This window comes from Halomonas sp. 3A7M (assembly GCF_014897875.1).
Lineage (GTDB): Bacteria > Pseudomonadota > Gammaproteobacteria > Pseudomonadales > Halomonadaceae > Vreelandella.
Window position 1 is genome coordinate 1 of record NZ_JABUZD010000174.1, and the last position, 56490, is coordinate 56490.

Annotated in this window: 60 protein-coding genes and 1 pseudogene (1 of these 61 only partly in view); 21 read left to right on the top strand and 40 right to left on the bottom strand. The window is 52.6% G+C overall.

Annotation, left to right across the window (positions count from 1 at the left end; translation table 11 throughout):
• A pseudogene (locus INT19_RS18005) lies at positions 1 to 431 on the top strand (hypothetical protein); the annotation flags it as partial.
• Positions 432 to 571: 140 nt separating this feature from the next.
• Here INT19_RS18005 and rpoD read toward each other — a convergent pair.
• The 3 genes from rpoD to rpsU form a co-directional block, all read right to left on the bottom strand.
• Positions 572 to 2428 (bottom strand): RNA polymerase sigma factor RpoD, encoded by a 1857-nt coding sequence (gene rpoD / locus INT19_RS18010; protein WP_193061744.1) that lies wholly within the window; start codon positions 2426 to 2428, stop codon positions 572 to 574.
• Positions 2429 to 2698: 270 nt separating this feature from the next.
• Positions 2699 to 4603, bottom strand: a complete 1905-nt coding sequence (gene dnaG / locus INT19_RS18015) for a DNA primase (RefSeq protein WP_193061745.1) — start codon at positions 4601 to 4603, stop codon at positions 2699 to 2701.
• 178 nt (positions 4604 to 4781) lie between these two features.
• Positions 4782 to 4997 (bottom strand): 30S ribosomal protein S21, encoded by a 216-nt coding sequence (gene rpsU / locus INT19_RS18020; protein WP_007113641.1) that lies wholly within the window; start codon positions 4995 to 4997, stop codon positions 4782 to 4784.
• A gap of 220 nt (positions 4998 to 5217) precedes the next feature.
• On the opposite strand from rpsU, the gene tsaD reads away from it, so the two are divergent.
• Positions 5218 to 6258: a tRNA (adenosine(37)-N6)-threonylcarbamoyltransferase complex transferase subunit TsaD gene (gene tsaD / locus INT19_RS18025; protein ID WP_193061746.1), complete on the top strand. Its 1041-nt coding sequence runs from the start codon at positions 5218 to 5220 to the stop codon at positions 6256 to 6258.
• Positions 6259 to 6264: 6 nt separating this feature from the next.
• Here the strand turns inward: tsaD and plsY are convergent, their stop codons facing one another.
• A complete protein-coding gene (plsY, locus tag INT19_RS18030) occupies positions 6265 to 6834 on the bottom strand; it encodes a glycerol-3-phosphate 1-O-acyltransferase PlsY (RefSeq protein WP_193061861.1) in 570 nt (189 codons plus the stop codon).
• A 105-nt stretch (positions 6835 to 6939) separates the two neighbouring features.
• Here plsY and folB point away from each other — a divergent pair, with 105 nt between their 5' ends.
• Both folB and folK read left to right on the top strand, forming a co-directional pair.
• Positions 6940 to 7296, top strand: a complete 357-nt coding sequence (gene folB, locus INT19_RS18035) for a dihydroneopterin aldolase (RefSeq protein WP_095603986.1) — start codon at positions 6940 to 6942, stop codon at positions 7294 to 7296.
• Positions 7293 to 7838 (top strand): 2-amino-4-hydroxy-6-hydroxymethyldihydropteridine diphosphokinase, encoded by a 546-nt coding sequence (folK, locus tag INT19_RS18040; protein ID WP_193061747.1) that lies wholly within the window; start codon positions 7293 to 7295, stop codon positions 7836 to 7838. The genes folB and folK overlap by 4 nt, the downstream gene beginning before the upstream one ends.
• A gap of 20 nt (positions 7839 to 7858) precedes the next feature.
• On the opposite strand, the gene INT19_RS18045 is transcribed toward folK, so the two are convergent.
• From INT19_RS18045 to INT19_RS18075, 7 genes are read right to left on the bottom strand one after another with little or no spacing between them, the layout of a single operon-like run.
• Entirely contained in the window at positions 7859 to 9004 is a 1146-nt protein-coding gene (locus INT19_RS18045; RefSeq protein WP_193061748.1) for a polynucleotide adenylyltransferase, read from the bottom strand.
• A 30-nt stretch (positions 9005 to 9034) separates the two neighbouring features.
• A complete protein-coding gene (locus tag INT19_RS18050) occupies positions 9035 to 9850 on the bottom strand; it encodes a symmetrical bis(5'-nucleosyl)-tetraphosphatase (protein WP_193061749.1) in 816 nt (271 codons plus the stop codon).
• A gap of 22 nt (positions 9851 to 9872) precedes the next feature.
• Positions 9873 to 10250, bottom strand: a complete 378-nt coding sequence (gene apaG, locus INT19_RS18055; RefSeq protein ID WP_089039622.1) for a Co2+/Mg2+ efflux protein ApaG — start codon at positions 10248 to 10250, stop codon at positions 9873 to 9875.
• The gene (rsmA, locus tag INT19_RS18060; protein ID WP_120386447.1) at positions 10247 to 11077 is read right to left on the bottom strand and encodes a 16S rRNA (adenine(1518)-N(6)/adenine(1519)-N(6))-dimethyltransferase RsmA; all 831 of its coding nucleotides are present in this window, start codon (positions 11075 to 11077) and stop codon (positions 10247 to 10249) included. The genes apaG and rsmA overlap by 4 nt, the downstream gene beginning before the upstream one ends.
• A gap of 26 nt (positions 11078 to 11103) precedes the next feature.
• Positions 11104 to 12153 (bottom strand): 4-hydroxythreonine-4-phosphate dehydrogenase PdxA, encoded by a 1050-nt coding sequence (gene pdxA, locus INT19_RS18065; RefSeq protein ID WP_193061750.1) that lies wholly within the window; start codon positions 12151 to 12153, stop codon positions 11104 to 11106.
• Between the two features lie 12 nt (positions 12154 to 12165).
• Positions 12166 to 13203 carry a peptidylprolyl isomerase gene (locus tag INT19_RS18070; RefSeq protein WP_193061751.1) on the bottom strand — a complete coding sequence of 346 codons (1038 nt, stop codon included), beginning with the start codon at positions 13201 to 13203 and terminating at the stop codon, positions 12166 to 12168.
• Between the two features lie 39 nt (positions 13204 to 13242).
• Positions 13243 to 15690, bottom strand: coding sequence for an LPS-assembly protein LptD (locus INT19_RS18075; protein WP_193061752.1), 2448 nt, complete (start codon positions 15688 to 15690; stop codon positions 13243 to 13245).
• A 70-nt stretch (positions 15691 to 15760) separates the two neighbouring features.
• Between INT19_RS18075 and INT19_RS18080 the strand changes: the two genes are divergently transcribed.
• The 4 genes from INT19_RS18080 (at position 15761) to speD (ending at position 18949) form a co-directional block, all read left to right on the top strand.
• The gene (locus INT19_RS18080; RefSeq protein ID WP_193061753.1) at positions 15761 to 16771 is read left to right on the top strand and encodes an aminoglycoside phosphotransferase family protein; all 1011 of its coding nucleotides are present in this window, start codon (positions 15761 to 15763) and stop codon (positions 16769 to 16771) included.
• Complete coding sequence (gene murU, locus INT19_RS18085; protein ID WP_193061754.1) at positions 16768 to 17445, top strand: N-acetylmuramate alpha-1-phosphate uridylyltransferase MurU; 678 nt, start codon at positions 16768 to 16770, stop codon at positions 17443 to 17445. The genes INT19_RS18080 and murU overlap by 4 nt, the downstream gene beginning before the upstream one ends.
• Before the next feature lie 70 nt (positions 17446 to 17515).
• Positions 17516 to 17935, top strand: a complete 420-nt coding sequence (locus tag INT19_RS18090) for an OsmC family protein (protein ID WP_038477634.1) — start codon at positions 17516 to 17518, stop codon at positions 17933 to 17935.
• A 219-nt stretch (positions 17936 to 18154) separates the two neighbouring features.
• Positions 18155 to 18949: an adenosylmethionine decarboxylase gene (gene speD / locus INT19_RS18095; protein ID WP_030073826.1), complete on the top strand. Its 795-nt coding sequence runs from the start codon at positions 18155 to 18157 to the stop codon at positions 18947 to 18949.
• A 72-nt stretch (positions 18950 to 19021) separates the two neighbouring features.
• Here the strand turns inward: speD and lpxL are convergent, their stop codons facing one another.
• From lpxL to INT19_RS18155, 12 genes are all read right to left on the bottom strand, one after another.
• Positions 19022 to 19936, bottom strand: a complete 915-nt coding sequence (gene lpxL / locus INT19_RS18100; protein ID WP_193061755.1) for an LpxL/LpxP family Kdo(2)-lipid IV(A) lauroyl/palmitoleoyl acyltransferase — start codon at positions 19934 to 19936, stop codon at positions 19022 to 19024.
• A 12-nt stretch (positions 19937 to 19948) separates the two neighbouring features.
• On the bottom strand, positions 19949 to 21049 hold the full coding sequence (alr, locus tag INT19_RS18105; RefSeq protein WP_193061756.1) for an alanine racemase: 1101 nt from the start codon (positions 21047 to 21049) through the stop codon (positions 19949 to 19951).
• 125 nt (positions 21050 to 21174) lie between these two features.
• Complete coding sequence (rpoS, locus tag INT19_RS18110; RefSeq protein WP_038477648.1) at positions 21175 to 22146, bottom strand: RNA polymerase sigma factor RpoS; 972 nt, start codon at positions 22144 to 22146, stop codon at positions 21175 to 21177.
• 154 nt (positions 22147 to 22300) lie between these two features.
• Positions 22301 to 23410, bottom strand: coding sequence for a peptidoglycan DD-metalloendopeptidase family protein (locus INT19_RS18115; RefSeq protein WP_193061757.1), 1110 nt, complete (start codon positions 23408 to 23410; stop codon positions 22301 to 22303).
• A 7-nt stretch (positions 23411 to 23417) separates the two neighbouring features.
• Positions 23418 to 24389: a DUF368 domain-containing protein gene (locus tag INT19_RS18120; protein WP_193061758.1), complete on the bottom strand. Its 972-nt coding sequence runs from the start codon at positions 24387 to 24389 to the stop codon at positions 23418 to 23420.
• Positions 24386 to 25063: a protein-L-isoaspartate(D-aspartate) O-methyltransferase gene (locus tag INT19_RS18125; protein ID WP_095604000.1), complete on the bottom strand. Its 678-nt coding sequence runs from the start codon at positions 25061 to 25063 to the stop codon at positions 24386 to 24388. Before INT19_RS18125 ends, INT19_RS18120 begins: the two co-directional genes overlap by 4 nt.
• Positions 25050 to 25796, bottom strand: coding sequence for a 5'/3'-nucleotidase SurE (surE, locus tag INT19_RS18130; RefSeq protein WP_089039633.1), 747 nt, complete (start codon positions 25794 to 25796; stop codon positions 25050 to 25052). The genes INT19_RS18125 and surE overlap by 14 nt, the downstream gene beginning before the upstream one ends.
• Positions 25797 to 25846: 50 nt before the next feature.
• On the bottom strand, positions 25847 to 26887 hold the full coding sequence (truD, locus tag INT19_RS18135; RefSeq protein WP_193061759.1) for a tRNA pseudouridine(13) synthase TruD: 1041 nt from the start codon (positions 26885 to 26887) through the stop codon (positions 25847 to 25849).
• Complete coding sequence (ispF, locus tag INT19_RS18140; protein ID WP_089039635.1) at positions 26880 to 27368, bottom strand: 2-C-methyl-D-erythritol 2,4-cyclodiphosphate synthase; 489 nt, start codon at positions 27366 to 27368, stop codon at positions 26880 to 26882. Before ispF ends, truD begins: the two co-directional genes overlap by 8 nt.
• Positions 27368 to 28084: a 2-C-methyl-D-erythritol 4-phosphate cytidylyltransferase gene (gene ispD / locus INT19_RS18145; protein ID WP_193061760.1), complete on the bottom strand. Its 717-nt coding sequence runs from the start codon at positions 28082 to 28084 to the stop codon at positions 27368 to 27370. Before ispD ends, ispF begins: the two co-directional genes overlap by 1 nt.
• The gene (ftsB, locus tag INT19_RS18150; RefSeq protein ID WP_193061761.1) at positions 28081 to 28434 is read right to left on the bottom strand and encodes a cell division protein FtsB; all 354 of its coding nucleotides are present in this window, start codon (positions 28432 to 28434) and stop codon (positions 28081 to 28083) included. Before ftsB ends, ispD begins: the two co-directional genes overlap by 4 nt.
• A 100-nt stretch (positions 28435 to 28534) precedes the next feature.
• The gene (locus INT19_RS18155) at positions 28535 to 29683 is read right to left on the bottom strand and encodes a GNAT family N-acetyltransferase (RefSeq protein ID WP_193061762.1); all 1149 of its coding nucleotides are present in this window, start codon (positions 29681 to 29683) and stop codon (positions 28535 to 28537) included.
• 160 nt (positions 29684 to 29843) lie between these two features.
• Here INT19_RS18155 and INT19_RS18160 point away from each other — a divergent pair, with 160 nt between their 5' ends.
• Positions 29844 to 31199: an aldehyde dehydrogenase family protein gene (locus INT19_RS18160; protein ID WP_193061763.1), complete on the top strand. Its 1356-nt coding sequence runs from the start codon at positions 29844 to 29846 to the stop codon at positions 31197 to 31199.
• Between the two features lie 197 nt (positions 31200 to 31396).
• On the top strand, positions 31397 to 32260 hold the full coding sequence (locus tag INT19_RS18165) for a MurR/RpiR family transcriptional regulator (RefSeq protein WP_193061764.1): 864 nt from the start codon (positions 31397 to 31399) through the stop codon (positions 32258 to 32260).
• Positions 32261 to 32291: 31 nt separating this feature from the next.
• On the opposite strand, the gene INT19_RS18170 is transcribed toward INT19_RS18165, so the two are convergent.
• Entirely contained in the window at positions 32292 to 32651 is a 360-nt protein-coding gene (locus INT19_RS18170) for a RidA family protein (protein ID WP_193061765.1), read from the bottom strand.
• Positions 32652 to 32722: 71 nt separating this feature from the next.
• Complete coding sequence (locus INT19_RS18175; RefSeq protein WP_083006767.1) at positions 32723 to 33208, bottom strand: Lrp/AsnC family transcriptional regulator; 486 nt, start codon at positions 33206 to 33208, stop codon at positions 32723 to 32725.
• A gap of 218 nt (positions 33209 to 33426) precedes the next feature.
• Between INT19_RS18175 and INT19_RS18180 the strand changes: the two genes are divergently transcribed.
• Positions 33427 to 35112 carry a 2-isopropylmalate synthase gene (locus tag INT19_RS18180; RefSeq protein ID WP_089039640.1) on the top strand — a complete coding sequence of 562 codons (1686 nt, stop codon included), beginning with the start codon at positions 33427 to 33429 and terminating at the stop codon, positions 35110 to 35112.
• Between the two features lie 4 nt (positions 35113 to 35116).
• Here the strand turns inward: INT19_RS18180 and INT19_RS18185 are convergent, their stop codons facing one another.
• Positions 35117 to 35458 (bottom strand): TraR/DksA family transcriptional regulator, encoded by a 342-nt coding sequence (locus INT19_RS18185; protein ID WP_193061766.1) that lies wholly within the window; start codon positions 35456 to 35458, stop codon positions 35117 to 35119.
• A gap of 18 nt (positions 35459 to 35476) precedes the next feature.
• Positions 35477 to 36331: a universal stress protein gene (locus INT19_RS18190; RefSeq protein ID WP_193061767.1), complete on the bottom strand. Its 855-nt coding sequence runs from the start codon at positions 36329 to 36331 to the stop codon at positions 35477 to 35479.
• A gap of 169 nt (positions 36332 to 36500) precedes the next feature.
• On the opposite strand from INT19_RS18190, the gene crcB (INT19_RS18195) reads away from it, so the two are divergent.
• The 3 genes from crcB (INT19_RS18195) to INT19_RS18205 are packed head-to-tail and all read left to right on the top strand — an operon-like array spanning position 36501 to position 38258.
• Entirely contained in the window at positions 36501 to 36887 is a 387-nt protein-coding gene (crcB, locus tag INT19_RS18195; protein WP_038477702.1) for a fluoride efflux transporter CrcB, read from the top strand.
• The gene (crcB, locus tag INT19_RS18200) at positions 36884 to 37270 is read left to right on the top strand and encodes a fluoride efflux transporter CrcB (protein WP_193061768.1); all 387 of its coding nucleotides are present in this window, start codon (positions 36884 to 36886) and stop codon (positions 37268 to 37270) included. The genes crcB (INT19_RS18195) and crcB (INT19_RS18200) overlap by 4 nt, the downstream gene beginning before the upstream one ends.
• Before the next feature lie 13 nt (positions 37271 to 37283).
• A complete protein-coding gene (locus INT19_RS18205; RefSeq protein ID WP_193061769.1) occupies positions 37284 to 38258 on the top strand; it encodes an arsenic resistance protein in 975 nt (324 codons plus the stop codon).
• 50 nt (positions 38259 to 38308) lie between these two features.
• On the opposite strand, the gene INT19_RS18210 is transcribed toward INT19_RS18205, so the two are convergent.
• Both INT19_RS18210 and INT19_RS18215 read right to left on the bottom strand, forming a co-directional pair.
• Positions 38309 to 39166, bottom strand: coding sequence for a universal stress protein (locus tag INT19_RS18210; protein WP_193061770.1), 858 nt, complete (start codon positions 39164 to 39166; stop codon positions 38309 to 38311).
• A 19-nt stretch (positions 39167 to 39185) separates the two neighbouring features.
• Positions 39186 to 40676, bottom strand: coding sequence for a SulP family inorganic anion transporter (locus tag INT19_RS18215; RefSeq protein ID WP_089039647.1), 1491 nt, complete (start codon positions 40674 to 40676; stop codon positions 39186 to 39188).
• 529 nt (positions 40677 to 41205) lie between these two features.
• On the opposite strand from INT19_RS18215, the gene INT19_RS18220 reads away from it, so the two are divergent.
• The 5 genes from INT19_RS18220 (at position 41206) to INT19_RS18240 (ending at position 45176) form a co-directional block, all read left to right on the top strand.
• Entirely contained in the window at positions 41206 to 42219 is a 1014-nt protein-coding gene (locus INT19_RS18220; RefSeq protein ID WP_125750946.1) for an isocitrate dehydrogenase, read from the top strand.
• 97 nt (positions 42220 to 42316) lie between these two features.
• Positions 42317 to 42886 (top strand): sigma-70 family RNA polymerase sigma factor, encoded by a 570-nt coding sequence (locus INT19_RS18225; protein WP_089039648.1) that lies wholly within the window; start codon positions 42317 to 42319, stop codon positions 42884 to 42886.
• 18 nt (positions 42887 to 42904) lie between these two features.
• Positions 42905 to 43114: a zf-HC2 domain-containing protein gene (locus tag INT19_RS18230; RefSeq protein WP_226912896.1), complete on the top strand. Its 210-nt coding sequence runs from the start codon at positions 42905 to 42907 to the stop codon at positions 43112 to 43114.
• On the top strand, positions 43101 to 43784 hold the full coding sequence (locus INT19_RS18235) for a DUF3047 domain-containing protein (protein WP_193061772.1): 684 nt from the start codon (positions 43101 to 43103) through the stop codon (positions 43782 to 43784). The genes INT19_RS18230 and INT19_RS18235 overlap by 14 nt, the downstream gene beginning before the upstream one ends.
• A gap of 123 nt (positions 43785 to 43907) precedes the next feature.
• Positions 43908 to 45176, top strand: coding sequence for a methyl-accepting chemotaxis protein (locus tag INT19_RS18240; protein ID WP_193061773.1), 1269 nt, complete (start codon positions 43908 to 43910; stop codon positions 45174 to 45176).
• A 63-nt stretch (positions 45177 to 45239) separates the two neighbouring features.
• Here the strand turns inward: INT19_RS18240 and INT19_RS18245 are convergent, their stop codons facing one another.
• From INT19_RS18245 to dksA, 5 genes are all read right to left on the bottom strand, one after another.
• Positions 45240 to 45890, bottom strand: a complete 651-nt coding sequence (locus INT19_RS18245) for a peroxiredoxin (protein ID WP_095604014.1) — start codon at positions 45888 to 45890, stop codon at positions 45240 to 45242.
• 102 nt (positions 45891 to 45992) lie between these two features.
• Complete coding sequence (locus tag INT19_RS18250) at positions 45993 to 47030, bottom strand: CNNM domain-containing protein (protein ID WP_193061774.1); 1038 nt, start codon at positions 47028 to 47030, stop codon at positions 45993 to 45995.
• Positions 47031 to 47134: 104 nt separating this feature from the next.
• On the bottom strand, positions 47135 to 48019 hold the full coding sequence (gene folE2 / locus INT19_RS18255) for a GTP cyclohydrolase FolE2 (RefSeq protein ID WP_089039653.1): 885 nt from the start codon (positions 48017 to 48019) through the stop codon (positions 47135 to 47137).
• Complete coding sequence (locus INT19_RS18260) at positions 48019 to 49125, bottom strand: CobW family GTP-binding protein (RefSeq protein WP_193061775.1); 1107 nt, start codon at positions 49123 to 49125, stop codon at positions 48019 to 48021. Before INT19_RS18260 ends, folE2 begins: the two co-directional genes overlap by 1 nt.
• Positions 49125 to 49610, bottom strand: coding sequence for an RNA polymerase-binding protein DksA (dksA, locus tag INT19_RS18265; protein ID WP_193061776.1), 486 nt, complete (start codon positions 49608 to 49610; stop codon positions 49125 to 49127). Before dksA ends, INT19_RS18260 begins: the two co-directional genes overlap by 1 nt.
• A 104-nt stretch (positions 49611 to 49714) precedes the next feature.
• On the opposite strand from dksA, the gene INT19_RS18270 reads away from it, so the two are divergent.
• Both INT19_RS18270 and INT19_RS18275 read left to right on the top strand, forming a co-directional pair.
• On the top strand, positions 49715 to 50374 hold the full coding sequence (locus tag INT19_RS18270) for a DUF1826 domain-containing protein (protein ID WP_193061777.1): 660 nt from the start codon (positions 49715 to 49717) through the stop codon (positions 50372 to 50374).
• Positions 50375 to 50450: 76 nt separating this feature from the next.
• Complete coding sequence (locus tag INT19_RS18275; protein WP_193061778.1) at positions 50451 to 51158, top strand: inorganic diphosphatase; 708 nt, start codon at positions 50451 to 50453, stop codon at positions 51156 to 51158.
• Positions 51159 to 51348: 190 nt separating this feature from the next.
• Here INT19_RS18275 and INT19_RS18280 read toward each other — a convergent pair whose 3' ends face one another.
• The 6 genes from INT19_RS18280 to INT19_RS18305 form a co-directional block, all read right to left on the bottom strand.
• A complete protein-coding gene (locus INT19_RS18280; RefSeq protein ID WP_089039658.1) occupies positions 51349 to 51816 on the bottom strand; it encodes an S-ribosylhomocysteine lyase in 468 nt (155 codons plus the stop codon).
• Positions 51817 to 51870: 54 nt separating this feature from the next.
• Positions 51871 to 52218 carry a putative quinol monooxygenase gene (locus tag INT19_RS18285; RefSeq protein ID WP_193061779.1) on the bottom strand — a complete coding sequence of 116 codons (348 nt, stop codon included), beginning with the start codon at positions 52216 to 52218 and terminating at the stop codon, positions 51871 to 51873.
• Positions 52219 to 52279: 61 nt separating this feature from the next.
• Positions 52280 to 52957, bottom strand: a complete 678-nt coding sequence (locus INT19_RS18290; protein WP_193061780.1) for a haloacid dehalogenase type II — start codon at positions 52955 to 52957, stop codon at positions 52280 to 52282.
• A 133-nt stretch (positions 52958 to 53090) separates the two neighbouring features.
• Positions 53091 to 54524 (bottom strand): aspartate aminotransferase family protein, encoded by a 1434-nt coding sequence (locus INT19_RS18295; protein ID WP_125750983.1) that lies wholly within the window; start codon positions 54522 to 54524, stop codon positions 53091 to 53093.
• Positions 54525 to 54593: 69 nt separating this feature from the next.
• Positions 54594 to 56090 carry an NAD-dependent succinate-semialdehyde dehydrogenase gene (locus tag INT19_RS18300; RefSeq protein ID WP_038477754.1) on the bottom strand — a complete coding sequence of 499 codons (1497 nt, stop codon included), beginning with the start codon at positions 56088 to 56090 and terminating at the stop codon, positions 54594 to 54596.
• 247 nt (positions 56091 to 56337) lie between these two features.
• A protein-coding gene (locus INT19_RS18305) for an aminotransferase class I/II-fold pyridoxal phosphate-dependent enzyme (RefSeq protein ID WP_193061781.1) crosses the window boundary here: on the bottom strand, positions 56338 to 56490 show its final stretch. 2625 nt of this gene lie beyond the right edge of the window; 153 of the gene's 2778 nt are visible here — the last part of the coding sequence; its start codon lies off the right edge, out of view; its stop codon occupies positions 56338 to 56340.

Below are 56490 nucleotides of genomic sequence, written 5' to 3' on the forward strand. Positions count from 1 at the left end.
AACGTGAAGTAAGTCAACTACGTCCTGGAATGAACGCTTACGCTGCATCACTGGTACGCGAACAGGATTACTTTTTTGATTACTATGTTGCAGAAAATACTTGGAAAGTGCTGGTAGCGCTCATTGTCATCCCTAGCCTTGCCTGGGTAGTCGTGCAGCGACGTCGATTTATTGAGGAATTCTCTCATTATAGCAACACGTTCGCATTTGGGCTGTTCACTGCCGGTGTTCTCGTCACCTACATTTTTTCCCGCCTTTATGGTCGCCAAGACTTCTGGCGAGCCGTCATGCAAGACACTTATATTCGCGAGTTCAAAGATGTCGCAGAGGAAGCTATTGAGCTTTTAGGCTACAGCCTGATTCTATTTGCCATGATTGAGCTTCTGCTGATTGCTCGGCGCATTTACAAAGCGCGTATCGCCTCCCAGTAAGCCTTTGATCTAAAGAATAGTGCCGTAACGACAAAATCAAAAAGCCCGCCGTTCACAGAACGGCGGGCTTTTTGTTCATGGTGACGACTATCAGTTCACCACTTTCTATTTACTACATACCACTTACCACAGCCTACAAATCACTCATCAAGGAACGAGCGCAGCGGCTCAGAGCGGCTGGGGTGGCGTAGCTTGCGCAGCGCCTTTGCTTCGATCTGACGAATCCGCTCGCGAGTAACGTCAAACTGCTTACCCACTTCTTCTAGCGTGTGATCGGTATTCATATCGATACCGAAACGCATGCGTAGTACTTTCGCTTCACGTGCGGTTAAGCCGCCAAGGACGTTACGCGTTGCTTCGATCAAGCCTTCGCCGGTGGCCATATCAATCGGCAACAGCATAGTGCCGTCTTCGATAAAGTCACCTAAGTGCGAATCGTCGTCATCACCAATCGGCGTCTCCATAGAGATCGGCTCTTTGGCAATTTTTAGCACCTTGCGTACTTTGTCTTCCGGCATTTCCAGACGTTCGCCCAGCTCTTCCGGCGTTGGCTCGCGGCCCATTTCCTGCAGCATCTGACGAGAAACACGATTGAGCTTATTGATCGTCTCGATCATGTGCACCGGAATACGGATGGTGCGTGCCTGGTCAGCGATAGAACGCGTAATCGCCTGACGAATCCACCATGTGGCATAGGTCGAGAATTTGTAACCGCGGCGATATTCGAACTTATCAACCGCTTTCATCAAACCAATGTTGCCTTCTTGGATTAGATCCAGGAACTGCAGGCCACGGTTGGTGTATTTCTTCGCAATCGAAATTACCAAACGCAGGTTAGCCTCAACCATCTCTTTCTTAGCACGACGTGCTTTCGCCTCGCCGATAGAGAGCTTGCGGTTAACTTCTTTGAGGTCGGCCACGGTGAGCTGCACCATGTCTTCTTCAAAGGCAATTTTGCGCTGCGAACGAGCAATATCGGCGCGCAGTGGCTCAAGACGGTCAGCATACTTGGGCTGCGCTTCCTGGAAGGTGTCCAACCATTTTGGATTAGACTCGTACCCAGGGAACGACTTAATGAAGGTTTTGCGCGGTACTTTAGCTTTCTTCACGCACAGCTGCATAACCGCTTTTTCTTGGGCACGCACCTGCTCAACGCTAATACGTACTTGGCCAACCAGACGCTCAAAATGCTTCGGCACCAGCTTAATCGGCGAAAACAGCTCGGCTAAACGCGATTGCTCACTTTTAAGCTCAGCGCTACCACGCCCATATTTCGCCAACGCAGCTTCAACAGCGGCGTTCTGTTCACGGATTTGTTCGAAACGAGCTTTCGCTTCTTCCGGATCAGGGCCGCCTTCGCTGGCCGTGCTGTCGTCGTCTTCGTCGTCACCGTCGCTGTCGAGATCTTCATCATCGCTCAACTCGGCTTCCGGCTCAGGCTCGGGCACTTCGGCTTCTGCAACGCCAGGAATCCCCTCGTCGGGGTCGATAAAGCCAGAGAACAGATCAGACAAGCGACCAGGCGCTTCTTCATCCTGCGTGGCATCGTAAGCATCCAGGATAGAAGCAACAGCGCCAGGCAAATACGCCAGCGCTGACATCACTTCCCGCGTGCCCTCTTCTATCCGCTTGGCGATTTCGATCTCACCTTCGCGGGTTAGAAGTTCAACCGTACCCATCTCACGCATGTACATGCGCACAGGGTCGGTAGTGCGACCGACGTCGCTTTCCACGGCGGCGAGTGCCGCGACGGCCTCTTCCGCAGCGGACTCGTCCGTGGAGTGATCCGACATCATCAAAGTGTCTTCATCTGGCGCTTCTTCAACGACACTAATACCCATGTCGTTGATCATGCCAATGATGTCTTCCACTTGATCCGGGTCGGCGATATCCTCGGGTAGATGGTCGTTGACCTCGGCATAGGTCAGGTAGCCCTGTTCCTTGCCGCGCGCGATCAACTCCTTCAGACGTGACTGCTGCTGCGCATTTCCAGCCATAGAAACCCTATCTCGACGAAGAAGAATGAAACACCTGGGGCGCTGAATCGATTAAACTCAACAAGCCGAACAGTATAGCGTAAATAGCAGGAATTTTTCCAGCGAAACGTATTTGCGCGGTCATTCAGGTGTGTTAGGTTGTTCGGTTAGGCCAGCGCCTGGCGACTGACCCTTTATTTGGTGCCAACGTTAGGGAAATTCAACCCTAGCGCCTCAAACTCTACTCATTCCAAACTCTACTCATTCAAAGACAAACGCCGCAAAGCCGACTTAATGTCGTTGAACAAGCTCCATCATTAAGCTTGCCAAACGTTGCCGCTGCGCTTTATCTAGCTTTTGCCCAGAACGCTCTAAATCCAGCAACGCCTGATACTCTTCCTGAGGCGATCGCTTGCGCTGAACCTCTATTAGATGTTCAACCAACCCTGTCAGCTCAGTCTCCCGGGTTCCCTTGGGAATCAGCAACTCCCGTGACGCCAACTCAGCCAAGACCTGACCTTCTTGGCTCCCCTGAAAGTGCGCCAACACCACTTGCGGGCTGCGATAACGCCCGGCACGTAGCAACTCAATCAAGTCACGGCATAGCGGTGCTTCTTCACTCTCCGGCAACCAATCCAGGGAATCCGGCAGCGACGTCACTAAACCAGGCTCATGCAGCAGTAGCTGCACAATACGCGCAACGGTTGAAAGCACTTGCGGGCGAGGCGACTGAGCGCGCCCCTTTTGTGCCTTTTTACCAGCAGGCTTTGCGCTGACCAGTTGCTCCTCATGATGCTCAAACGGCATCATGTCGGGCGACTCAAGCGGCTCCCAGTGCACGGCTTCCTGCGAAGGCGCTTTCTGTGCCTCTTTTTGCGCACTGGCGGCAGCGCGCTTATCAAGCAGCGTTTTCAGTTGCGATTGTGCCAACCCACTGCGCTTAGCTAACGCCTCCAACAGTAACGATTTGAGCATGCCTTCAGGCACTTTGTTCAATGCCTCAAGCACCTGACTTGCAAACCGCTCTCGCCCTTCCACGGTATTCAAGTCACGCCCCTGCGCTGCCTGCTCAAAAAGAAACTCAGATAGCGGCATCGCACAGGTAACGCGATCTTGAAATGCATCGCTACCTTCACGGCGTACTAGCGTATCCGGGTCGTCACCTTCCGGCAGAAACAGGAAGCGCGCTTCACGACCGTCAATCATCTGCGGCAAGGCGGTTTCCAACGCACGGCTGGCCGCTTGACGCCCTGCACGGTCACCATCAAAGCAAAACACCACACGGCTGACTAAACGAAATAGTCGGCTTAGGTGGTCTTCTGTTGTAGCCGTCCCTAAGGTTGCGACAGCGTTGTTGATACCGTACTGCGCCAGCGCCACGACATCCATGTAACCTTCAACGATGACGAGCTGCTCAAGCTTGCTTGACGCTTGGCGAGCCTCATACAACCCGTACAGCTCACGTCCTTTGTGAAAGACAGGCGTTTCGGGCGAATTCAGATATTTAGGCTGTTCATCACCCATTACCCGACCGCCAAACGCGATGGTGCGCCCCCTTAAATCCCGAATGGGAAACATCACTCGATCGCGAAAGCGGTCATACGTCCGCCCCGTGTCTTCACGGTGAATTAGCAAGCCATACTCTATTTGTACAGGCTCACCAATACCTCGCGCGCTCAAGTGCTGCTTCAAGGCTTCCCACCCACCAGGCGCATAACCAATACCATAAGTACTGACAACATCTGGCGATAATCCGCGCCCTTGCAGATAGCGCTGCGCTCCCTGCCCTTCCTGCATTTTTAGCCGTTCTCGATAAAAACTGGCAGCAAGTTCAAGAAGATTAACGCCCTCTTTGCGCTTTTTTTCGCGCTGCTGGGCGCGCGGATCATCGGCACCCTCACGAGGAACATCCAGCCCCAAACGACTAGCCAACTGCTCAACCGCATCGGGAAAGGGTAGTTTGTCGTATTCCATTAGAAAGCGTAGCGCATTACCGTGGGCACCACACCCAAAGCAGTGATAAAACTGTTTATCAGCGCTAACCGTAAACGATGGGGTTTTCTCTTGATGGAAAGGACATAGCCCAGAATAGTTACGCCCGGCCTTTTTAAGCTGCACACGCTCACCAACCACCTCGACCACATCAACGCGGCCTAACAGGTCATCGATAAAACGTTGTGGAATTTGGCCTGCCATGAACTGCGGGCATCCTCGCGCAAAGCGCTAGTTCGCTTGCCTAGAGTCATCAAGCAAATTGCCAGATCACCATAAACAGCGATGAAACAAAACAAAAAACAAACGGCCACCTAGTGGCGGCCGCTTGACATCCCTCTTGAGATGGCCAGCTAACTGCTCCGGCCCCCTCGGGTACGGATCAATAGAGCCGTTCGAAACGCTTTTGCTCACGCTGAATTTTCTTGGCGTGGCGTTTTACGGCAGCTGCCGCTTTGCGTTTACGCTCAGCAGTCGGCTTCTCATAGTGCTCGCGGCGGCGTACTTCAGAAAGAACACCGGCTTTTTCGCAAGAACGCTTGAAGCGACGCAGGGCGACGTCAAACGGCTCGTTATCACGTACTTTTACAGAAGGCATTAAGCACTCACCTACCTTAAGGAGTCTTGAGTTCGAATAGTACGTACACTTTTAGAATACAGTGTACGACCCAGTTTTACAGCGCACAGTAGTCTAGTCGTGGTTGGCGATCTTTGCAAATGCTTACGCGCCTTAAGCATGAGAATGCTAAACTAGGCGACTGATTAGCAGCACTGGTTTCTAACCTGCAACTTTTTAACTTACAACGAGTTCTTCAGCTATGCGCGTACTGGGCATTGAAACGTCTTGCGATGAAACGGGCGTCGCGATTTATGATACTTCGCACACTGGAGGCCGCGGCCTGCTCGCCGACGCGCTGTATAGTCAAATTGCCATGCATGCCGAGTATGGCGGCGTGGTGCCTGAACTCGCTTCTCGCGACCATACGCGCAAACTGTTGCCGCTGATCGCGCAAGTATTGCACGACGCCAAGCTGACGCGTAGCGACCTAGACGGCATTGCCTACACTGCAGGCCCGGGGTTAGTCGGTGCACTCATGGTGGGTGCCAGTACAGCGCATGGTATGGCACGTGCGTTGAACATCCCAGTACTTGGCGTACACCACATGGAAGGCCACCTGTTAGCCCCTATGCTGGAAGATGACGCCCCTGACTTCCCTTTCGTAGCCTTATTGGTCTCTGGCGGACACACTCAACTTGTCGAAGTACAGGCCCTAGGACACTACCAGTTACTCGGGGAATCCGTTGATGATGCCGCGGGCGAGGCCTTCGACAAAGCGGCCAAAATGCTCGGACTCCCCTACCCCGGTGGCCCTCACGTTGCAAAACTTGCTGAACAGGGCAACCCAAAACGCTTCCGCTTCCCACGGCCAATGACCGACCGCCCTGGCCTAGACTTCAGTTTCTCCGGCTTGAAAACCCACACGCTGACCGCTATTCGCCAATTAGAAACTGCTGGCGAGTTAGACACCCAGGCCAAGGCTGATGTGGCGAGAGCATTTGAAGAAGCCGTAGTGGACACCCTGGTTATCAAATGTCGCCGCGCACTGGATCAAACCGGATTGAAGCGCTTAGTGGTGGCAGGTGGCGTTAGTGCCAATCAACGCCTGCGCGAACGCCTCGCGGTTGAAACAGAGAAACGCAACGCGCGATCTTACTACCCGCGCGGGCGCTTCTGCACCGACAATGGCGCGATGATCGCTTATGTCGGCGCCCAACGACTGGCGGCGGGTGAGCATGATGACAACGGCATTATGAAGGCTACACCGCGCTGGCCATTGGACACCTTAACGCCAACTTGATCCTTACTAACGACGCAGATGCGGCTCTTCTCCGCGGCGCAGGCGGCGAATATTTAACCCATGGCGCGCAAGCACCAATAGGCTGAACCCACTCACGACCACAACATAGTCAGGTGCTAGCCACGCACAAGCCAGTGGCGCGACGAATGCACTAACGAGCGATGCTGCCGCTGCCATGCGTAGCCGCCAAGCCAGCAGCATCCAGCACACCGCGCTAAGCAGTGCCACGCTGGGTACCAATATCAACAGCACGCCAAACGCACTGGCAACCGATTTACCACCGCGAAACCTATGCCATAGTGGATAGCTGTGACCTAGCAGAACAGCAAATCCAACCGCCCCTTGCAACCAAACAGGCAGCCCTAACAATTTGGCTGCCAGCACTGCAGGTGCCCCTTTTAATGCATCTAGTAAAAGCGTGGCGACTGCTAAACGAGGCCCGTAAAGGCGTAGCACGTTCGAAAACCCAGGGTTACACGAACCCCGATATCGCGGATCAGGAACACCTGCTAGCCGACATACGCTAAGCGCCGCTAACCAGCTCCCGCTTAAGTAGCCCACCACCATCCATATCATTCCGCTCACCATCTTGGCTCCTACCCAGCGTTAGATAGTACCTAGCTGTCGTTTCGCGCTATCCTCAAGTACAATCCCCCGCTTGTTGACGCTAGAGGAATAGCTGTGGATCGCATTTTGATCGAAGCGCTGGCAGTAGATACCGTCATCGGTGTGTACGACTGGGAGCGCACTATTGTTCAGTCTTTGAGCTTGGACTTATCGCTCGCAACGGATATTCGTCCCGCCGCCGCTGCAGATGATTTGAGCCTGACGCTTGATTATGCAGCCATTTGCCAGCGAATTCAGCGCTTTGCCGACGAGCACCAATTTGCTCTCGTCGAGACATTTGCCGAGCGCCTAGCTGAGTGCTTACAGCAGGAGTTTTCCATTATCTGGCTGCGCCTTACCGTACGCAAACCGGGTGCCGTTCCACAAGCCGCTAGCGTCGGTCTTGAAATCACCCGCGGCACGCTTCCATGAGCTTGGTTACTCTCAGTTTAGGCAGCAATATCGATCCGGACACTCATATCCGCCTGTGCCTAGATGCGCTTGAAGACACGTTTGGCCCCCTTCAAATATCGCGCATATTTGAAAGCGAGCCGGTAGGCTTTAGCGATAATCGCAACTTTTACAACCTTGTGGTTGCCTTTGATAGCGATTGGTCGGTGGGCGAGCTTCAGGCGTGGTCTAAGCAACTCGAAATTGCCCATGGCCGCACTCCCGATATGCTTAAGTGTAGTCCTCGAGCACTGGATATTGACCTGCTCACAGTGGGTGGTATTTGCGGCACTGTTGACGGTGTTGCCCTGCCCCGAGGGGAAATCACGCACAATGCCTTCGTTCTACAGCCGCTATCCGAGCTGCTACCCGATCAGTATCACCCTATCTATGGTTTGCCTTACGCTGCGCTATGGCAGCGCTTTGAATTGGGTAGTCAACGCTTATGGGCCATCGACTTTCATTGGCGTGGGCGCTGGGTTTCCCAGGCAGACCCTGTGCCAAAGGCGGTGTCCGCTCGCTAAACAAAGCCTATAGCTAGCCCTTAGTGCGTATCCATCAGCGCACTTGCTACTGCCTGTTGGCGGTGTTCACGTAGCGCCTTACCTAAAGCTGCACCGCGATAACCCGCTTGCAATAGCACTTGAGGGTCAACGCTTTGTGCAGCCTCCCACGCCCGATTCAGCGGTTCGAGCGTATTCTCTGCTAAACGCTTAATGAGTTGTAACTGTGCATCAACCTGCGCGGGCTTACGCCAACCATCCAAACGCTCCAGCCAGTGCAGAACGCGCTCATCACTTAACGGCTCGGCTAATATATCCCTACTCAGCGCTACATGGCGCGCCAGCTGCGTCACCGCATTAGGCAATCGCAATCTTATCGCCAGCGCATCACGCTGAGCATCATTCAATACCGACACCAACAACGCGTAGCGCCAGTGAGCCAGTGGAAGTGAGCTGTCGATAGCCACCTGTGCAACTGTCTCAAGCGCCATCGTCTCAAGCGCGTTTGCCAGCACAACGTCATCGGTTAGCTCAGGCCACCAAGCAGCCAGCGCCTCGCAATCATTTAAGGCTGTAAAGTAACGGTCAGGATTTGGTTCACTCAGCGCTTTTTCAGTTTCGACCCACACTCGCTCCGCAGCAAGATGGCTAAGCTCTCCACTGCGACTTACATCTCGCATTAGCTCGAGGGTTTCAGGCGCAATGGCAAACCCTAAATGCGCATAACGGGCAAGAAAGCGTGCCGTGCGAAGTACCCGCAAGGGATCTTCACTAAATGCCGGGGACACATGGCGTAATAGGCGCTGCTCAATATCCCGCTGACCGTTAAAGGGGTCGGTCAACGCGCCATCAAAGCGCTGCGCAATCGCGTTGATGGTTAAATCACGTCTTGAAAGGTCTTCTTCTAAGGTCACATCAGGACTTGCGTGTACTTCAAAGCCACCATAACCGTGGCCAGACTTTCTCTCAGTGCGTGCTAGCGCATACTCTTCGGCGGTATCAGGATGCAGGAATACCGGAAAATCGCGCCCCACTGGTTTAAAGCCTCGCTGTTGCATGGTTTCTGGCGTGGCACCGACGACGACCCAATCATTATCCACTACCGGCCAGCCTAACAGCGTATCGCGCACTGCCCCGCCAACACGATAAACATCGAGTCCTTTGGTTTTCGCATCCACCTGAAACACGGCTACCGCCCTTTTTTAATGTTTCGTGTTTTAATGTCTCGGCTGACGGCTAGGTACGCTGATGCGCTCACCCGATTCCAGATTGAGAGCGGTTAACGACCCACCCCACACGCAACCAGTATCCAGCGCTTCAACCTTTATCTTGGCGTTCGGGGTTTGGCCCTCTAATGCCGCCCAGTGGCCGAATAACAGTTGAAGCGCATCTGCTCTTGGGTATTGAAACCAAGGGGTGAACCCGTCAGGTGCACTTTCCAAGCCTTCTTTGGCAGCAAAGTCTAGCCGACCGTTAGCGTCGATAAAGCGCATGCGGGTAAATATATTGACGAGACAGCGCAAACGATCAATTCCTTCTAGATCCTCATGGAACCGGTCAGGTTGATTACCAAATAGCTGCGTTAAAAAATCACCGGCCGTTTCACTAAGCAAGGCCGTCTGCACTTCTTGACTAAACGTTACCGCTTGCTCGGCGCACCACGTTGGCAATATACCGGCATGGGTCATCAGCGTATTGTTTTCATAAACTGCCAATGGCTGGCTTTGCAGCCAATCCAGCACCTGTTCGCGCTGTGGGGTCGCAAGAATATCGCTGAGGGTATCGTTTTTTTTCAGTTTGCCGCCGCCACGAGCCACCACCAACAAATGAAAATCGTGGTTACCCAGCACGCATTGAGCGGCGCTGCCTAACGCCTGCACTTCCTGCAAGCAAGCCAGCGAGCCAGGGCCACGATTGACCAAATCACCAACCAGCCAGAGTGTATCGTTTGCTGCATTGAAGCTTAGCTTTTCTAGCAAACTGACAAACTCGGCATGACAGCCGTGCAGATCACCAATGGCATAGGTGCTCATCGCTCCCCCTTTTAGAGAATGGTCAGTGAAGCTGACGCGGCACCGCTAGCCTGAAAGGCGCAATGGGCACTTCAAAAGCTCGCTGGGTGTAGGTGTTAAGTAACGTGTAAGCGCCTTCCATAACGCCTACCGGCGTTTGCAGAATGGCTCGACTGGTATAGCGAAAACGCTGCCCCGGGCCAATTAATGGCTGCTGGCCCACCACCCCTTTGCCACGCACCTCTTGGCTATCACCGTTACCTTGGGTAATTTTCCAGTAGCGCGCCATAAGCTGCACGCTATGAGGGCTTTGGTTATGTACCGTCACGGTGTAACTAAACACGAAGCGCGACTCACGGTCATCTGACTCGGCTGCACGGTACTCAGGCGCGACGCTAACCTCAATGGCTAGGGCACTCACGCGTCAGAACTCCCATTACCACCAAGCGCTTCGTCAGTAGCCACTTGGTTGGCGATAGTGACGTACTCTGCAACCGTCAAGGTTTGAGGGCGCCGTGCAGGGTCAATGCCTAGTGCTTCTAATGTTTCTGCGCTTACCCTGCCTTTCAGGTTATTGCGCAGTGTTTTGCGTCGCTGACCAAACGCCAGCTTGACCAATTCAAACAGCAGTGCTGGGTCATCTGCTGTTTGGGGCAAGCTTTCGTGAGGCGTTAGCCTAACAATGGCGGAGTCAACTTTCGGCCTGGGAACAAAGGCTTCCGGCGGTACGACAAACAGCTGATCCACGTGGCAGTAATATTGCGCCATCACCGACAGGCGCCCCCAATCAGTGCTACCTGGCTCAGCGGCCAAACGCTCAACGACCTCTTTTTGCAGCATAAAGTGCATATCGGCAATCGCATTGCCCATGGTTAACAGGTGCACTATCAACGGCGTTGAGATGTTGTAAGGCAGGTTACCGACGACTCGCAGCGCAGGGCCATCCCCCTTTAGCGCGGCGAAATCAAACTTTAGCGCGTCACCCTCATGGATAACAAAATCAGGGTAGTTAAAAAACTGCACCCTTAAGCCCGGAATCAGGTCACGGTCTAATTCAATGACTTCAAGCTTTCCTGCCGCCTCTAGCAACGGAGCAGTGAGCGCGCCTTGCCCAGGGCCAATTTCAACGAGTCGGTCGCTTTCGCGAGGCCCAATGGCACGGACAATACGCGAAATGATGCCGAGGTCACGCAGAAAGTTTTGACCAAAGCGTTTACGAGCGCGGTGCTGCTGAGGCACTTGAGACATCTAACAGTGTTCCTTGGAGGGTTGATTCATAAAGCATTTAAGCCATTGGCGCGCTGCGCGGAAAGTCGCTGTGCTAGCGCGAGAGCTACGCCTAAGCTATTGGGGTCGGCAGTACCGCGACCGGCTAAACTGAGCGCGGTACCGTGGTCTACCGAAGTACGCACCAGCGGCAAGCCAAGTGTAATATTCGCCGCCTGACCAAAGCCTGCGTATTTTAACACTGCCAACCCCTGGTCATGATACATCGCCAACACCGCATCAACGCCCGCTAAATGGCGCGGCGTGAAAAGCGTATCAGCTGGCAGCGGGCCTTGAACATCAAGGCCTTCAGCGCGCAGCGCTTTCAGCGCGGGGATAATAACATCGAGTTCTTCGCGCCCTAAATGGCCATCTTCTCCGGCATGGGGGTTTAATCCACACACCGCAATGCGCGGAGCGGCAATCCCAAACTGGTTTTTCAGATCAGTCGCAAGCAAACGGCTAATGCGGGTAATTTTGTCGTAGGTAACCGCATCCGCCACGTCGCGCAGCGGTAGGTGTGTGGTGACAAGTGCGACGCGTAGGTCACTGCTACCCTGCCAACGGCTCGACTGAGCATGCAGCGCTTGGTCGGTAGCCAACAACATCACGACCTCATCAACCCCACAGGCATCGCGCAGCCATTCGGTGTGGCCAGTGAAGCTAGCAAAGCCGCCTTCGATAATCACCCCTTTATGCAGCGGCGCAGTGACCATGGCCGCCGCATGCCCCTGTAGACAGGCATCGACAGCGATTTGCAACGTCTCTAGCACATAGCCTGCATTAGCAGGATTGAGCACGCCGGGGAGCGCTGGTTCGCGAAGTCCCGCGGGCCACACAACCAAACGCCCAGGCGAGGAAGCCACACTGCTTCCAGGGGCTGCTTCTATCACATCAAGAGGAAGCCCCAGCAGCGACGCACGCTGTTTCAGCAGCTGCGTATCGCCAATAGCCACCGTGTTATTCAATTGGCCATTGGCGGCCAGCATCAGTGTGATTTCTGGCCCGATGCCCGCTGGCTCTCCGGTGGTTATCAGCAGTGGCGCGCTATTGCTCATTAGATTGGCTCATTAAAGGCGAATATCGACAAAAGCCTGTTCACGCATTTCACGCTGCCACGACTGTAGCTCTTCGTTAGCACGACGCTGGAAAATGGCCTGACGGACCTGCTCACGGCGACTTTCATCCGTCACATCCTGACGGCGACGCTCTAGCACTTCAATGACATGGTAGCCAAACTGAGAGCGCACTGGCTCAGAGAGCTGGTTAGTACTTAACGACCCCATCGCTTCTTCAAAAGCTGGCACCGTTTGCCCTGGACGCACCCAACCAAGCTCGCCGCCGTTCATGGCACTACCACGGTCGTCGCTAAACTCACGAGCGACGGACGCAAAGTCTGCCCCCTGCTGTAAACGCTGGCGAGCCTGCTCAGCGCGGGCACGAGCCTGGTCTTCATTGCGTGTTGGCGTTAACTCTACCAATACGTGGCGGGCGCGTATTTCTTCAATAAACGCTTGCCCCTGCTGAGATGGCTGCTGGCTCAAGAAGCGTTCAACGTCACGCTCAGTCACGGTGACACGTTGACTAATTTGGCGCTGCTGTACTTGGCGCATCAGCATTTCGCGGCGTATTTCTTCACGTACGCCACCCAGGGTCATGCCGTCTGCTTCCACGGCATCGGCAAACTGTTCTAGCGTCATGCCGTTAGACTCAGCAATGGAACGCAACTGGCGATTTAGCTCCGTGTCGTCCACGCTAAGATTGGCTTGGCGAGCCATTTGCAGCTGGATTTCATCCATCACCATGCGCTCTAGTACCTGCTGAGCCAGTTGGCTACGGGGCGGTAAGTTACCGTCCTGGGTTTGCGCCTGCTGCTCTATCTGGGCAATGCGGTCATCAAGCTCACTGCGCATGATGACGCCGTCATTAACGACAGCCACAACGCTATCTAGCATTTGCCGCTGGGTTGATTCGAAATTTTGGGCGTAAACCGACAGCGGCACAAGCGCGGCACTCGTTCCAAGGCAGAGCGCCATCATGCCGCCCGCAGAAAGCAGTTTTGCCCGCTTTTTCAAGCCATCGGTCAGCAGGGTCTTTCTGGTAGTCATAAAGAATCTCTTTCAGTCAGTCGCCATTTAACAAAATCGTTACAGCGGCGTTGGGCGGTAGCCAGGAATGGCCTGTTCAAAGTAACCGTCAGCCTGTTGACCAACGCCACCCAGGCCACGGAATACAAAGCGTAAAAATAGCCCGCGATCATTAAAGTCATCACCCACAGGGGCGGTGTCGTTATCGTCTACCCACTCACGCCATACTAGCTGTAAGCCGTAGCAGCAGTCGTTCCATTGAACGCCTGCCAGCCGCTCAAGCGCGCGGTCATTGGTCTGATCGTGCAGATAGCGACCAATCAAATCAATCCTCGGGCTGGCTTTCCAAGCAAGTGACAGATCCCACTCTTCCCGGCTGTAATCTCTAAAGCCGTCATCACCGGGTACGACGCCTGGATCGAAACCTTCGATCTCCCAACGGTAACCAAGGTTCACTACGTGGCCAGCGGGATGGCGATAACGCGCATCAACGCTAGAGCGTTCGGTCTGTTCACGCTGGTCGTCGTATAACCATTCATACCCTGTACTCCACCGATCATTAATCTGCCAATCGAGGCGCGTCACCAGCGGCGAGCGATCGCGAGTAGCTTGATAGCGACTAAGCGGATTCACACTGGGATCATCCTCTGGACGAGCAGGCAATGTGTCTGGGTCGCCCTCACTATCGATGCGACGCTCGGATAAATAAACACTTTGCCCAATCCCAAAAGTTAACCGATCCCGTCCGGTGGCGTCTTCAATAAAGCGAGATTGTACGCCAAGCGACACGCGATTGAGATCACCTAAACGATCTGCGCCAGAGAAACGATGAGGAGACCATAGCTGATCCCACGAGAACGCTCGCTCGCGGCTGTCAAAATCAGGCAGTTGTGTTTGGTTAGTACGTGGGACGTATGCGTAGTTCAAACGTGGCTCAAGGGTTTGGCGATAGTCTCGTCCGCTCAGTTCTAATTCACGCTCAAAAACAAGGCCACTATCTATCGATGTGACCGCCGCACTACGGCTGGGAGACGTACCTCGATCAGTGACGCGATCGCCATAATCCAACTCATAAGCGGTATGCCATAACTCGGTACGCGGCTCGATATAGCCCCAGGGTTGCTCAAAACGCCAACCGATAGCCGGGGTGAGATGCAGGCGCGTGCCGATGGCGGCTTCGCGCTCAGGCACCTGTCGCTCGTCTACATCACGCCAGAAATAGGTCGCGTTTGAGTGCCATTGTGTATAGAGACCGCCACCTAACTGCCAGTCAGAGTTCGCTGTCAAACTTGGCAGACGATAAAATGGCTTATCGGAATCACTCAGCGGATCTTCCAACCGCTGGAAGCCTTGGGCCCGGGCATCTAACTGCCAACGCTCACCGCGGTAATCTACCTGAGCGAGCCGCTCCATACTAACGCGCTCACTATTGCCAAACTCACCACCAAAATCATCGAAATAGCGCCCATCGCTAGCGGCACCATAGCGCAATTGGTAATCACTGCGTGGCGCCAGCGTTCCTGCATGTTGTGCATCAATATACCAGCGATCATTGCCTTCGAAGCGGTTATCACCATTTTCGCTGCCGTCATCACTATTGATATATCCGCCTTCTACCGTCCCTCGACTCTCTTCAAGCAGGTAGCGATACTCACCATTGAGCAACAGCCCACGGTCAGACATCCAGCGCGGTGTAATGGTGGCATCTTGATTTGGCGCTATGTTCCAGTAAAAAGGCTGTGCATAGTCAAACCCCTCATTGGAAAAGCTAATAGAAGGTGACAGCAATCCTGTATGACGGCGGTCATCAATGGGGAAGCGTAGCCAAGGCCAGTAAAAAATCGGCACGTCTTTTACTTCTAAACGTGCGTGCCGTGCGGTACCAAACCCTTTTGCTTGATCCAGCTTTATATCGCTACTAACGAGTTGCCAGCTATTGGCACCTGGATCACACGTCGTAAATGAAGCATTGTGCAGACGATATTGCTCTTCACCGGTTTGCTCTAATTCACTGGCCTGACCGCGTAAATGCTGTTCGTAAAGCACATAGTGGCTGTTGCGTAACGAGGCTCGGTCATCGTTGAGCATTAACGTGGCTTGCTCGCCGCGCACCAACGCCTGACCATTTCGTATGGCGAGATTGCCTTCTGCATCTACGCGTTGGCGGTCGGCGGGTAAATACATCTGCGCCGCCTGCAACTCTGTGTTTCCACGACGCAGTACAACATCACCGCGCAACAACGCTTCACCATCTGCGGCGTAATCGGCTTCCTGAGTCTCCACCGACAACATTTCAGGGTTATCCACCGCTGGCAAGCGGTAGTCAGGCATCACATATCGCCCTCGACACAGCTGATGCGGTGCTTCATCTTGGCTCCAGGCCTGCCAATCAAGCGCCTCGGCAGGCAACGTCTGGCCTTGTGCCACCGCTGAAAATGAGGCGCCAGCGAGCAAACTGCCCAACAGCGTGTGCGCAACCGGTACGGTACGCGAGATTCGCTTGCCCATGTTCGTTATCCTTGGCATCCAGAATCGGTATTATACAGCCCGCATGATGCCCGACCAGCAAGGAGCTTGCATGTCCTCTTCTAGGATTGACGCCCTCACCCAGTGGGCGGCTGACCAAAATGGCCTAAATAGCGCCGCTATCCACCTCTCTCCAGCGGGTGGTGACGCTAGTTTCCGGCGATATTTCCGGCTGACACTGCCCTGCGGCGGTACTCGCATAGTAATGGATGCCCCCCCTGACCAGGAAGACTCAACACCGTTCGTCGCTATCGGAAAGCGCTGGTACGCGGCAAAACTGCCCGTTCCGCATATTTACGCCGCCGATCTCGACGCGGGCTTTTTGTTGCTGGATGACCTTGGGGATACCCCATTACAGGCGCTATTCACTGATGACGCGTGCATTCAGCAAAGTCATTTCGATGCACTGTCGTTACTGGCCAAGTTACAAAACCGCGCCAACCCTGCCGCACTGCCGCCTTATGACGCGACGCTGCTGAACCGAGAGCTCGACCTTTTTCCTGAGTGGTGTTTAAACAATTGGCTGTCGTTATCAACGCCAGCCAGTTGGGATGCGCTGCGTGGCCACCTCGTTGAGCAAGCCCTCGATCAACCCGTCGTCAGCGTACACCGCGATTACGATGCGATGAATATCATGGTGCACGACCAGCAGCTTTACATGATTGACTTTCAAGACGCGGTGGCAGGGCCAATCAGTTACGACGTTATTTCCTTACTGCGCGGTCGCTACTGCCGCTTTTCTCAGGCGCAGTTTATGCAGTTTGTCGACTCGTTCTATTGCCAAGCGCGTCATGATGGGCGCCTCTCTCGCCATATCAGCAAGGATGAATTTCTTATCCAATGCCAAGCCATGGCCGCTCAACGCTGCCTAAAAGTGCTGGGGATTTTTTGCCGCTTAACGCTGCGCGATGCCAAACAAGGCTATTTATCACGCCTGCCGCATTTTTTAACGCATTTAGAAGATAGCCTAACCGCGCTGCCCCAGCACAGCGAGTTTACTGAATGGGTAAGTGGCACACTGCGCCCCGCCATTGCCCTACGTTTAGCGGAAAGCACGTTATGAAAGCGATGATTTTAGCCGCGGGACTTGGCAAACGGATGCGGCCGCTTACCGACCACTGCCCAAAACCACTGTTACCAGTAGGCGATAAGCCACTTATTGTGCACCACCTCGAACGGCTCAAGCGTGCAGGCATTGATGAGGTGGTCATCAACGTGAGCTATCGCGCAGAGCAGATCATGGCAGCGCTTGGTGATGGAAACGACTACCAATTACGGATTCTTTGGAGCCATGAAGAGACGCCTTTAGAAACCGGCGGAGGCATTCAAAAGGCACTCCCCCTGCTTGGCGATGCCCCGTTTCTGTTGGTCAATGGGGATGTCTGGTGCGATTACATTCCCTCAGAATCACTGCTACAGGGAAGTGACGTCGCCCATCTTGTGCTAGTAGATAACCCTTCCCACCACCCTAGCGGTGATTTTTCCCTTATCAACGGGCGCGTTGGAGTGGAAGGCCATCAGCGTCTCACCTTTGCCGGCATTAGCCTGCTACACCCGGACCTTCTTGCCGATCAGGCGCCAGGAGCGTTTGCCCTGGCACCACTGCTTAAGCAGGCAATGGCAGACAAGCGTGTTAGCGGTGAACACTTTTCAGGCCACTGGGTCGATGTGGGCACTCCAGAGCGCCTTGAGGTTCTTGAACACCACCTGTTGGCGCAACAGATCAGCAAGCGATGAAAAAGTGCGTCTATCGCTAGAAATGTTATGCTTCGCAACTACCTATAGGTGCCTAGATGAGGAGAGCGACGTGAAAGCACGGGTAAAATGGACAGATGGTCGCCAATTTGTAGCAGAGTCCGGTAGTGGGCATAGCGTCGTTATCGACGGCCCTCCTGACCACGGCGGCCGCAACACCGGCCCTCGCCCAATGGAAATGCTGCTGATGGGCATGGGTAGCTGCACCGCCTTTGACATTTTGAATATTCTTGATAAAGCCCGCGCCGATGTCACCGACTGTATCGCGGAGCTTGACGCAGAGCGCGCTGATGAAGTGCCCTCCGTGTTTACCAAAATCCACGTACACTTTGTGGTGACTGGCCGCAACTTAAAAGAGAAGCAGGTACAGCGGGCGGTTGAGCTCTCCGCAGAGAAGTACTGCAGCGCATCTATTATGCTGACACAAGGCGGCGTTGAGATTACCCACTCTTTTGAGATTGTCGACGCTTGAACTACTCGGAGCGCCATCTTCCCTGTTTATTAAAAAAAATAGCGCGGCTGGATGCATACCATGCGCTTGGCGGGCATAATACGCTCGCTTGTTTTTACCCCTACTGCGTAGCAAACAGCCGCTTTGCAGAAAGCGACTACAGCATCACGGTGACAAGTTACTATCGGTTCCGGCGCTGGCTCGTCGGGGTGTCTTCATCTGCCATAGGGAGGTTCGGACGTGTCAGATAATCTCCGACTCCACGGGTTTAATAACCTGACTAGCTCGTTGAGCTTTAACATTTACGACATCTGTTACGCCAAAACCGAAGAGCAGCGTGCGGCTTACATTGATTATATCGATGAGCTTTACAACGCCGAACGTTTGACGCAGATTCTAAAAGACGTCACCAATATTATTGGCGCTCATGTGCTCAATATTGCTCGTCAAGACTATGAGCCCCATGGGGCCAGCGTTACGATTCTGATTGCTGAACACGAGCTGGATGAAGCAAACCCAGAGCAAACTGAACCAGGCCCTGGACCGCTACCTGAAACAGTCGTAGCGCATCTTGATAAAAGCCACGTGACAGTACACAGCTATCCTGAGTCGCATCCTGACAACGGTATCAGCACCTTTCGATTGGATATTGATGTGTCTACCTGTGGCCACATCAGCCCATTGAAAGCACTGAACTACCTAATTCACAGCTTCGACTCTGACATTGTCACCATGGATTATCGGGTTCGTGGCTTTACCCGCGATGTCGATGGTAAAAAGCTGTTTATTGATCACGACATTACCTCGATCCAGGACTACTTGGCAGAAGATACCAAGCACGCCTATCAAATGATCGATGTGAATGTTTATCAAGAAAACATGTTCCACACCAAAATGCTGCTGAAAGACTTCGAACTTGATAACTATCTGTTCGGCACATCGCGCCGCGACATTACCTTCGAAGAAGCACGGGACATTGAAAGCCGTCTGCGCAAAGAGATGTTAGAGATTTTCTACTCTCGAAATCTGGACTAACATCTGCTTTCAAAGTTAACGAAAAGCCGTTCTGCTTGGTAGCAGAACGGCTTTTTTTGTTAACGGATGTCGCTAGTAAACGCTTGGCTCACCTTCCGGACGCGTTTTAAAGCGCCGATGAAGCCATAAGTACTGCTCAGGATACTTACGAATAGCTTGTTCGATAAATTCATTTACCCGAGTAGCGTCGGCCATTTCATCACCGCTTGGGAAGTTATCAAACGCGGGCAGGCAGCTGATGGTATATGTCTGGTTATCAGGATTGCGGTGGAACATCAGCGGCACCACCGGCGCCCCCGTCATTCTGGCGATTTTTGCGGTCAGCCTGATGGTAGCGGCTTGCTGGCCGAACAGTGGCGCGAACACGCTGACATCGCGGCCAAAGTCTTGGTCCGGTGAATACCACACAATATGGCCCGACTTTATTCGCCGCACAACACCACGCAAGTCGTGTCGATCAATCGCCTGACCAAAAATTCGCGAGCGGGCACGGGTCATAAAGCGTTCGAATAAGGGGTTGTTGTGCGGGCGATAAACCACATCAGCAGGGAGAAATAGCGAATGCAGTGCACCCCCTAAATCCAGTGTGGAGAAGTGAATTCCCACCACCAGCACGCCCTTGCCTTGCGCTTTAGCCCGTGCGAGATGCTCCTGGCCATGATAAGCCACTCGGTGCCGTAATCCTTCCACGTCACGGCACCAACCAGTGGCTGTTTCCACTAAGCCAATACCGTTGGCAATAAAAGCCTCTTTTACCAAGCGGCGCTGCTCATCAACACTTTTTTCCGGGAAACAGAGGGCAATATTTGTCTCAGTGATATGCCGCCGGCGCTTTATAAAGCGCCATGCCAACAAACCAATTATTTTCCCCACCCATAACTTAAGCCGCCAGGGAAACCAGGCAACAAGATGCATCGCGCCTATTGCAAGCCAGGTTGGCCAATAACGAAGGTGTGCAAACGACTGCGGATATGAGCTTTTAGACATACTGGTAACCGTTTAAACAAAGGCTCCATGGTAGCGGCGCGGCGCTCTTGGTAGCACTCCCGTTAACAGGGTATAGCTGATGGTATCGCAATAGCGTGCTACCTCATCAATTGACAACACAGCACCGTTGCTAGCGGCTCCCCACAGCACCACCTCACTACCGATAGCAGCCTCCGGCACGTCGGTAACATCTACGGTTAGCATGTCCATTGAGACCTTGCCGGCAATCGCACAGCGCTGGCCATTCACTAACACCGGGGTGCCGTCTATGGCGTGGCGATCATAACCATCGCCATAACCTGCCGCAACGACGGCAATTTTAGAACGCCGAGATGCGCGCCAACGGCCACCATAACCAACAGGCTCACCCTCCTCTAGTTCACGGAGGGCAATAATTTCGGAGCGTAAACTCATCACCGGGCGCAGTTGCCGGGTGGTCTCGTTGGCTTCTTCCAGCGGGTCACTGCCATACAGCATGACACCAGGGCGATTCCAGTCGCCATGGGCGATTGGCCATGCCAGTGTTGCAGGGGAGTTTGCTAGGCATAGGGGTGCATCAAGCGCTTCCGCCAATGCCGTTAAAGCGGCCATTTGCTGATTAAAGTAGCTGCCCTCACGTGCATCTGCTGTCGCAAAGTGGCTCATCAAATGCAGCGCGGTTACTTGTGGTGCGCTAGCTAACCGCTGCCAAACACCAAGTGCCTCGTCTAGAGAAAAGCCTAAACGATGCATACCGGAATCCACTTTCATCCATACCGGAATAGGTTGACGGGGTGAAAAAGCCAATAAAGCCGCCACCTGCCACTCACTGTGAACGCTGATCCAAAAATTGTGCTGATCAACGAGCGCCAGCTCGTCAGCGGTAAAAATACCTTCCAGCAATACAATAGGTTTTTTAATTCCCCCTTCACGCAGGCTAATCGCTTCTTCTATGCAAGCGACAGCAAATGCGGGCACCTCAGCTTCTAGCGCACGCGCGCACTCAAGCGCACCGTGACCATACGCATCCGCTTTAATAACAGCTACCGAGCGACTTTGGGGCGCGCAGCGGCACGCTAGCTGATAGTTATGACGCAGGGCGTCTAAATCAATATGGGCCACCAAGGGGCGCATTACATTTCTCACTTACACAGTCAATAGTTAACTTAACGGTTGATCAACCAATGGGCGTCAAAAACAACGCACCGAGCGATGAACTCGGTGCGTTATGGTCGGTATGACACAAGAGCTTATCGCGATTAGCTCTCGAAAATAGCGTTAAGGGAAAGGCCCTGTTTTTCCAATGAGCGGCGCAGTTTCTTTAGTGCTTCTACTTGAATTTGCCTAACACGTTCGCGAGTTAAGCCAATTTCTGCACCAACTTCTTCCAACGTAGCAGACTCATGACCTCGCAAACCAAAGCGGCGTACCACCACCTCACGCTGCTTATCACTGAGCTCATCCAACCAGTGGTCTACGTGCTCACGCACATCGCCATCCACTAAGCATGCTTCCGGCCCTAGCACATCGTCGTCGGTTAACGTGTCGATTAACGGCTTATCGCTTTCGCCACCCATTGGGTAATCTACCGAGGAGACGCGCTCATTAAGCCCAAGCATCTTCTTAACCGTTTCTACTGGCTTGTCGAGATGATCGGCGATCTCTTCTGCTGTTGCTTCATGATCAAGCTTTTGGGTCAGTTCCCGCGCTGCACGCAGGTAAATATTTAGCTCTTTAACCACATGGATCGGCAAACGAATGGTGCGCGTTTGATTCATTAACGCACGCTCAATGGTTTGTCGAATCCACCACGTGGCATAGGTAGAAAAGCGGAACCCTCGCTCAGGATCAAACTTTTCCACCGCCCGGATTAGCCCAAGGTTACCCTCCTCAATCAAGTCAAGCAGCGTAAGCCCCCGATTAAGGTAGCGCCTGGCGATTTTAACAACCAGGCGAAGGTTAGACTCGATCATCCTTGACCGTCCAAGCGGGTCACCTTTACGCGCTAAACGGCCGTAGTAGACCTCTTCTTCCGGCGTTAATAACGGCGAAAAACCAATTTCATTGAGATAGATTTGTGTCGCGTCCAAGCTTTGAGTCGATTGACGCTCATCACGGCTCAACGCTTTTTCAAAGGCGTCTTCCTCCGCGGAGACATCATCGACACTATCCAGCGCCTCTTCAACAGCGTCCAGGTCAACCTCCTGTAGATCCTTCTCCAGCATACTCATGGTAGTATCCCCCGTTATTTCGCCTAACCGCCATTTAGAAAGGAAAAGGTGGCCGCACTCCCTGTGCACTTACACCATTTTTGTTATATGACGCCCTAACTCTAGCTATTCGGGTACCCCAAGCACACCAACTGAAAGGTTCGCTTGGCAATGATTAACGGGACGGCAGATAGTCCAAGGGATTTTGAGGCTGCCCATCACGGCGTACTTCAAAGTGCAGTTTGACACTATCTGCATCGCTATCCCCCATCGTGGCAATCACTTCTCCCGCTTCAACGACATCATTTTCTTTAACGCTTAAGCTATCATTATGCGCGTAAGCACTCAGATACTGATCGTTGTGTTTGAGTAGTATTAAGTTACCGTAACCCCGAACGCCGCTACCTGCGTAGACAACGATACCAGGGCCTGCCGCCTTGACAGGTTGCCCCTTTTGACCGTCGATATCAATCCCAGCGGTGATAGAGCCCCCCTGGCCAAACTCTCCGGTTACCTGGCCTGTTGCTGGCCATTGCCAGTTAACATTATCAACAGGTGTAAAGGTGCGAGAGGAGCGGTCAACGCGAGCGGTTTGGCTCGGCTGCTCAGCCTCAGCAGGCGGCGTAGTCGCTGCTGGCTCAGGCTCTGGGGTTGGTTCAGGTTTGGGCTCTGGCTTAGGCTCTGGCTTAGGCTCTGGCTTAGGCTCAGGCGTTGGTTCCGGCTCACTCGTAGGCTCTGGCTGAGACGCCTCAACAGTAGACGTCGCCTCGGTGTTAGCGGCACTTGCGCTATCAGCCACTTGCTGCGCGGCGGCCACCGACGCTTGCTCAGCACGTTCCGCCCGCTCAGCCGTTAAACGCTGGTTACGCTCAATCGCACTCTCATCGGGCAGTAACCAATCTAGCTGCTGATCGTTACTTGCCACGGAAGTCGCTTGAGGATTCAGGCCTGTTGCGACAGCGCCCGACGCAGGGCGCTCTGGGGCAGAGGAGCCTGCAGACGGGTTACTTGATGCCGCCGCTCCTTCACGCAGCGCAATGGTTTGGCCTGGGTAAATTTGATAAGGCGCATCAATATTGTTGATTTGCGCCAACTGACGATAATCAAGATTGTGCTGCCATGCGATGCCATAAAGGGTATCGCCTGTTTTAACAGTATATTGAGGTGAGTCTGCTACCGCGCGGCGCGCTTCACTTAAATCACGCACTTGTGGGGTGTTTTGCTGCTGATTGGCGCAGCCGCTGACCGCTAACGCCAATACTGACATGATAAAAACCTTACGCATGGAAACCCTACTCCTTTTCAACGTCGCGCGCGTTTCCTATTGATCTATGTCCGGCATAGTGCACTGCGCGACGGTTTAATAACACCACCAATAGTGCGCCAACCACCATTAGTGCCACAACGCCTACCGTTTGTGCAGATGCACCCGACAATACCGCATAGTCACTAGGCAACAGATAACGATGAGCCAACGGGATCATTTGCCCATCAGGGCCAAGCTGATAACTTACCAGTTCTTTCCACGGCCATAACACGGGTAACGAGCCAACAATAAACCCGAGCAAAAGCTGTAGCGTAGAATCATGATGGCGACGCAGAAGCCACGACAGTAGTCGCGAGAATAACGCCAAACCAACAACACACCCCATGCCAAAGAGTATGATAATACCGATATCAAAGCTTCGAATAGCCCCTAAAATGGTGCCATAAAGCCCCATCGTAAGCAGCAAGAAGCTACCAGACACCCCTGGCAACAGCATGGCGCTAATAGCAATACAGCCAGCTATCATGACTACCAGAGCTTCATTACCAATAAGTAACACCAGCGGCATCATACCTGGCAGCGACTTAGCCAACAGCAGCCCTCCGACCATCGGCAATAAATACCAAAATTTCCAGCCTCTTCCCGCCTTGGCGACAACAAACCCCGACGCGGCCACCAAGCCGAAGAAAAATCCCTCAATCAGCAGCGGGTGCGCTTCCATTAGCCAAAGCGCTATATGAGCCACACTGAAAAGGCTAATCGCAACGCCAAGTAGCAGCGGCACTAAAAAGGCCAAATTCAAATGCTGAGCCAGCGCTAGCCAACCGCCACGACGCCAAGCGATGAAGGCGCCGGGGCCAAACTGTTTGATGGTATTAATGAGTTCCTCATAAATACCGGTAATAAATGCGATCGTTCCACCTGAAACACCGGGCACCGCATCGGCTGCCCCCATCCCTGCGCCTTTTAAAAACAGCTCTACAAATCGACGCTTCAATCCACCACTCCTTGCAATAGAGGTACAAAGCGTACGGGTTCGAGCCGACGCTTTTCAAAGGCACTACCAATGCGTTTTATTTGGGTGAGCCATTGGCTACCGTCAGGCTCTTCCAATGGAGCAATGAGCACACCATCATGGCTAAGCTGCTCCAATAGAGCTTCCGGCAGCGTTTGAGCACAAGCGGTTAACAAAATCACATCAAAAGGCGCAGCTTCTTGCCACCCCTCACCACCATCCGCCACTGCCAGCGTCGCTGGGGCATCAAGCCGCCAAAGCCGCTCTGCAGCGCGTTGATGTAATGCATAAATGCGTTCGACCGAGTAAAGCATTGGCACCAGCCGGGACAGTATCAGCGTTTGATACCCCGAACCGGTCCCCACTTCAAGCACACGCTTTGGATTAGCCCGCAGCACCAGCTCGGTCATGCGCGCAACCGTCAAGGGTTGCGAGAGTGTCTGACCAAAACCGATAGGCAGCGCGGTGTCTTCATACGCACGATGCGCCAGCGCTTCATCAACGAACAAGTGCCTTGGCTCACCTGCCATAATATCGAGCACCCGCGCATCCTGAATACCCTGCTGCTCAAGCCGCTCTACCATGCGATCTCGAGTCCGCTGCGAGGTCATGCCTCGCCCGCGCAGCTCGTTGGGCGAAAGCTCAGGCAAAAGCATCCAACCAGTCCTGCACGTCGCTGCGCGCGGGATGGCGCGTTAAGTCAGTTTGTAGTGGAGTAATTGATACATAACCTGCTTCGATAGCAGAGAAGTCGGTATCTTCACCATCATCAGCGTTAGCCGCCACCGGTGCTATCCAGAAGCGCGTACGACCACGCGGATCTTTTACGGGAACAGGTTTCTCTGCTGGTCCGCGATAGCCTAAGCGGGTCACTCTGACGCCTTTAATTTCTTCCCACGGAACATCTGGCACGTTGACATTCAAGAGTGTGCGGGGTGGCAGTGATAGCTGATCGGCAGCACCGATTAAGCTGGCCGCCACTTTCGCTGCCGTCGCGAAATAGCGCTCACCACACAGCGACATAGCAATGGCAGTCATGCCCAAATTGCGCCCTTCCATGGCAGCCGCCACAGTGCCTGAATAGAGTACGTCATCGCCAAGATTGCTGCCGTGATTAATCCCCGAAATCACCAAGTCAGGACGCTCATCCCAGACGCCGTTCACGCCCAGATAAACACAGTCGGCAGGCGTACCGTCTACGCTATAAAAGCCATTATCTAACGCGGTTAAAGAGAGCGGACGAGAAAGCGTCAGCGAGTTACTGGCGCCGCTGCGGTCTCGATCGGGAGCAACCACACGTAAATTCGCATGGGCGACTAGCGCATCATGAAGTGCCCGCAAGCCCGGTGCATGGACGCCATCGTCATTGGAAAGCAGCAGTCGCCGCATTAACGTCTCCTTTATGGATGCCTAGCAAAGATAAGCGCAGGTTAGGCGCATTAAGCAAAATCCGGATGAGCAATTAACTCACTCACCACCGCCGTGGCAAAACTTCCCCGTGGTAAGGCAAATGAGAGTACCACGGCATTAGGTAATATCTCGATACTAGGCGAAATTAACCTTGCTCGCAGCGCCCGATGAGAGCGTTTCACAGCGCTTTTCACCAATCCCTCGCACAGCATTGGATGGCACGCTAACAACCGTTTTTCGTAGTCAGCTACCTGATACTCAGCGAGTTCCCCGACACCCCACAGGGCACCGGTTGGATGAATATCAAGCGCAGCGGCACGACCGATCAGGTCGTCGTCAACGGCGTCAACGGTAAACACACTGTGCGTGCCATCCAGCATGAGCATATCGCCCGCTAGCGGCTGGCACCACGTTCCATCCGTCAAACGCTCGCTCAGCAACTCGTTAAACAAGAAGCTACGCGCGGTGGAAAGCATCATTCCTTGGCGATCATCTCGCTTGCGCCAACCTTTCGCTAGAAGAGCTTCTGCACGCTGTAAATTCCGTCCTTCAGGCCCAAAACGCTGGGGTCCGAAATAGTTAGGCACACCGTGGCGACAAAGCGCCTCCCAGCGGTCAAAAAAACTCGGATGTTGAACTGCTTCACCACTCAGCCGCAGGGTAAAATGGTTCGTGCGATGGACACCGCGTTTGAGTTTTCGGGGATGCCTTACCTGGGCCAACACCGTAATACCCACTGCCGCTAATGATTCGCTCAAATCACTTGGCGCCTCGCGTCCGGGCAAATGCACGCTTAACCACTGCCGCGTCACTGCGACACGATCCTTCATCCCGGAGTAGCCCACATCTCGAAGTGTGACACCACAAAGGCGGCTGACACTTCTTACCACATCTAACGTGGTTTGATGGCGCTTTTCAAGACGTAACCACAGGTGCTCACCATGATTTTCAGGCGTAAAGTCCAGCTGCTCGTCGACGACAAAATCTTCTGGCTGAACGCGATAGCAACCTGGACTAGGGGCACCGAACTCGGCATCTAAGCAGCGCTGCCAAGCGGGTAAATTAAGCATTTAACGCCTCTTGGTGTTCAATCAACACCACTGCCTCAGCGGCGATACCCTCGCCTCGTCCGGTAAACCCAAGCCGTTCAGTCGTCGTGGCTTTAACATTGACCTGCCCAAGGCTAATACCTAAATCTTCAGCGATGACAGCGCGCATCGTATCAATATGCGGCGCCATTTTAGGCGCCTGCGCCATTAACGTGGCATCCAGGTTAACCACACAGAAGCCCTCTGTGTGAACCAGTTGAACCACGTGGCGCAATAAATGGCGACTATCTGCACCAGCCCATGCTGGGTCGGTGTCGGGGAAATGCCGCCCGATATCACCAAGCGCACAGGCACCCAGCAGTGCGTCACTGATAGCATGCAGCAACACATCGCCATCCGAGTGGGCAACAAAACCATGTTCGAAAGGCAGCTTAACGCCACCAATCATCAAATGGTCGCCAACGCCAAATCGGTGCACGTCAAACCCGTGGCCAATTCGCATTAACAACTCCTTTCAGATTCAGAGGATTGGGCTACTTGCGACGCCATGATAGCGGTAGCAAGGGCAAGGTCATCAGGATGAGTGATCTTGAGATTATCACGACGCCCACTAACCAGCTTGGGTGCCTGACCAAGCGCTTCAACAGCCGAGGCTTCATCCGTGACCACACAGTGATTAGCGACAGCGTATTCAAGGGCGCGCCGCAAAAGCGCATAACGAAAAGCTTGGGGTGTTAACGCGTGCCACAGCCGATCCCGAGGCTCTGTTGCGGCACTTAACTGTTCAGCATTAGCCCGCTTCATGGTGTCAGCAACCGGCATCGCCAAGAGTGCGCCACTTGGGTGCTGCTGAGCAGCGTCATAAAGCGCCAGCAAATCAGATGATGTAATGCAGGGGCGTGCGACGTCATGCACCATCACCATATCGTTGTCTTGCGCTTTTATAGCGTGCAGCGCATTTAAAACGCTATCCATTCGCTCCGCGCCACCCGACACTCGTTGCCACTGGGGAAATGGCACCCATTCAGGCTTGAACCAATGATCATCACTATCCAGACACAGCACAAGATGCGCAGTGGGGAAGGCTCGGTGTAGTCGACTAAGTGTATGGGCAAGAATGGGCTTTTCGCCCAAAGGCAGGTACTGCTTAGGCTTATCAGCGCCCATTCGCTTACCTTGCCCTGCGGCGGGCACGATTAGCCACAACGAATGACTCATTCGTCTGTGTCCTCGCTAGGCAAGTTTGGCTGAGTCACTAGCCCCGCATTGATACCCACTAGCTCTGCTTCAATGGCAACACCCGGCACCCAAAAAAACTGCTCATCGCTACGCACCATGCCCATGTCGCTACGAGCACGCTCTTCAATCGCATCCAGGCCGGTTTTCAGGTCGGTAACTTCAGCCGCTAACCGAGCATTGCGCTCTCGCATCGGCACATTGGCAGCCTCTTGAACGGCAACGCGCTCCTCTACCAGCTGCAAATCCTCCCAGCCACCATTACCTAGCCAAAGTTGGTATTGGAGAAGCCCCAATACAGCAAGCAGCGCAACCGTTAGCCATTTATGCATCACCGCATTCCTTTGTTTAGGCCTGAACGAGGCGCATTATGCCATCATGGGCTATTTCCAGCGAGTCACGCTTTATATAGCTGGCTTTATAAAGCGATTTTCATTTGAACGGTAATGCGTCGGCCGCCGCCTCGCGATAGGCGCTGATATGGGCCCCCTCTTCTTGGCAAAATTGGGCGACGCCGGCCGCTAGACCTGGGTGTACAAGATAGTGCAGCGAACGTACCCGCTGGGGCGCAAAGCCGCGCACCAGCTTGTGCTCTCCTTGAGTACCGGGGTCGAACAAAGAGAGTCCCTTTTCCAGACAAAATTCAATGCCTTGGTAGTAGCAGGCTTCGAAATGAAGGCAGTCGGCAACCACCTCGCTTCCCCAATAGCGGCCGTACAACGTGTTCTCGCCACGAAAATAGAGAGCAGCGGCAACAGGCTGGCCATCCAGCAGCGCCTGAACCAATACAAGCGCCTCAGGCATCGCATGACGTAATCGCTCAAAAAAAACGTCATTTAAGTAAGGAGGACGGCCCCGCTCGTGGTATGTGATCGTGTAGCAGCGAAAGAAATGCGCCATCGCTTCTTGCGTAATTGCCTCGCCCTCTAAACGGCGTAGCGTAAAGCCTTGCTCGGCGACCAAGCGACGCTCACGTTTAATCATTTTGCGACGCTTCGACGTAAGGCTCGCCAGGAAGCCTTCAAAATCACCAAAGGTGCGATCTCGCCACTGGAACTGAACGCCTTCTCGGGCAATTAACGCTGGAAACTGGCGCTGCCAGGCATCCACTTCGTTATCTTGTGCAAACAGGAGGTGCCAACTCGATAACGCTTGCTCTTCACAGTGCGTTTGCCACGTCGCTGCTAATAACCCGCGAACATCCTCCGCGTTGGCATCATCGGCAATTAAAGTACGCGTACCAGGCACCGGGGTAAACGGAATGGCACTTAATGCCTTGGGGTAATAATGGCCGCCTGCTCGCTCCAGTGCATCGGCCCATCCCCAATCAAACACATACTCACCGTAAGAGTGGTGCTTGCGATACATGGGCAACGCGCCAACTAAGCGGCTACCTTGCCATACGCACAGATGGCAAGGCTCCCAGCCGGTCGCCTCGCAGACAGAGCCACTGCTCTCTAATGCATGCAAAAACGCGTGTCGTAGAAAAGGCTGGTCGCTACTCACCAGTGCGTCCCATTGGGCGGCATCCACCGCGTCGATAGCGGGTAGCATAATGCATGACAGTGAACGCGAAAGCATGATGCCTCCCGAGGCAAATCATTTAAATGGTGAAAGCGTGACCTTACCACCAACCAAGCTGTCAGTGCTTTTGTTGATGCTGTCATTTCTATTTGGAGTGAGGTATTCAAGTAGCAGGACAAACGACTATTGTTATTAAGAATTAACTCAAGGAGCTGCCATGAAACGCGATTTAATGCGCCTGTTGCACACTCAGCGTCATGCGTCTGGCCAAGCGCCCTTTCCCTCATTAAGGTTGCGACGAGAGCGCTTAGCCCGCCTTGCACGAATGACTAAGCATCACCAGCGGGAGATTATCCAGGCCATTCAAACTGACTTCGGCAAGCGTAGCGAGACAGAAATACGCTTAGCAGAGATTAACGCGGTGCTGCATGCCATTCGTCATACACGGCGACACCTCTGGCATTGGATGCGCCCATACGCTGCCAACATGCCATGGCGCTTATGGCCCGCCCGCGCCCGCATCGCTCCTCAGCCACTTGGCGTGGTGGGTATTATGTCGCCCTGGAACTACCCCTGGAGCTTAGCACTGATGCCCGCTATTGATGCTGTCGCAGCGGGTAATAGCGTCATGATCAAGCCCAGCGAGCACGCCCCCAATACCAGCGCCCTGCTGGCTAAGCTAGTACCGCAGTACTTTACCGATGAAGAAGTATGCGTTGTTGAAGGCGGCCCAGAGATAGCACAAGCGTTTAGCGCACTACCTTTTGATCATCTGGTGTTCACCGGCTCGACGGCGGTGGGCCGCCAAGTTGCACTTGCTGCTGCCGAGCAGTTAACCCCGGTGACGCTTGAACTAGGTGGTAAATCACCCGCTATCGTGGCGAGTGACGCTGATCTGGATCGTGCAGCCGCCTCAATTATATTTGGCAAGGGAATGAATGCTGGCCAGACCTGCATTGCACCGGATTATGTACTCGTAGAAAGCCGCCACCTGGAAGCACTTATTCAGGCGCTAAGTCGAGCTATCGAACAGCAGCGCCCCAGCGATAAAGAGGCCACAGGCTTTGTCAGCCCCCACCATCAGAAGCGCAGTGAACGGCTGATAGCACAAGCGAGAGATCACGGCTGCCGCATTATCGATATCGGGCAACACGCACCAGCGCTCGTTATTGATCCGACCCAAAACCTTGAGCTGATGCAAGAGGAAATTTTTGGCCGTGCACTACCGCTTATCAGCGTTAAAAACATCGACGACGCGATTACCTTTGTAAATACCCGGCCTCACCCACTGGCACTTTATGCCTTCACCGACAATAAGTTGCTGCAAACAACCTTGCGTCACACCACTCGCTCTGGTGCGCTGGTATTTAACGAAACGCTGCTTCATCACGCCGTTCCCGCACTGCCCTTTGGTGGCGTTGGCGAAAGCGGCATGGGGGCTTATCACGGTCGCCATGGTTTTGAACGATTCAGCCATTTACGAGGTGTTTTTTATCAATCAAAACGGGCCTCTAGCTCACTGATAAGGCCGCCTTATAAACGCTGGCTATTAAAATTACTCAGGATTGGCTAAAGCTGATGAATAACAGCCTACCACCGGTTCCGAAGCCTCCTTACCTGGAGGCTAAACAAGGCTAGGCAATCGTTTAGCGACGGAGTTTATTCCCCTAGCCGAAGCGAGTGGTGATATTCTTTTAGCCAACGCTTTTTTACCTGGTGCAACGAATTGGGCACCCAACGTTCAAAAAAACATTGCCATGGAGGCTATTGATGGCGCATGACCTGCTTGACCGCTTACGCGAACGCTTAGAAGAATTAAACCGCTCAGAACGCAAAGTTGCCAATGTCATCCTGGAGGACCCAGCAGTAGCCACCAGCTTGAGCATTGCAAGCCTTGCCCAAGCGGCCAGCGTCAGCGAGCCCACGGTCAATCGGTTCTGCCGCAACTTCGGCGCCAAAGGCTACCCCGATTTTAAAATCAAACTTGCCCAAAGCCTCGCAGGCGGAACGCCCTATGTGACGCGCGCTGTCGAGCCTGGCGATACAGCAACGCAGTATACCCATAAGATTTTTGGCGCGACGATTGCCGCCCTGGACGAAGCCCAGCGTGAGGTCGATATGGCCGCCGTTGAGCGCATGGTTGATTATCTTACTCAAGCAAAGCAGATCCATTTCTTTGGCTTGGGTGCTTCAGGTGCCGTCGCCCAGGATGCCCAGCACAAATTCTTCCGCTTTAACTTGCCCGTCATGGCCTATGTAGATGTGCTGATGCAGCGCATGGTGGCTGCCGCCTGCCATACCGGTGACGTAGTGGTGATTATCTCGTACACAGGCCGCACCAGAGAACTGGTCGATATCGCACGCGTTGCTCGCGAAGCAGGCGCCGTGGTGCTGGGGATCACCGCCCCGAACTCGCCGCTTTCCTTGGAATGTACCTCGACTCTCGAAGTCGCTACCCCCGAGGACACCGACCACTATATGCCCATGACCTCGCGGATGATTCAACTAACGCTGATCGATGCCTTAGCCACTGGGGTTACCCTCAGGCGCGGCGAAGACTTCCTACCGCACCTGAAGAAAATCAAAGATAGCCTGCGCGATACCCGCTTTCCTGTGGAAAAGACAGGTAAGTAATCAGTAAGACAGCTATCGCTGATACGGCCCTTTAACTGCTGACGGCAGTGGTAACGGTAATTTCTACTTTTAACTCATCAGCAGGCAGCTGCGCGCATACACAGGTGCGTGCCGGTGCATAGCCTTCGGGCACCCAGGCATCCCACACCTCGTTCATTGCAGCAAAATCATTACCGTCTTTAAGGTAGATGGTCGCGCTCAGTAGCTGCTCGCGGCTGGAGCCAATTTCTTTTAGCAAGGCATCAACCCGTGCCAGCATACTCTCGGTTTGCTCCTTAATTCCTTCGTGGCGCGCTTCAGGACCGCTTACCTGACCACACAAATAGGCCACACCTTGATGAATAACGGCACGGCTCATACGGGCTTTTGTATCATGGCGCTGAATTGTCATAGTTCAATCTCCTAGGTAAGACAAAAAAAGCAGTGTAAACCGCCACCGCTTCGTTGCCTATGCCTTCTTAATCAAGCGCGCTCCGTAGGCACCGGACGATGCTCAAAGACTCGTCGCAAAACAAAGCTGGTGTGGGCTCCGGTGACGCCTTCAATACGGTTGATCACGTGCAGTAAGAGGTGCTGATAATCGTCCATATCACGAACCAGTATCTTGAGCTGAAAATCTGCCGCTTGGCCGGTGATAATCAAACACTCAATCACGTTGGGAATTTTACGAATATGACGTTCGAAGTTATCAAACCGTTCAGGCGTATGTTGATCCATTGAAATGTGCAGCAACACCATCAGTTGATAGCCTAACTGTCGTGCATCAACATCGGCCCGATATTGGGTAATTAAGCCGTGCTCCTCTAGCGCACGCACCCGGCGCAAGCAAGGTGAAGGGGAAAGCCCAATGCGCTCGGCTAACTCCTGGTTACTAATCCGCCCTTCCTGCTGTAACACATTCAGAATGTGGCGATCAAAACGATCAAGTTCAAGCGGCACGACAGGCATAACAAGCAGCTCCTACCAATAAAAAATAACAATACGACATTTATTGCCAATTATTGGCGATAAAACCATATTTTCGCAATAACCTTTCGCCTTACTTCAAGTAAACTGTATTGACTGTCACAAGCAGTCCCTACACGGTGCCTTACCCAGACACCTGTTAACGCGGCTTACGCCACAAGCGGCCGTCCAACTAACTTACCGCCTTCAGGAAACTCACCATGTCTGCTTTTGATCATCGCAAATACCGCCCTGCTCCGCGTGTTCCCGCTTTCAACCGCCAATGGCCTGACCGTGACTTAACGCAAGCGCCCATTTGGCTAAGTGAAGACCTACGCGATGGCAACCAGGCGCTACTAGAGCCGATGACGGTTGAGCAAAAGCAACGCTTTTGGCAGCAGATTATTAAGGTAGGTATTAAAGAAGTGATGGTGGGCTTTCCCTCAGCTAGCCAACCAGACTACGACTTTGTCCGCTGGCTAATTGAAGAAGACCAAATTCCAGACGATGTCACTATTGCGGTACTCGTGCAGTGCCGTGAACACTTAATCGAGAAAACCTTTGCATCGCTGACGGGCGTCAAGCGCGCCATTATTCACCTGTATAACTCCACTTCGACCATCCAGCGCGAGCGGGTGTTTGAGATGGATCGAGCTGGCATTACCGATATTGCCGTGCAAGGCGCTACCTGGGTGAAGACCTATGCTGCCCAACACCCAGATGCTGACTGGCGTTTCCAATATTCGCCGGAAAGCTTCTCTAGCACTGAAATCGATTTTTCACTGGCCATCTGCGAAGCGGTGATGGATGTCTGGCAGCCAACGCCTGACAACAAATGCATCCTCAACTTGCCCACCACGGTAGAAGTTGCGGGGCCGCATCATCATGCTGACCAGATTGAATACTTTTGCCAGCACATCAGCCGTCGCGACAGCGTGATTATTTCGGTACATACCCACAACGACCGTGGTGGTGCAGTTGCTTCAGCAGAATTGGCACTGTTGGCGGGAGCTGACCGCGTCGAAGGCACGCTACTGGGTAACGGCGAGCGCACCGGCAATATGGACATTGTTACCTTGGCGATGAACCTATACAGCCAAGGCATCGACCCGCAGCTGGATCTTTCCAACCCAGACGAGATCGTTCAGGTGGTGCATGAGTGTACTGGTATTACTATGCACCCGCGCCACCCTTGGGTCGGCGAGATGGTGTATACCGCGTTTTCTGGCAGCCACCAGGATGCTATTCGTAAATCCCTCAAGCATCAAAAGCCCGACGAGCCGTGGCAAGTGGCTTACCTACCCATTGACCCGCATGATATTGGCCGCGACTACCAAGCCGTTATCCGGGTGAATAGCCAGTCTGGGAAAGGCGGCATGGCCTTTTTGCTGGAGCGAGACTACGGCATTAATTTACCGCGTTGGATGATGCTGGCCCTTGCCCCTTACGTGCAACAAGAGAGCGAGCGCCGCAACGGCGAGCTTTCCAGTGAAATCATTCGCCAAGTGATGTTTGATAATTTCACTCAGGATGCGCCACTGGCATTGGCCGATTACCGGCTATCAAAAGGCCAGCACGAGGGAATAGAAATAACCCTTTGGCAAGGCGCTGAAACACTGCGCTTGTCAGGTACCGGCAACGGCGCAATGTCATCCTTCACTGATGCCTGGAAGAAGCATTCGGGCAGCAACGTAGCCATTATTGACTACAGTGAGCACTCCTTGGGTGGCGACAGCGAAGCCAATGCGATTGCCTTTGTGCAGTTGAATATTGATGGACAACGACTTTGCGCCGTGGCCGAAGATAGTGACACCGTTAGCGCATCGCTGAAGGCGTTGCTGTCAGGCATTAATATGGCGCAGGCCACCAAGCAGCATCAGCAGAAAGACGCTGCTATTGAGGCCTAAGCGCTTACTCAGCACACTCGATACATGTCAGCACTAACGGGTCCCAGGTGAGGCGTTTGGCACCAATCCATTCGCCACACTCGATGCACTCGCCAAAATTCTCTTGCTCAATACGCTGCAAGGCGCCGCTGATACGCTTAAGCGTCATTTGGCGGCGCTGCTCTTCTGCCTTTGCCATGGCTTGGCCCTGCAGCGCATCCATACGTGACAGCCGCCCTACCGACGTTTGATCAAGCACCACCGTCTCTCTTGAAGACGCGCTTTCAATGCTCTCCTCTCGCAAAGAAACCTCTAGCGCTAACAGCTTTTGGCGTATCGCGGCTGTGTCTACCTCAGGGTGGTTCATCTGCGTCTCCTAGTGACCTCAGCGCAGAATCAGCACCGGCAAATGGGCATTGCGTAGCATGGCGGTCGTCGTACTGCCCACTAACAAGTGACGAATACGCGAATGGCCATAGGCACCCATGACCAACAGGTCAATACCGTGCTCCTGCTTGTAAGCGCGCAAGGTTTCTTCCACTTCACCAGCGCGAATTGCGCCTTCAGCGTGGTGGCCAGCAGACTCAAGAACACCGATTGCCCACTCAAGCTGTGATCGGTTTTCTGCCGTCTCAGCGCCCACGATCACAACATGGCAGGCAGCGCCTTCAAAGAGCGGGCTTTTGGCCAGCATCTCAATGCCTTTGCGGGCCGTTTTGCTGCCATCAAACGCCATCATCACGTTTTTCGGCTGCGTAAACTGCTTAGGCACCATCAATAGCGGACGATGCATCTCACGCACGACGCGTTCAAGGTTAGAGCCTAAATGGCCACTCGCTTGATGCGCAGTTTCGCCACGCTTGCCTAACACCAGTAAGCGCATCTCCTTTTCGTTCTCAACCAAGGTCTCTACCAACGTACCGTTACGCTGAAGGCAGAGTGGATCAACAATACCGGCTTCGATTGCGCGTGCTTTTGCCGCATCGAGCATATAGCGCCCCTGCTCACGGGCAACTTTCGCGCGCTGTTCTTCAATATCCGAAAGCTTTTCAAGCAGATGCTCTCGGGTCCCTAAACCTAAATGACCGGTTAGGTCAGGCTCTGCCACCAGGGAGTGGTTATCCAGGGTATGAATAAAGCTTAATGGCGCACCAAGTGCCTTGGCGGCCCAGACAGCATAATCACAGATACTTTCTGAATATTGAGATCCATCAATAGCGGCGAACACGCGATCAGACATAGAAGCGACTCCTTGAGCGAGTGCGTTAAGATTTTTATTATTCTCACTCTTTTTTACACGAACTTATTGACCAACGACACCTTAACGCGTTCTTTGTGTTCACCCCTATCGTTATAGGGTAGGTGGTACACTTAGCCGCCTATCAACGCGGCCAGTTAAAGGAGTTACGATGGGGCATGGTATCGCGAGCATGCTACTGGTAGCACTTGGCGGCGCATTGGGCGGCATGGGTCGCTATGCCGTTTCTAACCTTATGGCCCACCTGCTGGGCAAAACCTTCCCCTGGGGTACCTTACTGGTGAATGCCAGCGGTGCGTTTATAGCGGGCGGGCTTCTTGGTTACTACGGCGTGCCAAGCGCACAGCCGCTGTGGCTATTTACTGTTGCAGGCTTGCTAGGTGGCTACACCACCGTTTCGTCATTTAGCTTACAAACTATTGAGCTGTGGCAAAGCGGCCAAGCGCTGCGTGCCGCCTTAAATATTGCTGCTACCCTAGTGCTCGGCATGGTGATGGCCATGCTCGGTTGGCTGTTAGCTAAGGGGTTGTTGCTATGAACTGGCAAGCTTACCTAGCCGTCGGGATTGGTAGCGGGCTTGGCAGTGCACTTCGCTACGGGGTATCTCTCGTGTCTTTAGCAGTGTTTGGTGGCTATTTCCCCTGGGGCACGCTGCTGGTTAACGTACTGGGTTCTGGGATCATCGGTTGGGTTGCCGCTACCGCCTCACGTTTTCCTAGCGGTAAGCTTGCGCACTGGCAACCGCTGTTAGTGGCCGGTTTTTGTGGCGGCTTTACCACGTTTTCACTCTTTAGCCTGGAAACACTGCACCTTATTCAACAAGGGCTTTCTGGGCTAGCGCTGCTTTATGTACTTATCAGCCTACCGCTTTGGTTACTGGCGGCTTGGCTAGGAGAACGCATGGCGCTTTCTCGTCTATAACCGTAGGTATTTTATGCGCGAGCAGTTAGAGCGACAGCAGTCTTGGATTTATCTGGGTTTTATCTGCTTAGGGCTTACGTTGGGTCTGATAGCTCCCTTACTAGCGTCATCACTTGAACAGCTGTTATGGCCGCTACTTGGCATACTGCTCTACGCCACTTTTACCCAAATACCGCTATTACATATCAAGCAAAGCGTTACCGATAAACGCTTTATGGCAGCGCTGCTGATTGGCAATTTCATTATCATTCCTGCGCTACTGGGGATGTTGGTGCTAGGTCTTTTAGTAGTGGGGCTACCACTTCCCCCACCGGTAATGGCGGGTGTTTTGCTAGTACTACTGATGCCCTGCACAGACTGGTTTATTACCTTCACGCACTTAGGCAAAGGCGATGCCGCCCGCGCTGTTGCGGCAACACCACTGCTGCTGCTCATCCAAATGGCCGCATTGCCCGTTTATTTGTGGCTATTTTTAGGCGGCGAGTGGTTTCAGTTAACCTTTTCTACCAACCTTCTCAACGCATTTGCTGGCTTAATTATACTTCCTTTGGGATTGGCATGGCTGACGGAGTTTGCTGCCCAGCGCTACCATGTCATTAACCAAGCCTCTGGGTATCTTGGCTATCTACCAATACCGCTACTTGCGCTGGTAGTGCTAGTCATTGCCGCGTCGCAGGTGAATAGCGTGCTAGGGCTTAGCCATGTGCTGTGGCAGGTTGTGTTTATCTTTATCGGCTTTTTAGTCATCGCTGGGTTGTTGGGTAAAGCGTTAGGCAGTCTATTCAAACTACCGCTTACCAGCGCCCGAACACTTGCCTTTAGTTTTGGCACGCGCAATTCGTTTGTCATGCTGCCCATTGCGCTTACCCTGCCCAATGGCTGGCAAGCCGCGGTAGTCGTTATTGTTTTTCAATCGCTAGTGGAGTTATTTGGCATGATAGCGTTGATACGCTGGGTGCCCGGCAAGCTAATTCCGAGCCAGCTATAAAAAACGCCGGCCCCTTAGCGTGGTGACCGGCGTTAAAGCGTACGTATTGATTAACGCAATATCAGTACCGGAATTCGGCTACCGCGTAACATCGCTGTGGTGGTACTGCCGACCAGCAAGTGGCGAATACGCGAGTGGCCATAAGCGCCCATCACTAGAAGGTCGATCGCATGCTCCTGCTCGTACGCTTGCAAGGTGTCGTCTACCTCACCGGAACGGATGGCGCCTTCGGCTTGGTGGCCGGCATCGCGTAGCGTCGTCAACGCCCAATCAAGCTCGCTGCGATGCTCGGCGGTTTCAGCACCCACAATCAGCACATGGCATTCGGCACCGGTAAATAACGGCGAACGCGCCAGCATTTCCACCCCTTTACGGGCAGTTTTGCTACCGTCAAACGCAATCAGTACCTTTTCAGGTTGCTTAAAGGCTTTGGGCACCATGAGCATTGGGCGATGCATTTCACGCACCACACGCTCAAGGTTAGAACCTAGGTGGCCGCTGGCGTGGTGAGCGGTTTCACCACGCTTGCCTACCACCAACAAACGTATGTCTTTCTCTAGCTCTACCAAGGTTTCGACCAGCGTGCCGTTAAGCTGGCGAATAATGGGATCAGCGACTCCATCTTCTACTGCCCGTGCCTTGGCAGCTTCCAGCATCAGCTTGCCTTGTTCACGGTTTACCTTAGCGCGCTGTTCATCAAGCTCAGAAAGCTCTTTCATCAAGCGCTCGCGGGCACCAAATCTTAGGTTACCCGACAAATTTTGCTCTGCTGGCACATCAGAATGATTATCCACCACATGCACAAAGCTAAGCGGCGCATTTAATGCCAAGCTTGCCCAAGCGGCGTAGTCACAGACGCTTTCTGCATACTGGGAGCCATCAATCGCGGCGAGTACGTGTTCAGTCATATCGCTCTCCTTGCGGTGGTTAGTGGCCGCCCATTAGCTTTTCAACTGCTTCAGGGTCGTTGTGTACCGCGTAACGATCTACCACGGTGGCACTGGCTTCACTCAAGCCCACCAGCTCCACCTCAGTACCTTCACGACGGAACTTAATCACCACGCGGTCCAGGGCCTGAACAGCGGTAATATCCCAGAAGTGGGCACGGGAAAGGTTGATGGTGACCTTATCGATGCTCTCTTTAAGATCGAAGGCCGCAATAAAACGCTCAGAAGAGGCAAAGAACACTTGGCCAACTACTTGGTATTCACGCTCTTTACCGGGTTCTACTTCTTTCGAGCCGATATACAGGATGTTGCCGACTTTATTAGCAAAGAACATCGCCGCCAGCAGTACACCGACAAAGACACCAATCGCTAAATTGTGCGTCCCAACAGTCACCGCTACTGTGGCTAGCATAACGATATTGGTACTCACCGGATGTTTTTTAAGGTCGCGAATCGACTCCCAGCTAAAGGTGCCTATCGATACCATAATCATCACCGCTACCAGCGCTGCCATAGGAATCTGCGAGACCCAATCCGCGAGGAAGACCACCATCAACAACAGAACAACACCAGCGATAAGCGTTGAGAGTCGAGTCCGGCCACCGGATTTTATGTTGATGACTGACTGACCAATCATTGCACAGCCTGCCATACCGCCCAGTAAACCCGATCCGATATTAGCGATACCCTGACCTTTACACTCACGGTTTTTATCGCTGGGTGTATCCGTTAAGTCATCAACAATGGTGGCTGTCATCATAGATTCAAGAAGGCCCACCACCGCCAGCATGATGGCGTAGGGAAAGATGATCATTAGCGTTTCTAAATTAAGTGGCACGCTAGGCCATAAGAACATTGGCAGTGTATCGGGCAGTTCGCCCATATCACCTACCGTGCGTATATCCATGCCGCTTACCATATACACCCCGGTAAGCACCACGATGCATACCAGAGGAGAAGGGACCGACTTTCCAATCGCCGGCAAGTACGGGAAGAGATAGATAATGCCTAAGCCTGCTAGCGTCATGGCATACACATGCCACGTCACATTAGTTAACTCAGGCAGTTGCGCCATGAAGATTAATATCGCTAGGGCATTCACGAACCCGGTGACCACCGAACGGGATACAAAACGCATCAGCTCTGCAAGTTTTAAGTAGCCTGCGATAATCTGTAATACCCCAGTCAATAGCGTGGCCGCTAGTAAGTACTCCAGGCCATGTTCGCGAACTAAGGTAACCATCAGTAGCGCCATCGCACCGGTAGCTGCTGAAATCATACCCGGGCGACCACCAGTAAAGGCGATCACTACCGCGATACAAAACGAGGCGTATAGGCCCACTTTGGGGTCAACGCCCGCAATAATCGAAAATGCAATCGCTTCAGGAATTAGCGCTAGGGCAACAACGATGCCTGAGAGCGTGTCGCCTTTGATGTTAGAGAACCACTCTTGCTTACTGAAAAGTGCCATTCAGGGAGTCCATAGTTGAAGGTGAAACACTACGCACTACCGCCACACCGAGGTGAAACGAGAACGCGCAATTAAGCGAATAGGTTGTCAAAACAGTGCTGCATCACGAAGATACGGGGCAGCATCAATAGCCAATGAACGGCCATAGGATGCACAAGCGCCGACATAACGCGATAGGCGTCATGGCGCTTATATAAAGGAGGGAGTTACTTAGGGCGGAGTCATCAGCCCAGAAAAGATGTGAGTAAATGCAGTCATAAGTAATATTCTGTACGGTTGCAATAAGCAAGGTGCGACAAAGCGCAGCATTCTAACAGCATCACAGCCGCATTGCATCTCACGCCACTCTGGTAGCTCACACTGTGATACGCGCTGATACGCCCCCACCTCTACTTAGGCAGGGTGACCTCGCGACTGATTGTGGCGTACCATTGCGCCACCAGAAACGATGACAATTGCCAACGTTTTATGTTGAAGCGGCACACATAGTCACGTGCCGAATATGCCCGCCAAAGAGGAGAAATAGATGATGAGTCAGTCAATTGCGGTGATTAAAGGCGACGGTATCGGCCCCGAAATTATGGATGCCACCCTGCGCGTACTTGATGCGCTGGAGTGCGGCCTGAATTATGAGTTTATCGATGCTGGCCTGGCGGCGCTTGAAAAACACGGTACGCTGATTCCTCAAGAATCGCTTGATGCCATCGAGAAGTACGGTATTGCCCTGAAAGGCCCGCTGACCACCCCTATTGGCAAAGGTTTCTCCTCCATCAACGTGCAGTTGCGTCGTCATTTTGACTTATACGCCAACGTGCGCCCTGCGATTAGCTTCCCCGGCACGCGTTCGCGTTACAACGATATCGATATGATTACCGTGAGGGAAAACACCGAAGGGGCCTACCTCTCTGATGGCCAAGAGATGATTGACGATGGCAATACCGGCATCTCAGTCATCAAGGTAACCCGCCAGGGTTCCGAACGCATTGTGCGCTATGCGTTTGAGCTAGCAAAAAATAACGGCCGTAAAAAAGTCACCGCTGTACATAAAGCTAACATCATTAAAACCAGCTCTGGCCTGTTTTTGGATGTCGCTAGGGAAGTCGCCAAAGAGTATCCCGAGATCGAATTCCAGGAAATGATTGTAGATAACGCCTGCATGCAGCTAGTGATGAATCCGCACCAGTTCGATGTCGTTGTCACCACCAACCTGTTTGGCGATATTCTTTCTGACCTATGTGCTGGACTAGTGGGCGGATTAGGCTTGGCGCCCGGTGCTAATATCGGCGAAAAGGCTGCTATTTTTGAAGCAGTTCACGGTTCAGCACCGGATATTGCCGGACAAAAAATCGCCAACCCTTGCGCCCTGCTGTTAGCAGCCGCCCAAATGCTTGATCACTTAGGCATGAACGAAAAAGGCGACGCGATTCGTCACGGAATTCGCGCGGTGCTGGAGACACGCCGCGATATGGTGACACCCGACATGGGCGGCACCGGCACAACCGATACATTTGCCCAAGCGCTCGTAGAGCACTTAACCGCTTAACTGTTTAGGTGCTTTTCCCGTCACCGCAACGCATTTTACGCGGTGATGGGATCCTTGAGCTTTAAGTCTGACTTTTCTTAGCTTAGGGAAGCTCACATTGCCTATCTCCTCACAGCAAGCTGCCGAACACTTCAGCCATATGCGACCTCGCCTGCTTGCATTTGCACGCTTGCAGCTTAGAGAGAGTGCTGCCGCTGAAGATGCCGTTCAGGAAACGTTGCTCACCGCGTTTGAAAAAACCAGTTCATTTGAAGGGCGCTCAGAATTTGAAACCTGGGTATTTGGCATCTTGAAATTTAAGATACTTGACCATCTGCGCCAGCAGAAAAAACAGGGGCGCTGGCAGCCGCTAAATGACTCAATCGACGAGGACACGTTAGACCGGCTATTCAAATCAAATGGGCATTGGCAGGCCAGCGCCCGCCCGCACGACTGGGGAGAACCTGAGCATATTTTAGAGAACCAGCGCTTCTGGCAAGTGTTCGATGCCTGTTTAATAGCGCTACCCGACAGTATCGCGCGCGTATTTACCTTACGAGAGCTGATGGGATTATCGACACAGGATATTTGTAAGGAACTCGACATAACAGAAACTAACTGCTGGGTTATCTTACACCGAGCACGGTTAAGGTTAAGAGCGTGCTTGGATAACGGCTGGACTCAGTAGGAGCCAATAAAGATGCTAATGTGCCGTGAAGCAACACGTTTGATGTCACTTAAGCAAGATAGAGCACTCACTTTTCGCGAACGTACTGCACTACGCATACATCTCTCTATGTGCAGCGCCTGCCGCGCCTGTAGCCGACAATTTGACCTGCTTCACAAAATTGGTGAGCACCACCCTGCTGTACCAAAAAAATCGACAGAAAGCGGTGGTCGTTATGAGCCTCGCTAGTGCTTTTCCCATCAAAGGAACAGCACTAGCTAGCCTATTTTTTAGCCCGTTATTATTTACAACCGCTAGCGGGCAAGAGATACGCTTTACACCTAACCAAATCATGACCTGGCCTACCCGAAGCTTCGAAGGCGAAACACGCTATTCCATTGTTGAGAAATCAGGCCAACGAGTGCTTGAAGCCAATGCTCAGGGCCAGGCCTCTGCACGCTACCTGGAACGCGATATTAATTTAAATGAAACGCCCTATCTTCACTGGTGCTGGCAAGTAGACTCAATCTATCCGGGCGTTGATGAGACAGCGAAAGCGGGCGATGACTATCCAGCACGGGTTTACGTGGCTCGCAAGACAGGGATTCTTCCCTGGCAGGTCGAATCGGTTAACTATGTCTGGTCCTCTACCCAAGCTCAGGGTGCCTCGTGGCCAAATGCCTTTACTGACCGAGCACAACTGATGGCACTTCAAAGTGGCAATAGCGCGGTTGGGGAATGGGTGGCAGAAGTACGCGATGTCCGTGCTGACTACCAAGCTCTTTTTGGCAGCGCTCCTAGCCAAGTCAACGGTATCGCCTTAATGAGTGATGGTGATAATACAGGCGGCAACGCCACCGCGTGGTTTACCCAACTAGGCTTTTCTAGCCTTAGCACTCCCCCTACATGTCCCCAATAGTCAAACAAGGCTAGCATACCATTTATTTATACAAAACCATTACAAACAGAGTGCCTTTTATTAAGATCTGATCTACTATCACCCTATTCTCGGTGACAACAGACTAGATTTAAGGGACTACCAATGCTCGCATATTTCGCTTCTGACGCCTTACGTAGCGCCCTAACCCAACATACTGCGTGTATCTATTTTTCATCGGAAGGCATTATCCAAGAGGCTAGTGAGTCGTTTTTAGCCTCTATGGGGTACTTATTAGCTGACATTAAGGGGCAGCATCACCGTATTTTTTGTTTTCCTGAAGAAACGTCTAACCGTCAATATGATGATTTTTGGAAATCACTTGCAGCAGGTGTAAGCCAGCAGGGGCGTTTTCGGCGCATGAATGCACTTGGCGAAGAGGTATGGCTTGAGGCCACCTATTTACCGATCAAGAACCGTCGTGGCAACGTTGTACAGATTTTAAAAGTAGCCACTGACGTGACTAAAGAGCACCAAAACGCCGCTAGCGAACGTTTCATTCTTCAAGCCCTAAATAGCTCAATGGCAGTCATTGAATTCACAACTGACGGCTTTATTCTGGATGCCAATACTAATTTTGAACAAGTAATGGGTTATCCTCTGCACAAACTTCGTGGCGAACATCATCGACTGTTCTGCGATAACGATTTTTACCGAGAACACTCAGATTTCTGGCAACGCTTAAGCCAAGGGGAATATAAGCAGGGTAAGTTCTTACGCCTAAATGCCAAAGGAGGCGCCGTTTGGCTGGAAGCTACTTATAACCCTATCTTTGATGACGAGGGTAAGGTGGTAAAGGTCGTTAAGTTTGCTACCGATATCACTCAAGCAATGCTGGCAACTGAAGCGGCTAAAGCCACAGTAAGCAGCGCCCAAGCATCGTCTAGCCAAACCGAGCGAATTGCTCAAAATGGGTTAACCCACTTGCAAACGGTGCTTTCCGACTCACAACATGCCGCCCATACGCTCAACGAAGCACAGCAACTAATCACTGCACTAAACCAACAAGCGGAACAGATTAACAAAATTACTGCATCAATCGCGCAAATTGCCAGCCAAACAAACTTGCTTTCATTAAATGCCGCGGTAGAAGCAGCAAGAGCAGGTGAACAAGGCCGTGGATTTGCTGTAGTAGCAAATGAGGTACGCCAATTAGCCAAAGGATCAAGTGAAGCGGTGAGCGAAATCACTCGAGTTCTAAAAGAAAATAATGCACTTGTCGCCCGCACCACCCAGGCAATGCAGCAAGTGGTCAAGCAAGGTGAAAGCAGTCAAACGAGTGTTAAAGAAATAGAGTCAATTGTGAGCGAAATTTTGCAAGGTGCGCAGAATGTTTCTCACTCTATCGAACGACTCTCTTTAGCACCTTCATAAGAAGAAAACTCGCCATGTTTATGGCGAGTTTTTCAGTCTTAAAACGAGGTAGCGTTAACTTACTTAGCGCAATTTCGTTTTACGCAGGTACGGCAGAACAGCGTCAAATTCACCGAACTTCTGCTTGGCATCTTCATCAGACACGCTCGGCGGAATAATAACGTCCTGACCAACGGTCCAGTCAGCAGGCGTTGCAACGCCATGTTTTGCCGTGGCTTGCAGTGCATCCAGCGCACGCAGAATTTCTGCGAAATTACGGCCTACCGTCATCGGGTAGGTCATCGATAGTTTCAGCTGCTTATCCGGCCCGATAATGAACACCGAGCGTACCGTTGCGCTATCGGCGGGGGTGCGGCCATCTGGCAGATAAGCATCTTCTGGCAGCATATCGAACAGTTTGGAAACCTTTAGGCCTTCATCGGCAATAATGGGGAAGCCAACCTTATTGCCGCAAACTTTCTCGATATCGCTTGCCCAGCGTTTGTGGTCTTCAACGCCATCCACAGAGACGCCAATAACTTTGGTGCCGCGCTTTTCCCATTCGGGGCTCAGCGTTGCCACTGCGCCGAACTCTGTAGTGCAGACCGGGGTGAAATCTTTAGGGTGAGAAAAGAGGATCGCCCAGCTATCACCGATCCAGTCGTGGAAATGAATCGGGCCTTGGCTAGTTTCTGCTTCGAAATCAGGCACTACCGCATTGATACGTAATGACATCGTTCCTCCTCATTAGGGTCAAGTGACCTTAATACCTTATATGACTTTCAACGCCTTCACTATAGAACGTTTCGCGCTATAGCAGTGAAACATTTGCTATGCTCAATCCAGCGACGTGGCGTCTTTCTCTTCCCGCTTGATGCGCTTTACCCAGCGCTGTTTTGCATAGTGGCGCAAGTTCGCCACACTGTCGGTTTCATCGACAATATCTTGACCTAATATCGTCTCAATGATGTCTTCTAGGGTGATAAGGCCCACAAAGGTGCCGTGTTCATCATAAACCACCCGCATGTGCAGGTGATCCTTCAACATTGATGTAAACACCTGCTCGACATTGTTCGATACTTCGACACTACCAATTGGGTGCATCAGCTCGCGCATGGTTTTGGCATCATCGGCGTGATACATATCGGCCTTGTGCACATAACCAAATGCCTGCTCACCGTTATCCATCACAGGGAAACGCGTGAATGGCATTTTGCCATACTGCTCGTCAAACTCCTTGACCATCATGTTAGGCAATACCGTTTCACAGACAGTACGGGGCGTCATCGCTTTATTGACCGCAATTTCATGCAAATTCAGCATGTTAATAATGGTGCGTGACTCATCCGCATCCAACACTTGCTCTTCTAAACCTACCCGCGCCAACACTTTAATTTCATCGCGCAAGTCAACATCATGCTCCGACTTTCCTAAGCGGCGCGTAATCTGTTCAGACATCCAGATAAACGGCAGCAACCCAATGATCATTGGGTTCAGTAACCGTGGCAACATCGGTGATAGACCTCGCCAATAGGTAGCACCAATCGTTTTGGGAATGATTTCAGAAAGAATTAAAATCAGCATGGTCATGACGGCAGACACAATGGCAATAGAGGCTTCGCCAAACACGACCGCGGCCTGCGCCCCCACTGCCGTTGCACCGACAGTATGCGCAATGGTGTTAAGCGTTAAGATCGCGGCCAACGGCCGATCAATATTGGTTTTTAGCTTCGTCAGCGCTACATGAAGCTTGGGATTATCTTCTTTTTGCTTGGCGATATAGCTCGGCGTAATAGACAGCAACGCTGCTTCAAGGATAGAGCACAGAAAAGAGAACGCGATTGAAAGGGTAGCAATCGTGATAAGAAGGAACATGGGAGCTCATAGTGATGGATGATGCATCGTATATAAGGCCACGACTGCTTGGTGTCAATGCATAAACACATGTTTATTCTCTTACAGCCAGCAAACAATATTTATCACCACTGCCACTCACTTCTCGCCACTGCATCGTGGGCATGTAAACTTTCTGCGTGAACTACCTTTAGCTGGAACCCTGAAATATCAGCCATCTTTCTAAGCGCTCCATCCAGACGTTTGGCGGCATCTTCACAGAACATCAGATTCTGACCATTGGCGAGCGCAAATGCCTGCTCATCAATACGTTTAACAGCTGTCTGTAACGCTGTCCCCAGGGCGTTCTCAATACGCTCAATAAGGTCAGCAAGCGGTATGTCATCGTTTCCTGCCAGCCGTATGGAACAGTGGGCAACACTGCGCTGACTATGTGGAGTGGCGAGTACCCCTTCCTCGCTGCCTAGCCACGCGAGTACGGCCTGCTTGGTTAAGGGAATCTCTTCAAAATCTTCCGCAAACGCTTGCTGAATTAGCTGTCTTGCTAATGCCGCTGAGCAGGGGCAAGTTGAGGAGTAACCAACGGATACGTCTAGCTCCACCTTGAAACCTGACGGTGTGAGCTGGCTGTGCAGTGTAAACGGATAGCCTTTCCAACCTGACAAAGGGCTGATCAGCGCGTCACGTTTAAGTAATGCCTCCCCACTGAACGTTAGGTAAGCGTTTTCTGATAATGCGTGGTGACTCTCCAAAAAAGCCGCAAGAACACGATGAAGTAACGTGGGCGTTAGCGCCTGGTGCTCTAATGCATCCAATGCGGTATACAGCCGTGACATGTGGATACCGCGAGCACCGGCTTCTTCAAGGCTAACGCCCGCTGACACATTAGCGTTTACTTGGCTCCCCGCCAGCCTTACTGGCAGCGCCACGCCTTCCATACCAACCCAGGAAAGCGTGCCCGGTAAACGGGCAGGTTGTTGGGCAATATCGGGTAAAGTAAAAGCCGTCATTAAATTGCCTCGTTCGTTGATGAGTTAAAGGGTGTGAAATAACGATAAAGCTGCGCCACAGTGGCAGGCGCGACATTTTGAGTAATGAAGACAAACCGAGAAATGCGGTCATTAACACACTGCATCGGCAGAGGCGTCGGCGGGTGGAAAATGTGCTGGACGCCGTGCAGCGCGAGCGGTTCATCACGGTCGGTAAGGTGCACAATCGCTTTAATGCGTAGCATTTTCTCGCCCATCAACGACATCAATAGATCCAGCCAGTTTTCCAAAGCGTCTGGGGTAATTAATTCCTCAACGCAAAAACAAAACGCATTGATATTCTCCCCATGGCGAGTCAACGTTGGCTGGCTAGTGGGCTGCACAAAAGCAGCGTTACTGTCGCCCTGCTGCTCCCCCTCGTGCTTAACATCTTCAGCATGGATAACGCTGTAACGTGCTGACTTCAGCCACTGCTCCACCTGGTGTCGTTGAGAATCCCGACGAAAAAGCCCTGCGCCTACCAACAATTCAGGCGAAAGATTACCGTTCACCACCTGCCACTGCTCTGCGGCGGGATTGATAGACGCCAGTTGGTTAGCCAGTGGCGCTAAGCAAACTTCGTCGACCAGGTCAGTTTTGGTGATGAGTAATCGGTCAGCTATCGCAATCTGGCGCTGTGACTCACGATGCGCCTGCAACGTTGCCTCACCGTTCGCGGCATCAACACAGCACACCACGCTATCCAACTGGAAACGGTGGGCAAGCCAATGATCGGTCATTAACAGCTGTAAAATAGGGGCGGGATCGGCCAGTCCCGTGGTTTCAATCACAACACGGGAAGGTGCTGGTTTTCCCTCTGCCAACAGCGAATCAATAGCCTGCTTTAGCGTACGGCTTAAGTCTCCCCTCAATGTGCAGCACAAACAGCCGCTGCTCATCTCCACCACCGCTTGCTCATCACTCTGGGTAATCAGTTGATGATCTAGTCCAATATCACCAAACTCATTAATTACGATCAGCGTGTTTTGCATTGACGCTTGGCGTACCCAGCGATTGAGTAACGTTGTCTTACCGCTCCCTAAAAATCCGGTCAGTACGTTAACCGGTGTCAGCGTGGAGAACTGCATCACTCCCCCCGTGCCTTGCGGAAATGGTGCTCTTTACGCTCCTGGCGCTCCTTTGCCTCAATGCAAAGCTTTGCCGTGGGACGAAAAAGTAGCCGTTGAAGACCAATTGGCTCGCCAGTTTCTTCACAGAAGCCGTATTCGCCATTTTCGATGCGCTGTAAGGCTGCATCGATATTAGTGATCAACCGACTTTCGCGATCTGCTTGGCGAAGTGACAACCGCAGCTCCTCCTCAAACGAGGCCTGGTCAGCCTCGTCGCTATCCCTCTCATGAGAGGCGATAGCCGTTTTCACCTCGCTTAAATGCGCTTCAAGTTCCGCTCGCTCGTTTAAAAGCCGCCGACGAAAAAAAGCAAGCTGCGCGGCATTCATGTACTCGTCCTCTGATGAGGCCAACAGCAGAGCCTCCTCAGCTTTTTTTGCATCTGGGAATTCAGCGCCACTGTCTGTTCTGGCAGTTACTGACTGAGTGATATCGGGTTGCAATGGTTAGACTCCTTTTGATAAAAACGTTATAACATAACAAATAAAGCTCTGCGACCTAACCTTTCTCAATGCTAATGCACTGCTAAACGTAACAGGAGACCTACATGCCCACTCCACACTCTCATCAAGCAGTCTCTTGGCGACTACCACAACACGCCGCACTGGATACCGACATCAGCGTGCTTCCGCGTATATTTGAAGAGCAGATTAACATCGCTATTCTGCACCGCGCTCTGCCCGCCGATGTGGCGCTTAGCGCAAACGCACAGAGCCAGACATCGCGCGACTGGCAGTACGCATGGCTTGGCAGCCCGACAGATGACTTTAAAAATGACTTGCGTCGCAAGCTACCAGAGCCCTCAGCAGGAGATGCGCTGGTTGACGATATCGCAACCGCTGCTGAAGCCATCGCATTCCTGTTTGATACCGATACCGTGGGCATTCGTCTACGCTTATTAACAGCGGCGATGTGCCCACGTTTTCACTGCGACAACTTGCCGGTACGTTTAGTGACCACCTATGTCGGCCCGGGTAGCGAATGGTTACCTGAAAATGCGCTTAATCGCGCGGGGCTGGGTGCGCCAACACCTGATCGCCCAGAGATTATCAGCGACCCAAGCGCCATTCAGCGGTTGCATGCCGGTGATATCGCGTTGCTAAAAGGCAGCGGTTGGGTGGGCTGTGAAGAGCATGGCTTAGTGCACCGCAGCCCCTCTTTGGAGGCAGGTCAAAAGCGGCTATTGCTAACGATAGACCCCGCTTGATCGACTTACCCCTGTCACTAATTCGTCACTCCCCCCTGATAGGATTTATCGAATTAAATCGCTTACGGGAATGGTCATGGATAACAAACTACTGCTGGCAGGTGTAATAAGCATCTCGATGTTAACGTCGACGGCGTATGCTGAGTCATTAGGCAATCTAGCCTTTTCTGACACAACGCCCTATACCTCAGACATGACCCTAAAAGATGATTTCACCATTGCCGGTGATGACGATTTAATGGCGATGGATGCCATTAACAGCAACGGTTATGCCAACGCCATTATCGAAATACCCACAGGCACGTCTGCCAAATGGGAAGTTAGCAAAGAGGACCCGAACGCGGTTTATTGGGAGTATAAAGACGGCGAGCCGCGCATTGTAAATTACCTGGGTTATCCAGGCAATTATGGCGCCATTCCGGGTACTGCCCTGCCCAAAGAACTAGGCGGTGACGGTGACCCACTCGATGTCATCGTCTTAGGCCAAGCGTTACCGCGCGGTGAAGTCGTTGATGTACGTGTTATTGGCGTTTTAAAAATGTTAGACGACGGCGAGCAAGACGACAAACTGGTGGCAGTACTTACCCAGGATTCACCGTTTGCCCATATTGAAAGCATGCAGCAACTCGATAGTGAGTTCCCTGGTGTTAGCCAGATTGTTGATATCTGGTTCGCGAATTACAAAGGCCCTGACGGTGGTATGGAAGGTCTTGGGTTTGAAGACGCCGAGTCAGCGTTAGCCGTACTAGCAGCAGCTGCTGAGAATTTTTCAGCCACGCAATAATCTGATTGAATCAAACCGCCGTATTTTAAACTGTTTAAACATCACTGTTCTATTGATAGAGCAGTGATGTTCTATGCCTTTTTTCCCCATGCTTAACGTTATTGGGCGTTTGCCATTGGTTAATGACCCAACACTAAAACGCCCCCAGTAAGGAGGCGTATTGCTGATATTGCATGCTTTCATTTACTGGTTAAGCAAATACGTCAGTCCACTCACTGCGCTTAGCCAGCAAGCCTTTGGCTAGCGCTTGGGCACCTTCCAGGCTGTGACTGGCGGCCCAGCCGCACTGCATCTCATTACAGGCGGGTACTTCCGTGGCAGTCAGCACATCGTTGAGCGTTTGCTCGATAATGCTTAGCACGCCGTCATAATCGTCGTGGTTAATCATCGCGATATAAAAACCAGTTTGGCAACCCATCGGGCTGATATCAACCACTTTATCGGTGTGATTACGCGACATTTCAGCCATCAGATGCTCCAGGGAGTGCAGCGCAGGCATCTCCATGTGCTCTTTGTTGGGCTGACAAATACGCAGATCATACTTGTGGATACGGTCGCCATTTTGGCCTTCTTTAATATCGGCCAAACGCACGTAAGGTGCTTTTACCTTGGTATGGTCCAAGTTAAAGCTTTCGACGTTCATTTTCTTTTCAGTCATGTTGGCTCCGTCATCTAGGTACAACGCTTACTTATTCTACACCGTTACTGCTTTTCACACCTTGGGAGCGTCGAAATTCCACGGCTCGTCGGTATAAACACACACGTTGGCATCTTCAATATCGCCGTCGGGTGACTCGACGTGCTTAGCGAAAAAATCTTGTATCTCTTTGCGCTGACAGTGGGCTTCAAACTCTTCTCGGCTGGCCCAGATTTCATGAAACACGATCGGGTGGCTAGTGCCCTGGGCAAACGGATTGTCGATTTGCCGAGTCACAGTGTAGTGAATACAAGCATCTTCGCGATGGGTGTTTGGCTCTAAAGACTGCAGCGCTTTAAATACCGCTTCTTCTTTTCCCGCTTTGGGCTTAAAGCTGGCGATACAGTAAATTTTTTCCGACATGGTCATATCCTAAGCGATTAAGTTGGCATCATTATGCGGCTTGTCGGTGTGGGTTAACAACCTAACGGCTCATTCGTTCAGCCAGCATTTCCAAATCAGGCACTGTCATATCCGGCTCTCCTCCCCAGGGGTCGAAGGGCGCATCAGGGTGACGGCGCACCCAGGCGCTATGTAAACCTGCATGCGTTGCTCCAATCACATCAAAAGGATTACTGGAAATCAGCCAGGTATGTTCTGGGCGTGCTTCTAAACATGCGCGTAAGTAGGCGTATACCGCAGGATCAGGCTTGAAGCGCTTAACGTCATCAACACTTACCACCGCATCCATGTGGTTTTCCACGCCTGCGCGGGCCAGTAGCTTAGTGACAGCTTCTTGAGTGCCGTTAGAAAACGCCACGCAGCGAATTCCAGCATCACGTAGTTGATCTAGGGCAGGCAGCACATCTGGGAATGCAGGTAACTCTGCATAAACCGCCATTAAGTGGTCATGGTCATTATCAGAAAGACCGCTTTGCATCGCACGATCAGTGAACACTAATGCCTCCCGGATACACTCCGAAAACGGCACATAGGCTCCCATCAAACCATGGCGAAAGCTGTATTCCAGCTGTTTTTCCCGCCAGCGCTTAGCAAAATCCCCAGCGATGGCTGCGTCACTGAGGCGGCGCTCCAGCTCAACCGTTACCCCTTGGGTATCAATGAGCGTGCCGTATACATCAAAAGCAAGTACCGGTTGCATGATAACTCCTAGCCTGATGGGTCGGATAATGGTGGGAGATAGGTGATCTCATGCATTTAGCATAGCTGCCCTCCTCAAAAACAAAAACGCCGCTGCGATATAGGCAGCGGCGTTTGGGGAGCGTTAAGCGCTATTAAATCGTAAAGGCCGCTTCTTGCTCACCGGTTTTAAGATCACCGGAACGCACCAGCTCATCCGTCACGCGATCAATGGCACGCTTGGCGCGACCAATCATTTCGTCAACTTCACCACGGTTAATGGTCAGTGGCGGTGCAAAGCCTAGAATATCGCCTTGAGGCATCGCACGGGCGATCAGGTTTTCTTCCATTGCCGCTGCTGCAACACGCGGGCCAACTTTCAACGCCGGGTCGAAATGCAGGCGCTGTTTGGCGTCTGGTGAGAACTCTAGAGCGGCCATTAGGCCAACACCGCGTACGTCGCCAAGCAACGGGTGACCTTCAAAGGTGGCCTTGAGCTGCTGCTGGAAGTAGCCGCCAGTTTCAGCAGCGTTACCGACTAGGTTTTCGCGCTCAATAATATCCAAGTTGGCAAGGCCAGCGGCACAGCCTAGTGCATGACCTGAATAGGTCCAGCCATGACCGATGGGACCAAACTCACCAGTCCCCTGCTCAAGCACTTTCCACACTTTGTCGCCAACAATCACGCCAGAAAGCGGCTGGTACGCGCTGGTTAACCCTTTAGCAATGGTGACCAAATCAGGCTTCATATTGTAATGGTGGCTACCGAAGTCCGAACCGGTACGGCCAAAGCCACACACGACTTCGTCGGCTATCAATAGCACGTCATACTTGTTCAGCACTGCTTGAATCGCATCCCAATAGCCTTCTGGCGGCGGTACGATACCACCGGTACCCAGCACCGGCTCACCGATAAATGCTGCGACGGTGTCGGGGCCTTCTTCAAGAATCATTGCCTCTAGTTTCTCGGCACAGTAGGCAGAAAACTCGAGTTCTGTCATACCGTGCTGCTCTGCCGCGCGCAGATAGTAGTGCGGTGCTTCAGTGTGGCGAATGGTTTCGATTGGCAGGTCAAAATGGTCGTGGAACGCTTTAAGACCGGTTAGCGAACCAGAGGCGATGCCAGAACCGTGGTAACCACGCATACGCGAGATCACTTTTTTCTTCTGCGGACGCCCCAGCACGTTGTTGTAGTAACGCACAATTTTGAGCTGTGTTTCATTCGCATCCGAGCCTGACATGCCGTAATACACCTTGGACATGTTCATGCCAGCGATTTTCAGAACACGCTCAGAAAGTTCAATCTGCGGCTCGTTCGAGTGGCCTACATAGGTGTGGTAATAAGATAGCTCTAGCGCTTGCTTATAGATCGCTTCAGCAACTTCAGTGCGACCATAGCCGATATTGACGCAGTAAAGGCCCGCAAAGCCGTCGATAAACTCACGGCCATCTTTATCTACGATATTAATACCTTTACCGCCAGTGATAACACGGCCAGGCAAATCGCCGTGAGCGAAGTCGCGCAGATGGGTAGAGGCGTGAAAAGTGACTTTACGGTCGCGTTCGATCAGATCCTGATGCAAGCTCATAACGTTCTCTCTATACAGTCCCTCCCCACCGTGTGGGGAGGATGCTTAAATTAATAAAACCGATTGATATCAACTTCCTGACACTGAACCTAATGCCCCAAGGCAGTAGTACTTCGTTTCTAAATACTCATCGATACCGGTAGCGCCGCCTTCACGACCAAGGCCGGACTGTTTGACGCCACCAAAAGGTACTGGTGGACCTGTCATTTTCACGGAGTTGACGCTAACCATACCGTACTCCAATGCCCGCATTAGCTTCCAGATGCGGCGAATATCATGGGTGTAGATATAAGCCGCTAAGCCGTATTCGGTGTCATTGGCCATTTCAATAACTTCGTCATCGGTACTATAAGCGGTAATACCGGCCACCGGGGCAAAGTTCTCTTCACGCCAAACTTTCATTTGCGGTGTTACATTGGTCAACAGCACTGGCATAAAGAAGTTATCGCCCGGTGCTTGGCTCTGGTCACCAGCAATCATCGTGGCACCTTTGGAAATCGCATCATCAACAATCGATGCTGCTTTTTCGACTGCCTGGCGATGAATCAGCGGGCCTAAATCAACTTCTCCATGCAAACCGTTACCCACGGTAAGTGCCGCCATGCGCTCGGTAAATTGCTCAACGAACTCATCGTGGATAGATTCGTGAACCAAAATTCGGTTAGCGGCTAGGCAATCTTGCCCAGCCGTTTGAAACTTGGCCGAGACTGCAGCATAGGCTGCTTCTTTGGGATCCATATCCGGACCAACGATAAACGGTGCGTTGCCACCTAATTCCAGCGATAGCCGTTTAACCGTATTTGCGCTCTGCTCAATCAACAAGCGGCCAACACGGGTGGAGCCCGTGAAAGAGAGCGCTCGGATACGCGGCTCGCTGCACAAAATTTTAGAGACTTCTGCAGGATCACCCAGCACGACGTTAAAAATACCTTCCGGAATACCTGCCCGCTCGGCAAGCTCCGCCAGCGCCAGCGCCGAGAACGGCGTTTCATTGGCAGGCTTGATGATCACCGGGCATCCAGCGGCCAACGCCGCTGCGGCCTTGCGGGTAATCATGGCCAGCGGGAAGTTCCACGGCGTAATCATCGCCGCAATGCCTACCGGCTCTTTAATGGTGCCCAATGATGCATTGGGAATATGGCTGGGAATGGTTTCACCGTAGGTGCGTTTGCCCTCTTCAGCGAACCAACGCACGAAACTGGCACCGTACTCTACTTCACCACGGGCATCCGGCAGCGGCTTGCCCTGCTCCAACGTCATGATGGTGGCTAGGTCTTCACGATTGGCTTGAATCAAATCGTACCAAGCCAGCAAGCGCTCGCAGCGCTCGTCAGCGCGTAGGGCACGCCACTGTACAAAGGCAGTTTCAGCAGCATCTACGGCAGCGGTAATTTGCTCCGCTTCCAGCAAGGGAATGTGGCCAATGGCTTCATTGGTCGCCGGGTCATACACCGCTTCTTCGCGGCCGCCGTCACCGTGGGTCCATTTACCGTCTACGTAGGCGTACTGCCGGAACAGACGCGGATCTTCCAAGCGCTTAGTGAGCGTGGTCGATAGTGTGGTCATGGGCACCTCCCCAGGTTGCAGCCAATTACGGTGAAGCCAATCGTTGGCGACAAACCGTTGCACAGAAAATGTTGCTAAAAAATCGATCTACAGCCCAACGTTTCGATGGGCTGTTTCAGTGTGTCTAGCGTAAGGGAGATACCGCACGAAGTGTTTTTGAAAGCGCCGGATAATTCCGGCGCTTTTTTTGTGAAAGCATGCTTTATAGTGATTTTTTTTGGCAGCGCCTCTATTTAATCTGCTGTATTTAACCTGCGGCGGGGTTAATCAGAGCCTCCTCAGTAAACACCACTAGCCCTAACTCCGGCCGATAGCCATGGATCTCAGTGACATCCAGCGCCTGCAGAAAGGCTAAAATTTCTTCGCTGATGACCTGCCCTGGCACTAATACCGGAAATCC

Coding starts and splice junctions, on each gene's coding strand:
- rpoD (WP_193061744.1), bottom strand. CDS start 2,428: ATGGCTGGAAATGCGCAGCAGCAGTCACGTCTGAAGGAGTTGATCGCG.
- dnaG (WP_193061745.1), bottom strand. CDS start 4,603: ATGGCAGGCCAAATTCCACAACGTTTTATCGATGACCTGTTAGGCCGC.
- rpsU (WP_007113641.1), bottom strand. CDS start 4,997: ATGCCTTCTGTAAAAGTACGTGATAACGAGCCGTTTGACGTCGCCCTG.
- tsaD (WP_193061746.1), top strand. CDS start 5,218: ATGCGCGTACTGGGCATTGAAACGTCTTGCGATGAAACGGGCGTCGCG.
- plsY (WP_193061861.1), bottom strand. CDS start 6,834: ATGATATGGATGGTGGTGGGCTACTTAAGCGGGAGCTGGTTAGCGGCG.
- folK (WP_193061747.1), top strand. CDS start 7,293: ATGAGCTTGGTTACTCTCAGTTTAGGCAGCAATATCGATCCGGACACT.
- INT19_RS18050 (WP_193061749.1), bottom strand. CDS start 9,850: ATGAGCACCTATGCCATTGGTGATCTGCACGGCTGTCATGCCGAGTTT.
- rsmA (WP_120386447.1), bottom strand. CDS start 11,077: ATGTCTCAAGTGCCTCAGCAGCACCGCGCTCGTAAACGCTTTGGTCAA.
- pdxA (WP_193061750.1), bottom strand. CDS start 12,153: ATGAGCAATAGCGCGCCACTGCTGATAACCACCGGAGAGCCAGCGGGC.
- INT19_RS18070 (WP_193061751.1), bottom strand. CDS start 13,203: ATGACTACCAGAAAGACCCTGCTGACCGATGGCTTGAAAAAGCGGGCA.
- INT19_RS18075 (WP_193061752.1), bottom strand. CDS start 15,690: ATGGGCAAGCGAATCTCGCGTACCGTACCGGTTGCGCACACGCTGTTG.
- INT19_RS18080 (WP_193061753.1), top strand. CDS start 15,761: ATGTCCTCTTCTAGGATTGACGCCCTCACCCAGTGGGCGGCTGACCAA.
- murU (WP_193061754.1), top strand. CDS start 16,768: ATGAAAGCGATGATTTTAGCCGCGGGACTTGGCAAACGGATGCGGCCG.
- lpxL (WP_193061755.1), bottom strand. CDS start 19,936: ATGTCTAAAAGCTCATATCCGCAGTCGTTTGCACACCTTCGTTATTGG.
- alr (WP_193061756.1), bottom strand. CDS start 21,049: ATGCGCCCCTTGGTGGCCCATATTGATTTAGACGCCCTGCGTCATAAC.
- rpoS (WP_038477648.1), bottom strand. CDS start 22,146: ATGAGTATGCTGGAGAAGGATCTACAGGAGGTTGACCTGGACGCTGTT.
- INT19_RS18115 (WP_193061757.1), bottom strand. CDS start 23,410: ATGCGTAAGGTTTTTATCATGTCAGTATTGGCGTTAGCGGTCAGCGGC.
- INT19_RS18125 (WP_095604000.1), bottom strand. CDS start 25,063: ATGCTTTTGCCTGAGCTTTCGCCCAACGAGCTGCGCGGGCGAGGCATG.
- surE (WP_089039633.1), bottom strand. CDS start 25,796: ATGCGGCGACTGCTGCTTTCCAATGACGATGGCGTCCATGCACCGGGC.
- truD (WP_193061759.1), bottom strand. CDS start 26,887: ATGCTTAATTTACCCGCTTGGCAGCGCTGCTTAGATGCCGAGTTCGGT.
- ispF (WP_089039635.1), bottom strand. CDS start 27,368: ATGCGAATTGGCCACGGGTTTGACGTGCACCGATTTGGCGTTGGCGAC.
- ispD (WP_193061760.1), bottom strand. CDS start 28,084: ATGAGTCATTCGTTGTGGCTAATCGTGCCCGCCGCAGGGCAAGGTAAG.
- ftsB (WP_193061761.1), bottom strand. CDS start 28,434: ATGCATAAATGGCTAACGGTTGCGCTGCTTGCTGTATTGGGGCTTCTC.
- INT19_RS18155 (WP_193061762.1), bottom strand. CDS start 29,683: ATGCTTTCGCGTTCACTGTCATGCATTATGCTACCCGCTATCGACGCG.
- INT19_RS18160 (WP_193061763.1), top strand. CDS start 29,844: ATGAAACGCGATTTAATGCGCCTGTTGCACACTCAGCGTCATGCGTCT.
- INT19_RS18165 (WP_193061764.1), top strand. CDS start 31,397: ATGGCGCATGACCTGCTTGACCGCTTACGCGAACGCTTAGAAGAATTA.
- INT19_RS18170 (WP_193061765.1), bottom strand. CDS start 32,651: ATGACAATTCAGCGCCATGATACAAAAGCCCGTATGAGCCGTGCCGTT.
- INT19_RS18175 (WP_083006767.1), bottom strand. CDS start 33,208: ATGCCTGTCGTGCCGCTTGAACTTGATCGTTTTGATCGCCACATTCTG.
- INT19_RS18180 (WP_089039640.1), top strand. CDS start 33,427: ATGTCTGCTTTTGATCATCGCAAATACCGCCCTGCTCCGCGTGTTCCC.
- INT19_RS18185 (WP_193061766.1), bottom strand. CDS start 35,458: ATGAACCACCCTGAGGTAGACACAGCCGCGATACGCCAAAAGCTGTTA.
- INT19_RS18190 (WP_193061767.1), bottom strand. CDS start 36,331: ATGTCTGATCGCGTGTTCGCCGCTATTGATGGATCTCAATATTCAGAA.
- crcB (WP_038477702.1), top strand. CDS start 36,501: ATGGGGCATGGTATCGCGAGCATGCTACTGGTAGCACTTGGCGGCGCA.
- crcB (WP_193061768.1), top strand. CDS start 36,884: ATGAACTGGCAAGCTTACCTAGCCGTCGGGATTGGTAGCGGGCTTGGC.
- INT19_RS18205 (WP_193061769.1), top strand. CDS start 37,284: ATGCGCGAGCAGTTAGAGCGACAGCAGTCTTGGATTTATCTGGGTTTT.
- INT19_RS18210 (WP_193061770.1), bottom strand. CDS start 39,166: ATGACTGAACACGTACTCGCCGCGATTGATGGCTCCCAGTATGCAGAA.
- INT19_RS18215 (WP_089039647.1), bottom strand. CDS start 40,676: ATGGCACTTTTCAGTAAGCAAGAGTGGTTCTCTAACATCAAAGGCGAC.
- INT19_RS18220 (WP_125750946.1), top strand. CDS start 41,206: ATGAGTCAGTCAATTGCGGTGATTAAAGGCGACGGTATCGGCCCCGAA.
- INT19_RS18230 (WP_226912896.1), top strand. CDS start 42,905: ATGTGCCGTGAAGCAACACGTTTGATGTCACTTAAGCAAGATAGAGCA.
- INT19_RS18235 (WP_193061772.1), top strand. CDS start 43,101: ATGAGCCTCGCTAGTGCTTTTCCCATCAAAGGAACAGCACTAGCTAGC.
- INT19_RS18240 (WP_193061773.1), top strand. CDS start 43,908: ATGCTCGCATATTTCGCTTCTGACGCCTTACGTAGCGCCCTAACCCAA.
- INT19_RS18245 (WP_095604014.1), bottom strand. CDS start 45,890: ATGTCATTACGTATCAATGCGGTAGTGCCTGATTTCGAAGCAGAAACT.
- INT19_RS18250 (WP_193061774.1), bottom strand. CDS start 47,030: ATGTTCCTTCTTATCACGATTGCTACCCTTTCAATCGCGTTCTCTTTT.
- folE2 (WP_089039653.1), bottom strand. CDS start 48,019: ATGACGGCTTTTACTTTACCCGATATTGCCCAACAACCTGCCCGTTTA.
- INT19_RS18260 (WP_193061775.1), bottom strand. CDS start 49,125: ATGCAGTTCTCCACGCTGACACCGGTTAACGTACTGACCGGATTTTTA.
- INT19_RS18270 (WP_193061777.1), top strand. CDS start 49,715: ATGCCCACTCCACACTCTCATCAAGCAGTCTCTTGGCGACTACCACAA.
- INT19_RS18275 (WP_193061778.1), top strand. CDS start 50,451: ATGGATAACAAACTACTGCTGGCAGGTGTAATAAGCATCTCGATGTTA.
- INT19_RS18280 (WP_089039658.1), bottom strand. CDS start 51,816: ATGACTGAAAAGAAAATGAACGTCGAAAGCTTTAACTTGGACCATACC.
- INT19_RS18285 (WP_193061779.1), bottom strand. CDS start 52,218: ATGTCGGAAAAAATTTACTGTATCGCCAGCTTTAAGCCCAAAGCGGGA.
- INT19_RS18290 (WP_193061780.1), bottom strand. CDS start 52,957: ATGCAACCGGTACTTGCTTTTGATGTATACGGCACGCTCATTGATACC.
- INT19_RS18295 (WP_125750983.1), bottom strand. CDS start 54,524: ATGAGCTTGCATCAGGATCTGATCGAACGCGACCGTAAAGTCACTTTT.
- INT19_RS18300 (WP_038477754.1), bottom strand. CDS start 56,090: ATGACCACACTATCGACCACGCTCACTAAGCGCTTGGAAGATCCGCGT.